Genomic DNA, 57,671 nt, shown 5'->3' on the forward strand with positions numbered 1-57,671 from the left:
GAAGCCTTGAGTTCTACCTGATCTTGATTTTTCTGGGCTTTGCCGTCACACCTCTGCACGGACTCCTGCTCGACATGGGCGTCATCATCTTTAAGAGTGCAGGCGCCTTTGTGCCGGGTCAACTCGGTGTGGAGGAGTTTGGCAACAAGATGATGCTGCAACTGATCGGCATCGCCGCGGGCAGTGTATGGATTTCCGCTTCTATACTCCGTCGGTCCAGGCAGTTGTCCTGGCTGATCATCGGGTTTATCCTTTATCTTTTTTTACGAAAAAACACACAGGCCAAATCGGCTTTTAGCAATGGAAATATTATTTGTTAGTCATAAATATCCACCTGCGACGGGCGGCATGGAAAAACAGAGCTTGGAACTTATTGATGGCGTTGCGAAGCACTGTAAGGTTCACCGCTTGGTGTACCGCAAGGGCGAGGACAACCTGTTGCTGTTCTTCCTGCAGCTTAACAGGAATATCTTGCACCTGCTGAAAGAAAATCCAGGCATCCAACTGATCCATTTCAATGATGGCCTCATCGCTGCGCTTGCCCTATTCCATAAGGGCTACGCCCATATCAAACGCGTCGTTACCCTACATGGACTGGATGTCGTTTTCCCGCTGCCCTATTTTCAGCAATACATTTTGCCGAAGTTCAATCGGTATGACCAGCTCATCACCGTCAGCAGGGCTACAGCGGAAGCGGCTATCCTCCGCGGTATTGCGCCGGAAAAGATAACCGTCGTTAAGAATGGAGTCGACCACGGCATGGCTACCCCCAGCCCGTCAACTCTCGCTGAACTTTCCCTATTATACCCTGTACTGCTCAAGCATAAATCGTACATGCTGACCTTGGGCAGACCCGTGAAGAGAAAGGGCTTCTCGTGGTTCCTACGGGAAGTCGTGCCCACGCTCCCACCCGATTTCCACCTCCTGATGGTCGGGCCTTTTGAGGCCAGGAAAAGCCTGACTGAAAGGCTATTGGGTCTTTTACCCCAAAAGCTCTACCATCTGCTGACCCTATTTCTGGGATACCCCTCGGATCAGGGAGAAATTCGGAAACTGCTAAAACAGGGGCACCTCCAGGATCGGGTGACCCATCTGGGGAAGGTCCCTTTTGCACACCTGCATACCTTATTGGCACATGCCTCCGCTTTCCTGATGCCCAACATCAAGGTTTCCGGTGATATGGAAGGCTTCGGATTGGTCTGTCTGGAAGCATCCCTTTCCGGCACGCTCGTCCTCGCAAGTGATTGCGAGGGTATTACCGATGCCATCCTGCCCTATAAGAACGGTCTATTGCTCCCTGCCGGCAATGCACGGGCCTGGAAGGAACAGATAGTTAAGGTCCTCGAAGATCCTGCTTTCTTTAAACAGCGGGCGCTGGAGTTCCGCGACTATAGCCGCCAACATTATGGATGGGAGAAAATGGCGCTGGATTACGTGCAGGTTTTTCAGGATATAGTACAAGAGGAAATCAATGTGCGGCAGGTCGGTTAATACCCTGCCGAAAGGCTTTAAAAATGGGGCGATGCGGCTTTGCCCTGCACCTTATTGACGGATATGGCCCGTTTTATAGCCTCATCCCCAAAGCGAGCCCGCATGGCATCCATCGCTTGGTAGAGCTTCACCGCTTCTTCAGTATCCTCGAACAGATTGATCTGCTGCGACCCCTGCACCAGGTGACTGAACCGCACCCCAATCAGGCGTACCAACATCCGTCGGTCATACAGTTTCATGAACAGCTCCTTCACCCGCTTCAACAGCACCGCATCCGACGCCGTATACGGGATTACCATTTGCTTACTTACCGTATCAAAGTTGGAGTACCGCAACTTCACGGTGACACAACCCGTCAGGCGCTCCTGTTTGCGCAACTGAAAGGTCAGCCGCTCGGTCATCCGTACCAGCTCACTGTGCAGGAACTGTACATCGATGGTGTCCTGCTGAAAGGTTTCCTCCGTTCCGATGCTCTTCTGCTCCGAATAGGGCACGATCGGCGAAGGATCAATGCCATTGGCCTTCCGCGACAGTTCGATGCCATTCTTGCCCAGCAGATTCTGCATCATCGGCACGGGGATCTCGCTTAAGATCTTGATCGTCCGCACCCCCATCTGCATCAACAGCATACTCGTCTTTTCCCCAATCCCCGGCATCCGTTGGATCTTCAGCGGCGCCAGGTACGAACGCTCCAGCCCATGCTCCACTTCCTTCCGTCCGTCCGGCTTGGCATCGTCCGTGGCCACCTTACTGATCAGCTTATTCGAGGCCAGCGCATAACTGATCGGCAGCCCGCTCTCCTTCCTGATCTTATCCTTCAGCTCCATCATAAACTGGCTGCAGCCAAAAAAACGATCCACACCCGTCAGGTCCACATAAAACTCATCAACACTGGCTTTCTCCATCACCGGAACCGTATCCCGAACCACATCCGTCACCACCCGCGAATAATAGCTGTAACTATCCATATCCCCCCGGACAACGATCGCATGTGGACACAGCCGCAACGCCAATTTCATCGGCATGGCGCTGTGAACCCCAAATTTCCGCGTCTCGTAACTGCAGGCAGAAACAACGGCGCGATCACTCATCCCCCCCACAATCAGGGGCTTCCCTATAAATTGGCTGTTCTTTAAACGCTCCACACTCACAAAAAATGTATCCAGGTCCAAATGAGCCACAAACCGCTTATTATCAAACAATTCCATAGCAATATGCATTTTCACTACATCAAAATTACTAAATATTTTAGTAATTTAAAGCTATTAAAACATCAAAAAAAGGAAATACGCTATTCCCCAGCGCTGGAGCTCGTTGGGTGTCGAGCAATGTTATAAATATAAATGACCATACTGCTGATCAGTATGGTCATTTTGTATCATGTAGCGAACTCGAATAATTGACTATCGAAGGTGTATAAATGCTAGGCAGATTACCTTTTAGGGTTGTAAATTTATTTTGTCTTTTCCAGGCGCGTAATTTCTTTCACCAACAGCGGAAGTGCGGGATAGACCATCCCATGGTCATAGCCATCCAATTCCAGCAGCTTGATCTGCGGGTGACCGACGATCTTGAGCATCCGCGCCAGATACGCATTCTCCTCATAACGGCCTACCATTTCCAACTCCCGATCGCCCGTAATGAGCAGAATCGGCACCGGACTTTTTCGTACCCAATACAGGGGGGCCAAGGCATCAACAATAGGCTGGTTGACGTCGATACCCTGTTCGGCACGAGCGGTAAAATGGGTAATGCACTGGGCACTGAAAGGTACAGCAGCCATCAGGTCATCCGCATCCAAGCCTACTTCGGACAGGTACCTTTTGTTCAGGGCGAGCATTAGGTTGAGGTATCCCCCTGCGGAATGCCCCGAAAGCACAATCTTCTTGGGATTGCCACCGTATTGCGCGATATGCTGGAAGGTCCATTTCACGGCCAACGCCGCATCTTGAATGATCTCTTCCACCTTGACATGAGGCGATAGCCGATAACCGACGCCGATCACGGCAATCCCCTGCTCCTTCAAGTAAGCAGGAATCTCTCGCTGACCACCCGTAAGCCCACCACCATGGAACCACAGTACGGTTACAAAATCGCGTTTGCCGTTCGGTACATAGATATCCAATTGGCAGCGTTCCTGCCGGTAGGCATCCGCACCAGCTGGCGCATAGGAAATATTTGCCTTCAGGGTATATCCTTTTTCCTGAGCGGAAGTAAGACCAACAACAAGGATAGCAAAAAACAAAAGCAGGTATCTTTTCATGATATGTGACGTGAATTCCTTAAAAATAAGCATTTCTGTGATTAATCGGAGGATGCTATCCATTTCACCTCCAATTCCGGGCCGGAGGTTGAAAAAAAGAGAAGCGAAAGCAAGCACGCAATGGGTCGGGTAAATAAAATGAATTTTGTATTTTTACGAGGTTTGCGGAAATCGAAGCCGCAGTGCCACCAAAATATTACGAAATTACATGAGCGACGAGATCAACTATACAGAAGAGAATAACGACTCGAACCCAAATCAAGACCAACAGAGCAATACCATCCCCCTATCGGGACTCTATGAAAACTGGTTTTTAGATTATGCTTCTTATGTGATATTGGACCGTGCGGTTCCACATATCAACGATGGCTTCAAGCCCGTTCAGCGCCGTATTCTCCACTCCTTGAAGGAGATGGACGATGGACGGTACAACAAGGCGGCGAATGTCATTGGGAACACGATGAAGTATCACCCCCATGGGGATGCTTCCATCGGGGATGCCATGGTACAGATTGGGCAGAAGGATTTATTGATCGACTGCCAGGGAAACTGGGGTGATCCCATCACGGGAGACTCCGCTGCGGCACCCCGTTATATCGAGGGGCGTCTCTCCAAGTTTGCCAATGAGGTGGTCTTCAATCCGGACACCACGGATTGGCAACTGAGCTACGACGGCAGGAACAAGGAACCTGTCACGCTTCCCGTCAAATTCCCCTTGCTATTGGCACAGGGCGCGGAGGGAATTGCGGTCGGATTGGCGACCAAGATTATGCCGCACAACTTCATTGAGCTCATCGACGGATCCATACAAGTCCTGAAAGGTGAAAGACCAGCCATTTACCCCGATTTCCCAACGGGTGGTATGGCCGATGTTTCGGCATACAATGAAGGGCAGCGCGGTGGAAAGATCCGCGTACGTGCGAAAATCGAAGAACGCGATAAGAAAACCCTCGCGATTACGGAAATCCCTTTCGGTACCACAACAGGTGGGCTGATTGACAGTATCGTATCGGCGAACGAAAAAGGAAAGATCAAGATCAAGAAAATAGAGGACAACACAGCCGCCAATGTGGAAATCATTGTGCACCTCGCACCTGGTATCTCTCCGGACGTCACCATCGATGCACTCTACGCATTCACGGGCTGTGAAACATCCATTTCTCCCAATACCTGCGTGATCAAGAACAATAAGCCTCATTTCATGAGCGTGAATGATATCTTGATCGAAAACACCAAGCAGACCAAGAGTCTCCTGAAACAGGAACTGGAGATCCGCTTGAATGAATTGCAGGAAAAGATATTCTTTAGCTCGCTCTTGAAGATCTTTATTCAAGAAGGGATGTACAAACATCCGGATTATGAAAATGCTGGCGATTTTGATACCGTTGTGGAGGTGCTGAACCGTTTGTTTGCGCCATTCTTCGACCAATTCTACCGCCCAATCCTTCCGGAGGATTACAAACGCCTGATCGACAAACCCATGAGCAGCATCACGCGCTTCGACGTGAAGAAAGCAGATGAGATGATGAAAGCCTTGGACGATGAGATCAAGGAGGTTCGCCGCAACTTGAGAAACCTGACGGAATACAGTATCAAATGGTTCGAGTATATCCGCAGCAAGTACAGTAAGGGCCGCGAGCGTAAAACGGAGCTCCGTGTGTTCGACCGGGTGGAAGCGACACAGGTCGCTTTGGCCAATGCCAAACTGTATGTCAACCGGGAGGAAGGTTTTATCGGTACCAACATGAAGAAGGACGAACTTGTGGGCGATTGTTCCGATATTGACGATATCATTGTATTCCGAGGTGACGGAAAATACTCCGTAGTGAAGGTTCAGGATAAGATTTTCGTCGGGAAGGACATCATCCACGTAGCCGTCTTCAAGAAAGGTGATGAACGCACCGTATACAATGCCATTTACAAAGATGGTGCAACCGGTACAAGCTATATCAAACGGTTCTCTGTTACTGCCGTTACCCGTGATAAAGATTACGATATCGGCAAGGGCAGCAAAGGAACCAAGATTCTATATTTCACTGCCAATCCGAACGGAGAGGCCGAAGTTGTGAACATCCAGCTTAAACCCCATTCAAAACTCCGCAAGCTTACATTTGACATGGATTTTGCGGAAATTGCCATCAAAGGGCGTGCCTCGCAAGGGAATATCGTCAGCAAATATCCGGTGAAGAAAGTAACCTTCAAAAGTGCAGGTGTCTCCACGCTGGCCGGACGCAAAATCTGGTATGACGACATCCTGAAACGCCTGAATGCGGATGACCGCGGTCGATTCCTGGGTGAATTCGATGGGGATGACAAAATATTAATGGTTCTGAACGACGGTTCCTATGAGCTGACCTCCTTCGACCTGAACAACCATTTTGATGAGCGCATGATCCGCTTGGAGAAATTCACGCCGGAACAGGTTTATACCGCGATTCATCAGGATGGAAAAACGGGCACCTATTACGTGAAGCGCTTTACCTTCGATGATATTCCAGTAGGCAAGCGAACACGTTTCCTTGGCGAGGAGAGCAAATTGATTATCTTGACCAACAACGATCAGCCAGTTGTTCACCTGGATATCCTGAAAGGGAAATCGCAGACCAAAGAACAACAGGAACAGGATCTGACGGAGATCGTGGATGTAAAGGGCATGAAAGCACAGGGCAATCGCCTGAGCTTCCACACGGTACAGAAAATCAAGTTGCTATCCGAAGAGAAAGATCTATCGGTAACACCGGAACCAACAGCAGGTCCGGAGAATCAGGCCAACGATACCCCTGAAGCGGCAACTGACGGACCGAAGAAAACAACAGATAAGGCGAGTGAGCCTGCTCCATCGGCCAGCGATATCTCCTTTGAGATCACAAACCCCGATGATGTGCAGATCGACGACAATGGACAGTTGGGCTTATTTGGCGGAAACGAAGAGGACGAAGAAGGTTAATAACTAACAACAGCTAAAAAAAATTTGCCCTCCGAATACTTCCGGAGGGCATTTCCACAATATACCAACGTTTACATAATATTTACTGCTATCCGCTTTCCAATTTCCGGAATCTCCTACCTAGCGGAATATTTTTCGGAAATCAAAAACCCGATATTTTCCCTTTTCTGAATATTCATTTTCATAGTTTTTGCTGTTTAGCGGCGATACCTTCCAATCTCCGTGTTCCACATCCCTCGCCCTGAACATAACAGGTTTTTGATCCTGAATTGTAATTAATAACGAATCAAAATGAGCCAAGGTACCCACATGCTCTTCCAAGAGTTCAGGAAGCACAAATTGATCTTGTTCAGGAACCATAAAATCGAAAACATGTTCATGCAGAAAAAACTTCATGTTTATGGGTGATGAAGTATTATTCACATACTTGTAATTGAATAGCATGAGTGAACCTTGGTGATGGTCACAAGAACTTACGCTATATGCAGTGACCAGACTGAAAATGGCAGCAAACTGACCTATTTTTCGAATAAAACTTTTATTATAAACTAAACAATTTAAAAATCTACGCATCTACTCCTTAATATTGCGTGTAAAATTAGTTTATTTTTTAGTTGAGAAATAATTTTGTTTAATTTTTAATGAAATATTAATATTCAGTTTTAATACTTAAAAAAAACTTCCGGCATGCCGGAAGTCTTGATTTAAAAAACTAGTAAATTATTATGAAAAAAGGATGGTCACCCGCTGGTTCAAAACAAGCGCCCGGCACCTGTAGCTTTCGCCCAGCCAAGCGTTTTGTAATATGAAGCATGTGGGTCATCATCCTTCGGAATATAACAGGACAAACCCGAATAGACACGTATAGGTTTCCCTAAGAAATGAGAGGTGTGGACTTTATACACGACGGATTTATTCAAGGCCATTTCGATCCGCTTGGCTTCGTCCGCAGTAAAATTACGATCAAAGAAATCCAACAGGTCATATGCCGGAACAGGCGACAGCGGATCCAAGCTCAGGGCTTGAACCTGCCGATCTTTGATCTTAATGGCTTGTTGGCGATCATAGACAGTTCGAACAGCCTGCGCCAGACCTTCCAATTTCTTCATATCCACTAAAGTATAGGTAGCGGACCGATAGGGCCCTTCCTTTTCATTATAAAATCCGTAATATTTTCTGGCGGTCTGTGCCAAGCCCCTACGTACATTTCGATCAAAGAGGTGTCGCATGATACGGTCATAGGGCAAGCCCACACTGATGACCTCCGTTGCAGAAGCTAAAACCAAAGGCGTTATATCGCGCAGTTCATACAAGACCTCCACCGAGGACATGGAACATGCATCGAAAATGATGTAATCCAAATTTCTGGGCAATGCTGCCTTCAAGTCCATAATATCCATGGTATCTCCGTTGTCATCGCCGAAAGATCTGGTCTTTGCCATTCTTTTCGTACGCTCACCCGGATACCAATTGGTCGCATGGGACCATAGAATAGCGCCATAAGAATTTGCCTTTCCAAGCTCCTGCATATCCTGAAAGACCATTGCCATCACCTTTGGATCGGATGAATTGTGTTCGGGATAGTCTTTTAGTACTTTACTCACTATTCTAGGACTGTTGTCATGAACAATTTCGTAGATCTTGGGAGATTGTCCGAAAAGGCGTGCATACACCAACAGTCTACCATTGATATCCTGATACCCTTGTTCCATCATATTGATGTTATCGACTGCTTCAGCCGCCAAGCTATTATTTGCCGCCATATAGACCAAAACTGTCTTCTCCACCTGCAAGGATTCCTCCTTTTTGCAGGCAGCAAACAGACCCAGCAACACCAACCCCGCAAGGCACCGAAAAAACACGGTCCCCCGGAATGTACTTTTGGTATCCATTGCCATCGCCCCCTTCATCCTGCTATTCCAATTCTTTCAATAAATAGATCAGTACCGGAAAATGATCCGAATAGCCATCTTGGAACAAGTTGCTCGAAAAGGTTCGGAATGGATAGCCTTTATACCGACCTTCCTTGGTGGTCAGGTAATCGGGGTTGTAAATCTCCGATTTCCAGAACTGTAATTTGCCCGAATTGTTGGATAACAAGGGTTTCGAGATGATGATCTGATCGAACAAGTTCCATTTCGCTAAATAACCCAATGAGCCTACTCCTCTTTTATAGTGTCTGTACATGGTGTTGTACAATCCTTGGTCAGCCACACGCTCGCGCTTTCCCTCAGCCTGCAACACCTCTTGTATACTTTTATCAACCGGGTCATCGTTAAAATCCCCCATAATAACAATCTTGGCTTCCGGTCTCGCCGAATAGATGGAATCTACGGCGTGGCGTAATACCGAAGCGGCATGTTCGCGCAGGATGGACGATTTTCCTCCAAACCGGGAAGGCCAATGGTTCACGAAGACATGCACCATCTCATTGGCAATAACCCCCTTCACCATAAGGATATCACGCGTCACGTAGTCAGGTCGCTCCGGTAAATGGTAGGGCAACACTTTCGCTTCCACAAAGCGGAACAAGTCCGGATTGTACAGAAGCGCGACATCGATTCCACGGCGATCCGGCGAGTCGTAATGGACAATTTGCAAATTCATTCCCTTGACGGCATCCTGACTGACCAAGTCTTCCAGCACCTTTCGGTTTTCGACCTCGCAGACCCCAATCAATGCAGGTCCTGCAGAGCCGTGCTGACGCCCAATTCTGGAGAGCACCGTCGATAGACGGGTTAGTTTCTTCCGGTATTTATCGGGAGTCCAGTTTAGTCCACCTTCCGGCGTAAATTCAAAATCCATCACGGTCGTATCCCGTTGGGTATCGAATAGGTTTTCGACATTATAGAAAGCCAAAGGATATACCGCATATTGTTTCTGCTGCCCCGTTGCCGAAAAGGCGTGCAGCAGCAGACCAACTGCTATACCTACGAAATATCTGAAATGCTTTAATCTCATAGCCTGCTGTGCTTATTTTTTTTCAACGATAATGGTTTCACCACCCTTACCCGCTGTTCCTTCCAGCTGGATATTATCCAATCGGAAACCGACCTGGTTTAAGGCAGCTGAAGAAACGAATTCTAGCACGACATTATCGCCCTGCGGAATACCAGGAATAGTGACTTTATAGAACTTACCATTATCTCCGGCTGCATTCGAGATTTCTTTGCTGTCTACGTTCATGAGCACGCCATTCACCTTCACCTGAATCTGGTTCAGGTTTGCCTTGGCGCCCGCATCATACAGATTAGCAGTCAATTCATAACTTAGCGTAACGGCACCCTTATCTTTGGTATTGATCCCTGAAATGCGCACCGTTGCATCGCGGTTAGCCGGCAGCCAAATATGGGCACCATATCCTCCCGAGATGCTTCGGATATCGGCTACCTGAGCATCTTCACGGTATTGCACAGGGGCTTTCATATCAAAATCCTTGAAATCATTGATCTTCGGTCTATTACCAGACGGATAGGTTCCATTTCCGAACGTCTCCTTAAAGAATGTACCAGCGGAAGGCTGCACAACTTCAGGGGCTTTACCATCAAACTCCAGGACATCACGTTTCGTACGGAGGATCAGCTGCCACGTACCGTTAAACCGACCTAAAATCCCGTATAAGCTTCCTTCACCTTGCGGTAAAATATCCTTGGCAAAGTCCGAAAAATTGCTTGAACGGACGATCAGGATTCTACCGTCCTTATTTTTAATTTCTTCATTGGTTGTGACGTCATTGGTCGTAAAGGCATTTTTACCGCCATTCACAAAGCGGACGCCTTTGATTTCCACAAGTCGGTGGACCATATCGTCCGTCAGTTTATCCAATGTGACAGGTAGCGGTTTCAGGTCCTGCGGTTTCGGCCAGGAATTCATCTGCGCCTTTTCCTTGAACACTTCCCAACTGATCCTGTTGGCCTGGCTCTTTGCCAAACCGATCTGCAACTCATCACCATATTTCAAGATGTACAGGTCTTTCAGGTTCACGAAAACTTCCTGTCCAACCTGATAGCTGCCATAAATGGCATTTTGATCCACACCAATATTAATGGCTCCAGTTTCATCCTGCAGATAAATCTGCTTATAGATATTTCCGGATTCATCATTCCCTGTCACTACCCCACGGATGATCACTTCATCGGCGATCAGTTCCGGATTTGTAATCTTTGCATAGCGCTCGCGCAATTGCTTGATCGTCGTATTGGCAAATTTACCCGTATAGGTAGGTTCCGTTAATGGAGGTGGTGTATATTCACGTTCGCAAGAAGCGAATAGTATGCTGAGTAGGCAAAAGAATAGTAGCCCTATTTGTTTCATTATATATCTTATTTAAAATCTGTAACTCGTATTGAAAAACATGTTTATGCCCTGCATATAGAAATAGCGTGAACCGAAACGCTCTGGAAAATTGAGATCAAGTCGTCCCTGTTCAAAACCTCCGGTGCGCAGGTCTCTATTGTTCAGGAGATTCATGACGGAAAGGTTGAAATTCAATGACCGTCGATCCTTCAGGTAAATCATCTTGCCTATGGAGGCATCTACGGTTACATTTGCATCCAAACGTTCCTGACGTGTCAACTGTTCGTAAGCGGTAATGCTCTCCGTATAAGGATTCACGGTGGAGTAAGCAGATGCTGTTCTGCGCAGTGGCGCAGCCGACATGTAGTTCCGTCCAACAAAATTCCCACTCAACTCCAGGAACCAATAGTTATGGAAATACCGTGCAGCGACGATCCCTGCAGCCTGTGGCGTTCCGGACACATACAGATTCCGCATGTAGACGCGTTCTTCCACATCGGCCAACATGCCATTTTCCGAATTCATGGTGCCCATAGGATTGTTGCTGTAATAGTACTCACCGAGACTTCCGATAAAATCGAAGTTCCAATTTTGGTTCAGGGAATAGGTCACTGCCGCTTCCAGGCCACGATGCACCTTATCCACACCACTCATGTTATGGAAAACAAAAGTTCTTTGGGAATCATGATAATAGGCCATCCGTTCCAACTGATCATAGAAGTTGGTCTGGAATAGACTGACACGTCCCGCCAATTTCGGCATGGAAAATACATAATTGACATCTGCATGGGCCATCTTACCACTCCCCAACCCTTTGACCACGCGGTCTGTCACCCTTGGCATAACATAGGCGCGGTCTGGAATTGGTGGCTCTGTGATGTAGGCTACATTAGACGAAATAAAATGCCTGCCATCCAGTTTATAGGTAAGTCCAGCCTTAGCCGTAAAATCTATAAAATCATGGTGCTTGCCGCGCCCATAGGAATTGTTTGGAAACCGTCCATTGCGCATATTCCCTTGGCGCGAGAAATCCGTATACCCGATCTTCATGCCGTAGTACACATCCAGGTGGCGAGCTTGAAAACTATTCGTCACCCAAGCATTCACCGTCTTGATATCCAGATCATAGTCATAACCAAAAATATCGTCCTTATACACTTTTCTGTCGGGATAGAGCAGGTCGTTCTGCTTGATTCGGTCATTCCCACGGTTTTCACGCTCGGCAAATTTATCCAGATCCACGACAAAGTCAGCGCCCAAGAGATCATCAACCGTCTTGTATTGGTAGGATCTGGTCATCCTTCCCTCGACACCCGCGGTCAATTGGAAATTATTGTCATATAACTTATTGAACGTAGAGCTGATGGTACTTTCCAACAGATCGGAATGGCGTCGTTCAACCATGTACAGGGCTTCGCCTTTGTACTTGGAGCGATGCTCCGGATTCATGTTCTGACGGTACAGCTCTTCCCAATTAATTTGAGTGACTCTCGGATCGCGATTCTTCCATAGAGACGTATATTCCGCTGCGGTCAATTCATTAATGGTTGTGGTATGTTTACCGAAATTCGATGGCAGGTATCTGTAGTAATCCGGTCTCGGATCCATGGCATTGTACCAATTGAGTGCCGAATTGCTCCATCTTCCATAATGGAGGATACCGCCCGAGGTCAGGTCAGTTTTCTCGTCGATCTTCCAGCGGTGTGAGATAACGGCCGTTGGGTCATATGCTTTGACAACCCTGGAATTACGGATCTTACCATCCTGGTATCCCCAATTCGGATTGTAAAGGTTATCCCCAACTAGGTCGTAAACTTCCTGAAAGGAAGAGCCCTGCTGCCCGCGGACAACCGGAGAACCGAAAGTTAGTAAGGATAACGAGTGTGCACCCTCATTCCATTGCTTTTCAGCGGAAAGGGCATAGGAAAGGTTGCGGTAGGACGTTCCTGGAATATATCCCTTATCGGAGAAGCGTCCACCCACTGCACCCGTGAAGGCCCATCCCTTTTCGTTGAGCCCAGTTGAATAACTGAACATCGTACGAGCATAATAATTCCTATTGGTATAGGACATGGTGACCTTGCCACCTTTAGCAAAGGTACTGGCGCGCATATTGATATTTTCGGAACCACCAATCGTTCCGAAAGTGTAAGATCCTCCTTGATTGTAGTTGACCACATCCCCATTTCGGGTCAGGTCATTGAGTGCTCCGATGGAAGCGTAATTGAATACACGGCGGAATTGGTCATTGGCCAAAACGCCATTGATATAGGTCTGTTCGTGGAATGGGTCATAGCCCCGAACCCGAAATCGGTATGGAAATAATTTGAACCCCACCTTGTTCAGGAAAAGGTCATTCGATAGGATGACGGAAGCTTGTATATCTTGCGAACCGACATCACCTTCGGTGGTGAGCACATCATCGTCGATGATCCCCAGGACGGTCTGTACATCCATCTGGTTTTCAGCCGTCAATTCGATGACGTCCAATGTTTGTGTTTGTTCCGCTTCCAATAGGACATCCAGTTCAAACACCCTAAACCCAGCAGCTTGAATTATCAACTTATCCTGTCCCGGTTTTAGATTCACGAACACAAACTCACCTTCTTCATTTGTGGTCGTACTGAGTTTATTTTGTTCCAATAAAAGCGAGATCCCTACCAAGGGAACCTTCGTCCTTTCATGGACGACCTTCCCCGTCAACTGTATCCCCCCTTGGGCAAATACAGTGCAGCAAAAGCCGGTTAATAGAATAAGTAGTGGTAAAATTTTGCGCATATTGCCTCTTGCCAGAAAATTAAAAGAATGAGGATCGAAAGATCCTCATTCCTGAATATTATACCTTATTTTGTACCTTCCAACTTGATGTTATCCAAACGATAACCTGCGGTATTTGCAGTCGCGTTGGATGAAACTTCTAGTACGATAGCATCAGCTTCGGCAATTCCAGTAATTGTTTGTGAACTGAATTCATTGGATGCTCCAGTTACACCTGATAGTGGATATGCTTTACCATTTACCTTAATCTCAATTGCAGTGATAGGTGCAGCTGGTGCATTTGCTGCCACATCAAAAGATAATTTCAGATCTTTAAAACCAGCAGCATTGATACCTTCCACTTTAAAACCTGTAGTACGGCCAGCTGGTAACCAAGCATGCGCTTCCATCTGAGTCGTTCTACGGATGTCCGCATACGATGTAGGATCTAAATCGGAATATGTCACACCCTTAGCACTAAAACCTTCGTAAGTACCAAATCTGTATTTTTTGCTTCTATCTTCTACAGGAATATCACCGAAAGTCTCTAAGTAAATAGTTTGCACTGTTCCTGTTCCAGGTTCTGGTTTAGGATCAGTTTTATCTTTGATCACATTGACAGAACCACCGGAAACAGCGATCCAATCGGTAATGGTAGCTTCACCAGTAACAATCACCTGAGGACCGGTAACCGTTTCACGAAGTGAAATGTTGTAGGCATATTTCTTACCGGATTCGTAAGTTGCTTCCGCTGGCAAAGTCCACGTGAAAGTACTTGCACCAACTGTGAATACAACCTCCTTGTTCGCGTAAGCACCTGGGATTAAAATAGCTTCCACAGTATGTGCATCCGTAGCAGCTGTAACTTTAGCCGATACATTTGCAGCCTTTGCACCTTCAGCAACTGTTCCTGTAGCCAAATCCAATGTCGAAGTCGTGTTTACCGCATTGAAGACCGTGGTCAACCCCGTTAAGGATGATACACCTGTTCCTGCAGTTACGTTCAAATCGATCTTTGCCAATTTGTGTGCAAACTCCAAATTAGCAACACCTGACTCTTGGGTCAAATTCTTCGCATTGTCGGAATACATCACATCGATCTTTGCTAAGTCTGCTTGATTGCTTACATCAATGGATAATGCATTGTCAGCAACTGCTGCTGCATACGGGTAGTACGCAATAAAGTCCACTGCGCCACTTTCCGGATAATTGATCACATCATCCCCTGTTGCCGCAAAATTACCGTTGCCTGAAGTAACGTATTTTTTGTTCGCAGAAAGCACTTTGGAAAGACCAGTCCCCTGCTTCATGAACACCCCGATTTCGTCGTTGGCATCCCATTGCGTACCAGACGCCTTTGTAGCAGGCTGACCAACGATTGATGATGAGAACTTCACTTCAGAACCATTCGATCCTGGTTGGTTCCTGTAATCATCTTTCTTACAAGATGATGCTAAAGCTACAGCGGCTAAAGCAACGCTTAATAATTGTTTTGTTTTCATTATTATTTAATTAATTGACTGATTTCATGTTAATTCCAGATGGCATTATTTATGGTTGACTTCTCTGCCGTGGAGAGCGCCGGAAAAAAGGTGTACCCGGTCAACTGCTCCAATTCGCGAACCGTCACGCGGTAGCTGTTCGGTTGAGCAGAACCACTTGTATTGACATTATCAAACTTAAACCCGATGGTATAGTAAGCCGTTCCGCGCTTGACAGCGAGCGCCTTGTAGTAATACTTTGGTTTGGCCACTTCCTGACCGGCATTATCGCGGACATAGGTGATTGGCTGGTCCTTAGTCACCTGCAGACCGGCTCCAGTAACCACGTACATGGTATCCACACCGGAACGTTGCATCCAGGTTCGGACTTGGTTTTCCAATTTTGCCCATACCCCTTGGTTTAAGGTGGCCTCCTGAGCCGTCATATTGGAATAATAGAAGGTGGTGGCATTTTCTGCGCGATTCTTTGTTCGATCGGCACTTGGCAACTGATGCCCACGATCAATGCCCCCAATGCCGAACCCCTTGGATAAAAGTGGTTGGAAATTCCGGTTGATATCTGGATCGTAGCCCCATGCGTTGGTTCTGGATTGACCACCCACATAGTCCCGGCTCAATGGATAAGCTACCCATAAGGCTAATTTATTTTTCTGGTCGTACAGCATGGCAAAATTCCGCTTGGATTGGTCGGGCGTCATTTTGAAACTATATTGCAGGTCCATGCTGTTGGAAATGATCGGTAACTCAAAGTAGGAGACATTTGGTTTGGGCGTAACACCACCATCTTTACCCAATTGCACTTCATATTGGTACATGTTCCCTGCGGCATATTCCGTAGTCAGTCCAGCGATATCCCAAGTAAAGGAATCACCTGCAACATTTCTAAAGATCATTTTTGTCATGGCATCCAACTTTCCTGGGTAGATCACCAATTCCAGGTACTTTTCAGCACCGACTTGGACCACTTTACCGGAAACAGATTTCTTCGTACTCTTTTTATTAAGTGTTGCCGTGGTTAGATCAAAATCTGCTTCCGTTTCCAGATTACTCAGCTGCGCGGTTAATCCTTCAAGGTTCTCGCCCTGCAACTTAACGCGGATTTTAGAAATAATACGTTCGAATAGTAAGTGAACAGGACCTTGAGTAGCTCCATTCGCAGCGGCACTCTTACCATAGAGGTAATCGATCTTGCTTTGCTCCTCCTGATTGGCAATATCCAGTTGACGGTTTAATTCACGTCCCGCTTGATAAGGGTAAAAGGATACGAATTGGACGGCTTTTCCTTCTGGAAAGCGGATTTCATCCGCAGTCGATTTCGGCCTGAAATTACCAGATCTAGATGTTATAAATTCTTTATTAAACCCCTCTTCCAAAATGGTAGAAGCGCTCAACCCGGACCCCGCGTACATGTAGATCGATATCGCATCGTTCTCATCCCACTGCGACCCTGAAACACGGGTTTGCACCTGTCCCGCAATCTTACTGCTGAATAGCACAGCTCTATCTTGCTTCACATCGATTATCGGGTTTTCCTTTCTACAGGATGTAAACAACATCACACTCAAGGTGACATATAAAGCAATTCGTTTAATCATTAATTTTATAATTCTTTTTAAATTAATTATTTATTCCTTAAAGACACATGTAGCGCAATAGAATAAAATAGGTCAGTTATGTTTTCTTTTTCTGAAACAAAACTAAACACAACATGATAACTATTAATTAATAAAATATTAAGAATATATTATGATAAGACAATTCATGAAACCTACAGTTAACATTAGATCAAAACTCCCTTAAAATCAAAAGAATACAAAACATATAATAGCCAATAAAGCCTGTTAAGTTTATAATTATGGCACAGAGAAATTAAAAAATAGTGGAAGCATTTAAGTAATTCTGCCCAGAATAGTTAATGCATCTCATTAATTGGACATAAAAAAAGCGACCCTAGGGTCGCTCATATCTATTAGAAATTGTTCCTATTTATAATGGAACTTTCCTTTTTCCAGGGTATCCTGTTTTTCAGCATCACAGATGGCAAATGTAAAACCATCCTGCAAAGCATAGGAACCATATTCTCCATTTTTGTTAAGGGCAAGGAAACCCACTTGTATTTCTTTTGCGATTTCCGGTTTTTTCTTGACGATGCGCATAACGGCTTCCTTGCAGGCCTCTTCTGGCGAATATCCTTGGCGCATCAATTCCACCACGAGGAAGCTACCTACGTTCCGAATCACTTCTTCCCCTACTCCCGTGGAAGTTGCTCCCCCCACTTCGTTATCAACATATAGGCCTGCCCCTATAATTGGACTGTCTCCCACTCGCCCATGCATCTTAAACGCCATGCCACTCGTGGTACAGGCGCCAGAAAGATTGCCGTCTGCATCAAGCGCCAGCATTCCGATCGTATCGTGGTTATATTTGTTGCCCGGCAATTTTTCCGTAGCGAATGATTTGTTCTCAATGTTCATGATGGGCTTGTAGTTTTTTTCCTTCAGCCACTCCTTCCACGCTTTTTCACCATCCTCGGTCAGCAGCTTCTCAGCCTTGAAACCATTTTCCAATGCGAATTGTCGTGCGCCATCTCCAACCAGCATGACGTGCGGTGTCTTTTCCATCACCAAGCGTGCCACTGCGATCGGGTGGGCGATGTCCTCCATCGCAGCGACTGCCCCACAGTTGCCCTTATCATCCATAATGCACGCATCCAATGTGACAAAACCATCCCTGTCCGGATAGCCACCCTTCCCTACAGTGGTATTTTTCAAATCCGCTTCAGCTACCTGTACACCCTGTTCCACGGCGTCCAATGCTCGACCATTCTTGGACAGGATTGCCCAGGCGGCCTGGTTGGCTGCAATGCCAAAATCCCAGGTTGAAATGACAATGGGTTTTCGTACTGCCTTTACCGATTTTTCCGTAGATTGGCTGGCAAGCGCTGAAGTAACCGTTCCGACACTGACCGCGCCAAGGATACCGTGTTTGATGAATTTTCTTCTTGAATGCATAGTAATACAATATTACTCATTGCTTTAATTTCCATCAAGCATTAAATCAGCTAAATTTCTGCGGAAGTTAGCTTGTGTTATTTGTAAAAAACGTAAAATAATGCTTGTTTATCCCCTAATTTTCGCATATTTATGCAGTTTTACCTATTTTGACAATTATTAAATACTAGGATGATGACACGGATTGCTGCTGTACTCTGCACATTTATCTGTTTGACCGGCGCGGCCAATGCGCAAACAGACTCAACAATTTTTAGGAAGATGGAAACGGTTGTCAGTTCGGCCAAGGACCAATTCGCGCCAGATAAGCGCACAAAGATCGTAGCCATTACCGCTGCCAACGCCATCAACAATACATATACCATCGAATCTTCTGTACCGGAAGCAACGGCGTACATCCGATCGCAGATCGCCAATATCCCGGCACACATCCAGATCAACACGTTGCCAGACTCAACCGTTGGCGACAGAACGCACGGTGTGGTTCACCTTTCGGTTGCCAATTTCCGGACAAAACCGGGTAATGCATCCGAAATGGCCACTCAAGCACTCCTCGGCACAGAAGTCGATCTGCTCCAAAAAGTAGATGGTGAATACCGAGCTAGGACTCCCGAAGGATATATATCCTATGTTCCTGCATCGGCGGTTTCAGCCAAGACCAAATCCGAACTTGAGGCTTGGCGTAAGCTACCAAAACTGATTTATACAACCGAATTTGGCAAGTCACTATCCAAACCCAATCCTGAAAGCATGCGTGTATCGGATTTGGTGTATGGGAATATCCTGGCCCTTGTGGGGGATGAAGGGAAATATTACAAGGTTTCCTATCCGGATAAACGAATCGCTTACATCCCAAAGGATGAAGCCCTGACATTCGATAAATGGCTGACGACAAGAAATCTAACAGCTGAAAATGTAATCGCCAGCGCCAAGACCATGATGGGACTACCCTACCTTTGGGGAGGAACTTCGGTAAAAGGGGTAGACTGCAGCGGATTTACAAAAACAGCCTATTACATGAACGGATATATCATTCCTCGCGATGCCTCCCAACAGGTATTGGCAGGCCAACCTGTAGATATCCTTGATAAGAACGGACATTTCGAACCGACCAAGGCGTTGAAAAACCTGAAGCCAGCTGATTTGCTGTTCTTTGCTTCAGGCAAGGCAAACAGTCCGAATGCCCGTGTCACGCATGTCGCACTGTACCTGGGCAATGGTGAGTTCATCCATTCCGCAGGAACCGTCCGCATCAACTCCATGCTGAAGGATGCCGCAAATTACGATGACTTCCAGACCCGGACAGTCGTTGCAGCGAAACGCTATATCGGCGTTCAGGACCAACAGCTACAGAAAATTCAAGAAAATCCTTATTACAAGCAGAAATAAGATGAACAGTAACGCATGGCAAACCCGGAAAATGGGAAAATTCACCCTACGCTTCCGTCCTTATACACTTGAGCTTCGGCATGTATTTACCGTAGCATCCTTCAGTCGCAGCACCACACCTGTTGTCTTGACCGAATTGGAATATGACGGTGTAATCGGCTATGGCGAAGCCAGTATGCCTCCCTATCTTGGTGAGTCACAGGAATCCGTAATCGCTTTCCTCCAGCAGGTGGACCTATCGGGATTCAACTCGCCGTTCGAGACTGCGGAAATCCTACATGCCGTGGATCAAACGGCCGGCAAGAATACCGCAGCAAAAGCATCGGTCGATATCGCATTGCATGACCTACTGGGTAAATTGATGGGGCAACCTTTCTACAAAATCTGGGGATTGAACCCAACGCTGATACCACCGACATCGTATACAATTGGTATTGATACCGAAGAGATGATCCGGAAAAAGGTTGCGGAAGCAGGACAATTCCAGATCCTAAAGGTAAAGTTGGGGCTCGACACGGATAAGATGATCATTGACACCATTCGATCGGTAACGGACGTGCCGCTATGCGCCGATGTAAACCAGGGATGGAAAACCAAGGAAGAAGCGCTTGAGATGGCGCATTGGCTGCAGGAACGCAATGTAGTGTTCCTGGAACAGCCCATGCCCAAGGAGATGATCGATGAGAATGCATGGTTGACAGAACGCTCCCCGATCCCGACAATTGCTGATGAAGGTTGTCAGCGCTTAGTCGATGTCCCAGCGCTGCAGGGGGTCTACACCGGCATCAACATTAAGCTGATGAAGTGCACGGGGATGCGTGAAGCTAAACAGATGGCCGAACTGGCACGCGCGCTGGATATGAAAGTTATGCTCGGCTGCATGACGGAGACGTCCTGCGCAATCACCGCAGCGGCACAATTGGCGCCGTTGGTGGATTGGGCCGATCTGGATGGCGCGTTACTCATCGGAAATGACATCTATGATGGTATGCAGGTCGTAAATGGCCAATGCATCCTACCTGACCGACCGGGGATCGGCATTATCAAGAAATAAAATTACAGATTACCTAATAGAAACATTTTAATAACCCAAATTATGAAACATCATCTACTCACCACGCTGTGCGTGATGGCCTGCACGTCCATGCAGGTGGTCAACGCGCAGCAGATTTCCGTAGCTGGTAAGGTCACTGACCAAAAGGGAAATCCCATCTCCGGGGTAACCATTACGGTAAAGGGCACCACGATTAGCACCAGTACAAATGAGAACGGTCTTTTCACCCTCAATGCGGACCACAACGCTACCCTTGTTGCTTCTTTTGTTGGCTTCGTGAAGAAAGAGGTTGCTTTGAATGGCAACAAAACTGTCAGTATGCAATTGGAGGAAGACAACCAAGCCATTGACGAAGTTATGGTCATTGCCTATGGTACCGTAAAGAAAAGCTCTTTCACGGGTTCCGCTTCCAACCTCAATTATGCTGAAAAAGAAAAGGATGTGCCTGTTGCCTCTTTTGAGCAGGCATTGAACGGTCGCTTGCCAGGGGTGCAAGTCAATACCACATCCGGACAGGCAGGTTCCACTTCTACCATCCGCGTTCGCGGAATCGGTTCCATGAATGCTTCCAATGAGCCACTCTATGTTGTGGATGGCGTGCCTGTAACCTCAGGAAACGTAGGATCCATGGAAGGCAAGCTGGCCGGAACTTCCAATAACATCATGTCTACCATTAGCCCAAGCGACATTGAGTCCATCACTGTTTTGAAGGATGCCGCAGCATCTTCACTCTACGGTTCCAGGGCCGCAAATGGTGTCGTGATGATCACCACCAAATCCGGAAAGTCAGGAAAAGCCAAAGTCAATTTCCGAACTTCCCTCGGTCTTACGCCAACTTGGGCAACGGAAAATTACAAACCCGCAGGTCCACAGGAACAGATTCAGTACATGTACGAAATCTTCCACGATTATAGAACATCCAATGGCTATACCGATGAACAAGCCAATACCTATGCCCTGAACAGCATCAACAACCGCTTCGGCAAACATGGCTATGAATTCAGCACCAACGGCTTCGGTTTGAACGACCAAGTCATCATCAAGGGCAGAACCGATGGTATCGAAAATAGAGATGGAAAATACTTCGACTGGGAAGACGCACTCTTCCGGACAGGACAATACCAGAACAATGATCTATCTGTAAGCGGCGCAACAGATAAGACACGCTATTTCTCTTCCCTATCCTATACCACCGATAAAGGAAGAGCCTATACGAACAATTACGAGCGTATCGGTGGGCGATTGAACCTGTCCCAAAAGCTAAGCGACAAGGTTGAATTCGCAACAAACTTCAACATCAGCCATAACGATAAAAAAGGATTCAACGACACCCGGAACGGTGGAACGAACTACCTGTACCTGGCAAACAACCTGCTTTTCCCGTTATACTGGCCTACCGATTACAAGACCGGTGAAGATTACACCTTACGTTACGGCTCATTGGGTTATAACCCGTTGTACTATGATACGCAATGGGACAACAGTTCCAAGACTTTGCGCATGACCGTTGCACCATCCCTAACGGTGAACATCTTACCAGGATTGGTGGGTAAGACCTTATTTTCCTATGACAACTCCGAAGTAAGGGATCACCTTTACTATAGCGGAAAACACTATAACCCAACCGACGGGATTACGGCCAATGGATCAGTGTTTGAATATGCAACAACCTACAGACGCTTGCTTTCATCATCGACCTTGAACTACAACCGTTCCTTTGACGATCACAACTTGGATCTATTGCTCGGTTTTGAAGCAGAGAAAAACCAAACGAACTATCAGTACGCCAGCGGATCCAACCTTCCGAACAGCTCCCTCCACACGGTAGCGACGGCAGGTATCAAGGATGCCAATGCATATGCTTGGGGAAATAATATGCTATCGGTGTTCTCCCGTGTGCAGTATAATTTCCAGGAGCGTTTCTTTGCAGCAGCTTCCTTCCGCCGTGATGGCGCCTCCCGCTTGAGCAATGAGGCCCGCTGGGGTAACTTCTGGTCCATCTCAGGAGCATGGGACCTGAAGAAAGAAGCTTTCCTATCGGATGTGGAGCAGATCAATCAGATCAAGCTGAAGGCCTCTTATGGAACGAACGGCACTTTGCCGACCGATAATTACGGTTTCATGAGCTTAGTTACCTTCGGTCAGAATTACAACGGTAAGCCAGGCGGTGCTATCTCCACCTTAGGCAACAACCTATTGGATTGGGAAGAAAGTTATTCCTTTAACGTGGGTACGGAGTTCTCTTTATTCAACAACAGACTCTACGGTTCCGTGGATTACTTCTCCCGCGATTCGAAAAACCTATTGCAGAATGTAAATATCTCTCAAGTTATCGGTATTTCTTCGGTATTGCGCAACGTAGGAGTTATAAACAACAAGGGCTTGGAAATTTCCCTTGGCGGTGATATCATCCGCAATGAAGATTTCCGCTGGTCGGCGAGTGTGAACACCTCCTTGACGAAGTCGAAGGTGGAGAAATTAGCCGACGGACAGGACATTATCTGGTCGGATCCTACAGGCGGCGATGCCCGTGTGGATTTCATCTATCAAGAAGGCGGCGATGTCTACACGTACTACATCAAGGAATGGGGCGGTGTTGACCCGAGCAACGGAAAACCGATCTGGTACACGAATGACGGCACAGATGGCGAGTTTTTGCACAACGGCCGTGGAGCCACAAACAGCGTTGCTGATGCATACCAAGTACCATTTGGCTCACCGATTCCGAAAGCATTCGGTGGTATCAATTCGGACCTGGAATATAAAGGCTTCGCCCTATCCCTCAACTTCAATTACAAAATCGGCGGTAAGATTTTCGATGCCGGATCGCGTGACGTAGCTGAGGATGGGTATTATTGGGAAAGGATCCGTTCGCAATATGCGATCGACAACGCTTGGACTCCCGAAAATCCCAATGCACTGTTCCCGAAAGTCAATGGAAATGACCCTGAGGACGGAATCACCAGATCATCTCGTCATTTGCATGATGCATCCTACATCCGTTTGAAAAACGTGAATCTTTCCTATAGGCTACCGGCGTCCGTAACGAACAAGATCGGATTGAGCAGCACTCGGATTTTCTTCAACGGTACGAACCTATTAACGGCCGCTAAATTCAAGTATGCTGATCCGGAAGTCAATCAATTCGGTACCCGCGGTTGGGAAATGCCATTCGGCAAAACCTATACCTTCGGTTTGGAAATCAGTCTATAACAAGCAATGCATATCCTCATGAAAAAGAATTCACTATATATCATCGCCCTTGCCAGTTTAACCATGTTTTCCTGCAAGGACTTCCTGGATGTAGCTCCAACGAACTCCATCGAGGCCAGCACTTCCATCCAAACAGTGGAAGATGCCCAGGTCATGATCAATGGCCTGAACCGTAAATTGACCGCAGCCACCCTGTACGGTCGTAATATGCTCCTCTATGCAGACGCAAAAGGGGGAGATCTGACCATTGTTTCCCAAGGTCGCGGTCTGGATGCACTCTACGTATTCAACCACACCCGGGACAACAACAGCTACGGCGATTTCTGGAAAAATGGCTATAACGCCATCCTACAGGCCAACAACATTATTACCAATATCGATAAGCTGAAGGCCGAAGGCAATAGCTCCAACTTCGATGTGCCCTACGGTCAGGCACTCACCCTGCGTGCCATGCTTTATTTCGACCTGTTGCGCCTATATGGAAAAACCTATACGCAGGATGCCAAATCCTTAGGTGTTCCGATTACGACAGAACCACTTCCGGATAATGCCCGTGTGCTGCGCAATACCGTTGAGGAAGGGTACAAACAGATCCTGACCGACCTGGAAGCCGCTGCTCCGCTTTTGCCAAAGGCACGCAACAATGGCTACATCAACTATTATGCGAATAAGGCTATCCTATCCCGAGTTTACCTGACGATGGGTAATTTCGATAAGGCCTACGAAACAGCTGAAGAGATCATCAACTCGAAAGTATATAGCTTGTACAGCAATGCCGACTGGGTTTCTTCCTGGAATAAGCAACACGGCAGCGAGTCGATCTTTGAACTGATCATGATGAAAGATCAAGGTGATTTGGGTTCAGGTTCATTGGGTTTCTACTACCTGCGCAGCAAGGACGCCAACGCATTGGGTAATTTCACGGCATCCGATTATTTCCTTACCCGCTTGGGTCAGGACGCCGAGGATGTTCGTTGGGGAATTTATACCACAGATGAGCTGGATCGGAAAGCAGCATCCTATAAATATGTAGGAACGATCGATCGCAAAGGAGATGGCAAGGAGCCTTACACAGCAGTGAACATCAAGTTGATCCGTCTTTCTGAGATTTACCTGACGGCTGCCGAAGCCGCACTGAAGAAAAGCGGAGCCAACCCAGCGAAAGCAGCGGAATACCTGAACTTAATCCGCCAACGTTCGCCAAATCTTGCAGAAGCAACTTCAGCAACCGTAACCGAGCAAATGATCTTGGATGAGAAAAGCAAGGAACTTTATGGCGAAGGTCATCGTTTCTGGGATATGATCCGTACGAACAAGACCATTACCTTCAACGATGAGCATGTCGGGGTGACGATGAACCACCGCGAAAAGACCATCAATAGAACGTTCAATAAGACCATCCTGCCTATTCCACAGGATGAAATCAATGCCAATCCTGGTCTTGCTGCACAGCAGAACCCGGGATATTAATAGCAAATAAAAGGTTAAAAAACGCCATCCGAAAAATCGGATGGCGTTTTTAGTTATCATGAAACGTTAAGCTAAAAAGAGTGAATCCTCCTAGGATTAACTCGCAAGGATTGCCTTATTAAAGCCTGTGGACCTAAAGCAGCTTATTCAAACACGCGTCTAAACGTGGTTTTACAATAAATTAATTACCACAGGAATGCTTTACCCTAACCGTTTGCTAAACGAACAAGGCACAACAAATCTTTTCTGCCAGTAAATCCAAGTCGACATTTCACTTAAAAAAAGTTTCAAAACATTACCCAAATGTTAAAAAATATATCAATAAAAACGGCTATTATATGTCAAAACATTATTTATCATTGCTATTTTTTAAAAATTAATAATTGTTATTCCACTTAATCCATTATATTTAGCTTATCTAATTAACCAATAAAGCTAAAGATGAATCTACCAACATGTTTAACCATCGCGTTGGCATCTCTCTGCTCTTTGCAGGTGCTCAACGCGCAACAAATCTCTGTAGCTGGAAAAATCACCAATGCCGATGGGGCACCGATTGTGGGTGCGTCCGTATTCATCAAGGGGACCCAACAGGGGACCTCTTCCAATGAACTTGGACTCTTTACCCTGAATGTACCAGCAAACAGCACCTTATTGATCCGCGCAGTTGGCTATGCCAACCAAGAGGTTGCCGTCAACAACCGCAACAACCTCAGCATTCAATTGCAGGAAGAAGACAGTAACATCGAAGAGGTTGTTGTCACGGCCCTAGGTATTCAGCGGAGTGAGAAATCCCTCGGGTATGGCGCCCAGAGTGTCAGCAGCGAAGCGCTGAATGCCAACAAGCAGCCAAATCTGGTAAATGCCCTTCAGGGCAAGGTTTCCGGCGTTACCATCAGTTCTACAGGTGGTGCTCCAGGGCAAGGCGCGAACATCCAGATCCGTGGAATCAACTCCATCGACCCTACCCGACCGGGGCAGCCATTGTTCGTCATTGACGGTATATTGATGGACAATAGCACGTCCACGCAAGGGGATGGCGCTGAATTACGCGGGATGAGTAACCGTGCCGTGGATATTAATCCTGACGACATCGAAACCATCAATATCCTTAAAGGTGGTGCAGCAACGGCCTTATATGGTCTTCGTGGTGCCAATGGCGTGGTCATGATCACGACAAAATCCGGAAAGGCCGGAACCTTAAAGATCGATTATCAGGGAACCTATGGCTTTGAAAATGTCAATAAATTCCCGAAAATGCAGGACACCTACTCGCAGGGCTGGGCTGGTGTGTACAATAAGGATGATTTCTGGCCAGCCTTTGGACCGACCGTGGAAGAAGCGATAAAACTCGACCCGACGCACCCAAGTGCGTTGTACAAATCCTTTGAAGATGCTTTCGAAACTGGAAATCAATCCCGCAATTCCCTGAGCTTCACGGGAGGGACCGAGAAATTCAACTTCCTATCCTCCCTATCCCAATTGAATCAGCAAGGTGTATTGCCATCGACGGATTTCAAGAATTACCAAGCGAGAATTAACACCAATTTTACGATTTCAGAAAAACTGAAAGGTGGCTCCTCCATTTCGGTGAACAATTCTGGCGGGTACCGTGGGAATGCCGGTCGCTATGCCGAGCAGCTGATCTATTGGTCCCCACGCCACGATATCCGTGATTATTTAGAAGAAAATGGCACGATGAAATCTTATGGCGACACCAATAATCCCATCTATGTGGCGGAATCCAACCGGTTTAAGGACGATGTGCTTCGCCTGATCGGCGGGGTCAACCTGACCTATTCGCCGACAAAATGGCTGGATTTCATGTACCGCCTTGGGGTGGATACCTACAGGGATAACCGAGAAGGCACGGCCTTGGGTTTCCAAGGATTGTCCGGTGAGCGCTTGATCAGCGAAAATGGGGTGCCGGGTGCCGAAGGACAAGGTTTCTACAACGTGTACAACCAGAACTTCCGCGGCATCAACAGCACGTTCATTGCGACGCTAAAACATGAATTCAATGAAGATTTCAAAGGATCGCTACGCTTAGGACAGGATGTTTACGACCAGGTCATCAAGCGAAGTTCTGCCGAAGGTGGAAAATTGACCGTCTACAATTGGTTTGATCTCTCCAACGCCAGCATTGTAAAAACGCGATCCTATCTTGAAAAATACCGCTTGATGGGCCTTTTTGGTGAATTGGCTCTATCCTATCGGGATTACCTCTTCCTGACCATCACTGGAAGAAATGACATCACCTCTACCCTAGAGAAAGGGAATAGGTCATTTTTTTACCCGTCAGCGACCCTCAGTTATGTTTTCTCCGACCACATGGAACTACCTGAATCCATTTCCTTCGGAAAGCTTCGCTTCTCCTATGCGCAGATCGGTAAGGATGCACTTCCCTATTCGACCAGTGGAGGGTTAGGTCCATATACCAATCTTCCAACAGGTTATATTGGTTTTACACGGCCTGAACTATTGGGTGATAAAGCGTTGAAACCGGAATTCACGGACACCTATGAGGCTGGTATAGAAATGAAGTTTCTGGATAGTCGTTTGGGGGTAGATCTGAATCTATACACTTCGACGTCCAAGGACCAGATCATTCGTGTACCTGTGACCTCTGCTACAGGATATGCCACAGCTGCTATCAATGCCGGCAGTATCCGGAACCGAGGCCTGGAAATCACCTTAAATACCGTTCCAATCCAGCGCGAGGGTTTCCGTTGGTCATCAGACTTGAACTTCTCCCTCAACCGCGGAAAGGTATTATCATTGCGTGAGGACCTGACCGAAATTACAGTAGCGTCCGAATATGGATACCTCAGCTCCAATGTGTACATGAAATTGATTCCAGGTGAGTCTTACGGCACGCTATATGGACGTACATTCAAACGCTATTACAGTGCCAGCGAGATTGAGCAAGGACTGGACAAAACTCCGGAATTGGACAAAGACCGTCCGCTACTGATCGGTGCCAATGGCTTTCCGGTGCTGGAATCTACCGCCCTACCTAAGAAATTGGGGAATGTGCAACCGGATTGGATCGCAGGGTGGAACAACACGTTCAACTACAAGGATTTTTCACTTAACTTCCTCGTGGATGCCCGTGTCGGTCAATCACGATACAACCAATTGGGCAATTTTATGTCTTCCTTCGGTCTTGCAGACTATACGGAAGATCGAAACGACCACAAGGTTTTTGCGGGCAAGACTGCCGATGGAAATGACAACACCAAGGAAGTTTGGCTAGGTCAAGGCGTAGATCCGAAGACGGGTACAGACTATGGCAATGGATTCTATCGGAACTATCACCGTGGAAATTCCGAGTTCTTTGTGGAGGATGCCTCCTTTGTTCGCTTGCGTTCCGTATCTGTGGGGTACAATATTCCTAACTCATTGCTTGCGGACAAGTTCATCAAGAATGCACGCATTTCCGTGATCGGGAATAACCTGGCCCTTTGGACAAAGTACTCCGGTTATGATCCAGAAAGTTCGACCACGGCAAGTGGATCCAATATCGAAGGATTCGCGGGGATGACCTATCCTGCTGTGCGCAGCTTCCTGTTCAGCTTAAATCTTGGATTCTAAACTCGAAACATCATGAAAAATCTAATCAATATAGGAAAAGTAGCCATCTTAGCTTTGGGACTGTTCTCCCTGCAGAGCTGCAAGGATTATTTCGACCTGACAGAAAACCCCAATCTGGTACAGGACCCACCGCTGAATTCACTATTGGCAACAGCCACGCACAAGGCGGCGTTCAACAATTACCGGGTGGCCTACTTCAACAATTATTATGCGCAATATTTTGCGAGCCCGACGGCAGGTTCGGATACGGACACCTACCAAACCACCAACAATACCTCTACGTGGGACAACCTTTATTATGCGCTTGCTGACCTAGCAGATTACGCGCAAATTGCGGAGGAATCGAAAGCGAACCATCATTTAGCCATTGCTCAGCTCCTAACAGCCTATCAGGTGGGGCTTGTGGCCGACACATGGGGAAGCGCACCGTACAGCAAGGCCTTCTACAAGGAACCACTTCTGAATGTACCCTACGACAGTGAGGAAGACCTATACAAGGTACAGTTGGATATGATTGAGGCGGCATTGGCCAATTTTGCCAAAGAAGTGGGTGAAGTGACGATTGATGCCAACCAAGACCTGCTGAATGGTGGGAAAATCGAGCTATGGGTTCGATTTGCAAACGGCCTGAAAGCACGCGCGCTGAATAAGGTAAGCAAAAAATCTACATACAATCCAGAAAACGTCTTATCGGCAGTCGCGAAATCACTAACTTCCAACGGGGATGATGTCGGCATGAATGTCTTTGACGGAGCCAACCCATGGAATGCCATCGCACGTGCCAACTTGAACCAAGATTTGGATGGCTGGTTGAACAGCAACTTTATCGACGCCCTCAATGGCACAACATATGGCCTAGTGGATCCTCGGGCTGGATACATTACCAATAAAACCGTAAATGGTGTATTCAAGGGCACCAGAAGTGGCCAGGGGAACGTGGGTGGACCCAATACGGTATACGATGAGTGTTACATCAGCATGAACTCCACAATCAGTGCCGACACTTCCGCACTGTCCATTATCACCTACTCGGAAGTGAAGTTCATCGAGGCAGAAGCTGCATTCCGCGCCAATAAAAAGGCACAGGCTTACACTGCTTTCCTGAAAGGTGTACAGGCCAACATGGATAAACTCAAAGTTCCTGCAGCAGATGCAGCCACTTATATCGCAGCCATTTCGAAAGGGGAAGCCGCATTGACGCTATCAGATATCTTCCGCGAGAAATATATCGTCACTTATCTCAATGCAGAAGCATGGAACGACGCCCGCCGTTGGGATTATCAATACAAGAACTTCCAATTACCAATGGGAGCTGTCCTGGGCAATGAATTCATTCGCCGCGTCGCCTATCCATTGAATGAAACAACAGAAAATGGATCGAATGTTCCTGAAGAAGTACCGTTGAGCACCAAATTATGGTGGGACAAACCATAACCTAGGGATCTTAACAGCTAATCCATAGCCAAGTATCGCTTGATACAATGGATAAAACAAAATAACCGATTTTCAATCTGTTCAGACAGAAGGGAAATCGGTTATTTTTATGCCCTATTTTTAGGTAGCAAACTATCCCCTTTATTTAAAGGGGATACTCCCTACCCTTTGCTCAACAGCCGTTTTCTTATCCGGCTTAAGCTTTGGTTCTTGATCCCCAAGTAGGAGGCAACATGGTAGGCCTGCACACGTTGGAGGATATTGGGATGGTCCTGCAAAAGATTTACATAGCGCTGTTCATGGCTCAGAAACAGTAAGTCCTCCGTGCGGACCTGAGATTGATTGAAAAAATGCTCCGCCAGGTTACGGCCAAATTTCTCCCACGCTTTCGAATTTTCATAGAGATATTGCAGGTTCTCGTAGCTGATAAATAGAATCTCAGCATCTTCCAATGCCTGGATATAATAGCGGCAGGGATGTTGAAACACGAAGCTGCGGAAGGAAACTACAAACTGCTCCTCCGAAAAGAAATAGATATTCTTCTCTTCTCCAGTAGATTCATCATAATAATAAATACGGAAAATGCCGCTCAGGACAATACCCAAATCTTTACAGACAATGTGCTGTTGATTGAAGAAATCGGCTTTATTATAGGATTTCCGATGCCAAAAGGGCAAACTTAAGGCAAGGTTCTCCGGTGAAAGATCGCCAATACCATTCAAGATCCTGGTTAGGAATTCTTCTTTTTCAAACATGAATAGTTAGTGTTAAGTGCACCTAAAGATAAAACCTTTTCAGCAGTGTAGAAAATTGTTACAACATCTTTCCACCTTCCGAATCCCATCAGAAACCAGAATCCTCCACAAACCCAAAAACCCGGAAGGATTCTCCTTCCGGGCCACACCTGTGAACAGGGTTATTTACTATAGTTAGTGGTCAAGGAAATATCCAATCCGCCAAGCGCTTTTGAAATGAGGCAATTTGCTTTTGCTCCCTTTGCGATTTCCACAAATTCCTTTTCGGAAAGTCCATTGATGGGCTCTGCGTGTAAGGCCAGTTCGATTGCTTCGATCAATCCTTTCCCCATATCGAAGAATACCGTTGCTGTTGTTTGGAGTGCCCCTGGTGTGAAGCCCAATTGCGTCAATGCCAAGGACATCGCCATGGTAAAACATCCAGCGTGTGCAGCGCCCAGAAGTTCCTCCGGGTTCGTGCCGATACCTTCCGCAAACCGTGTATTGAATGAATATTGAGTATTCTCCAAGACGCCACTCTGCGTACTGATCGCGCCTTTTCCGTTTTTGATGTCGCCGTTCCAAACGGCCTGTGCAGTTCTTTTCATGGTAATATTGTTTGTGTGATCCTGTAAATTTCCATGAAAACCAGTAAAGATTTTTTCACTTAAGTGCATATTTGGCGATTTCCCTTCCTGAAAAAGAATAAAACCACAAAAATACCGCATCCAATGTGGCCATCGAATACGTCATCAACACCCTTATAATAAAATTGCCCCGTTCATACCGACCGTCTACTGCAAAAGCAATAGCAATCGATATGAACGAGGCCAAAATTGGTAATCTCTTCAGTTGTTTAGAAAGAGGCTATGGACATATTTACTCTTCCTATCTCACATGTCATATCTAACATCTCACATCTCTCACATAAATAGCTTACTGCACCCTATTTTTCAATGCCGGAATTTCCGACAAGGGCTTATTCAGATCAATGAGGTAACCGTTCAAGACGGCATATTTCAGGGTTCCATTGCTGTCACCGATATAGAAATTGGTGGTACCACCGAGATCGATAAATGGTGTTGCGGCAAAATTAGGTGTTGCGAAAACGTGGATAGGCAGGCTATGCAACATATTGGCCTGTTCCGGCTTAAGCTGTGCAACCTGTACGCCGATGTACCCTTTCTTGAGCAGGTCAAATGCGATTTCCGGCGTGATGGATTCGAAATTCGGAAGCGGCTGTGGAGCGATCTTACCGATGATGAATTTCATACCGTCGGCTTGCACTTCGTCATATCCCATGGACTCCGGCAGATCCCCGATGTCTTCCACGCGCCCGCGTACAAAGTAGTCCCTACCAACGGTAGTTTCTCCGCGACGAATAGCAATATCACTTTTCAGGGAAATGGAATCCGAACCGAACTCCAATCCACGGATCAGGACATCGTGGAAATTTGAGGCATTGAACGGAATATCTTCATAGCCTTTGGCATCATAGCTGCCATAGCTTCCCTGCGCAATTTCCATCAGTGCGTTCAGGATGATCATAAAGTTCAGCTTCCGGATCTGTTGTTTCTCTGGATCTCCTTTCAATCCACCGGATTCAATGAGTACCGTACTGGCGCCCCAGGATTGGAAGTTATCCCCGAACCCGCGTGGGGTATAAGTATCGTCATATTTAGCCACCGCATCGGGGATATACTGTTGCAGCAGCTTATTCATGCCCACAATGATCTGCATGGCACCCTCACGGACCTCATTCACTTCCCTTTCCGGATTGTATGCCGGAGCCAAGAGGGAGATGGTCACCGGATTTTTGGTATCCGGCACATTATAATAGATATTCTGGTCGTGCAGATTAAAGCCATAGCGTGGCTTAATGGCGTCGGCGCGTGCTTTCAGCAATTTCCCCTCTACGGTCTGCCCTGCACGGGCATCCCTGTTCAGGTCGATGCTCTGTGCATTCCTGCGCAGGAACCGTTCGGCACCATCGGGATTCAACATCGGGATAAAATGGATATTGAGATTCTCCCGAAGCATGGTCCGCACCGTATCGAAGCCGTCCCCCTTCCCTTCCAGAAAATTGAATAGGTCGAAAAGCGCCATGGTTGCCGTCGGCTCATCGCCATGCATCTGCGACCACAACATCACTTTTTTATCACCTTCCCCGTATTCCAGTTCATAAATGGAACGACCTTCCACAGATTTCCCGATCTCGGTCACCCCAAAGATGTCGGACTTCCGGTGTACTTGTACCAAGGAGTCGATATCTGTGTGCTTAAAGCGACGGTGATACAGCGCGGGCTCCTTAAATGTTGCATGCAAACTGTTCAATTGGGCAGTATCCAGATGGTATCCGGAACCGACAGTCGAGGAGGAATTCCCTGTAAAGGGATTGCTGCAAGTTGTTGCTGCCAGCAAGCCCAAGGAAAGGATAAAAAACTTCATATTATACCAGTGCTTTCTCTAAAATTTCAATTGTTCCCTTGTTTGCATCGATACGCGCCTGAACGCCCACCGGCAAGAGGAACTGATCATCAATATGACCAATAACCGCACCAGAATAAGAAGGAATTTGTAATGGTTTTATGAAATCCCGAAGAATCTGATCGAGATTCAGGGAGCCGTAACCACCTGAAGGTGAACATCCCGTACATTTCCCGAAGACAAATCCTTTGATCTGCTTGAGGATGCCAGCGTTCATCAATTGACAGAACATACGGTCCACCTTTTCAGGCGACTCGTTTATCTCTTCGAGGAACAGAATGCTTCCGGTAAAATCCGGAAGGTATGGCGACCCACATAAGCCCGAGATCAAAGTCAGGTTTCCACCCAGCAATTTTCCTTCGGCGATTCCAGGATTGATGGTTGTTATACGATCTTTATATTGAACGATATTGTCTCCTTTTTTGGCCGGATTGGTATAGGTCAGCAATTGGTTATCCATCAGTTGCTCCTTGAAGGTCTTTGCAACCAAATTGCTCCAGGTACTTGTACCCACAGGGCCGTGGAAGGTCACTAAACCTGCCTTCGCTTGAAAGGCCATGATCAGCGCCGTAATATCGCTATAGCCAATCAGGGCTTTCGGATTTTTCTTGATCAGTTCGTAATCAATGCGTCCCAATAATCTGGAGGCGCCCGCACCACCGCGGATGCAGAGAATACCAGCTACGGATTTATCGGCAAACATGTCGTGTAGATCTTCCAAGCGTTGATCATCCGTTCCCGCAAGGTTTCCATACCGCTGACGGATATACTTTCCTTCCTTTACCTTGAATCCAAAATACGTCAAGACTTCCTTGGTCAATGTAATGGCATCCTCATCGCCCAAGGCACTTGCCGGGGTAATGATGCCGATGGTATCGCCAGCTTTCAGCACGTTGCCCTTCAGGAGTGGTGCCACTTGGCTTGCCAGATCCATGGCTTCCGATTTACCAAATAACGGGAGAGTCGCCAGACCGATCCCCAACGATTTTATAAACGAACGTTTATCCATGTTTTATTAACGGTTAAAAAGTAAACGATGTCCAGAACCTACCTCCTGTATCTTACCTGCTGTATACGCCAAAGCGCCGGACACCAAGGTATGTTCGATGGTAGCTGAAAAAGTATGGTTTTCAAATGGAGACCAGCCGCACTTGGATAAGATATTATCCTTAGTTACGGTGTATGGTTTATTCAGATCAACAAGTACCAAATCTGCCCAATACCCTTCGCGGATATATCCGCGTTGTTCAATCTGAAAGAGGGTTGCGGTATTGTGGGCCGTTTTTTGTACCAACTGCTCCAAGGTCAATTTTCCTTCCTTGACCATATCCAACAGCGCCTGTAGGGCGTGTTGCACCAATGGACCGCCGGAAGGTGCCTGTAGGTAAGGTTGTGATTTCTCTTCTATGGTATGCGGTGCATGGTCCGTTGCGATCACATCGATATGTCCGTCCAACACGGCCTTCAAAATACCGTCACGGTCATGGGCCGTTTTCACTGCCGGATTCCATTTGATGAAATTACCCTTAGTCTTGTAATCTGCATCCGAAAACCAAAGGTGATGGATACAGGCTTCCGCCGTAATGCGTTTCTGATCCAATGGGATGCTGTTGTCGAACAGCGCTGTTTCCTTAGCTGTGGATATATGCAGGATATGCAGGCGTGTATTGTTTTTCTTAGCTAGTGCTACAGCTTTGGAGGAGGACAGGTAACAAGCCTCTTCCGAACGAATAAGGGGATGCATATCGATGGTGATCTGCTCGCCATATTTCTCTTTGTAAAGGGCAAGGTTTGCTTGGATGGTTGCCTCGTCTTCACAATGCGTCGCAATCAAGGTCGGTGCTTGACTGAAGATGGCTTCCAATGCCTTTTCATTATCGACCAGCATATTCCCTGTAGAGGATCCCATGAACACTTTGATTCCGCAGACATCCCGAGGGTTTGTTTTCAAGACTTCATCCAGATTGTCATTGGCCGCCCCCATAAAGAAGGAATAATTCGCAAGGGATGAGTCCTGACCGATATCGTATTTATCCTGCAGGAGCTTTTGGGTCAATGTATTGGGCACCGTATTGGGCATTTCCATAAAAGAAGTTGTACCACCGGCAACGGCAGCTCGACTTTCGGTAAAAATGTCCGCTTTATGCGTCAATCCTGGTTCCCGAAAGTGTACTTGGTCATCGATCAAACCGGGCAGGAGATGCAAGCCTTCCGCATTGATTTCCCGATCCGCTTGGACATCAATCGTTCCAGCAATCTTCGCAATGCGTCCATCTTTAATAAAAATATCCAGCGCCTGGATGGAACCTTCGTTCACAACCTGCGCTTGCTTAATCAAAATTGTCGACATGTATGTGTTCTTTTGTGGTTATGCTAAACAAATATAGCAATTTAAGGGAGTTTGTATGCTTCCAAGCGCGACAGAAGGGAATTAAAATAAGAGTGTGCAGACCACAAATCGTCGGCTGTAAACAGTAACCTACGTACTATTAAGCCGGCTTATCAAATGTTCCGACCGGCACATAGAACTGCTCCAGTTCTTCCTTCCGATTGATTTTGCGGCATCCTCCATTTTCCAACAGCACAATCTGCGTACTGATATCCAGCACATTCATGTAATCGTGATCTGAAACGAGAAATCCCTTTTCATGGGATTTGGACCTGATGATCTGTTGAATTCGTTCTTTTAAGAGCGGTGATATGCCGGAGAAGGGCTCATCCAGCAGGATAAAGGTGGCAGGCTGTTCTACCAGCAGGAGAATTTCCAGATAGCGCAATTCTCCACCGGAGATATCGGCAATCTTGACATCCAGAATCGGATTTAGGATCTCGTCCCGCTCTAAGCGGTCCCAAGCCTCTTTGTTGGTGAGCATAAAACGAATCGCCTTCCGTACGCTGAAAGAAGTCGGCAGAAAACTATCCTGAGAAAGATAACAGACCTCCTTGCTGCGAAAGGCTTCGCGAACCTTTTTCCCATTGATTCGGATATAAGCATAATGAGCCGTTAATGCACCAAAGATAATCTGCATGAAGGTTGTTTTGCCGCATCCATTTCTCCCCAGTAGCCCAACGATATCCCCCACATTTAAGCACAGAAATCCGCCCGTCAACAACTGCCTGTCCGACTGGTAGCTGAACTGCACCGAATCAATATATAATTCCTTATCCTTTAAATTCATCGTATGCAAGGCTTAAAAGGTGGAACAATCCAAGTAGCAAGAGGGATATCAACAAATTTGCAATGAACGTATAAACGAGCAAATCCTTACGGCTTAACCCGAGGTTGTAGAACAGAAATTTTGTGTTGCGCTCAAAGAGACGGACCAAGCCTGCAGCGCAGAGGTAACCTGCCGTCATAAACACATAGGGATAATACGCCACATAGCCCATGCAAAACGCCATGGAAAGCACCAAGTTGATGAAAAGAATAGGCTTATAGAATTGCCAGAGGTGCTTTAGGGAAATAACCATAACTAAAGTTAACCAGAATGGTCAGCAAAACCAAATAAAAAGGATTACAAATCAAGGTTTTAGGGACAAATGAAAAGGGGCTACCATCACTGGCAGCCCCAAAACAAACATGTAAAACAATGTAATTTTTATGAGGATTATCTTAAGTCTATCTTAATTGGAAGGTCATTTCGACATTAGGCTTATCTACACCTATAATCTTGCCGTAAAGCGCTCCATTTTCACTATAATAATCTAATTTAATTTTACCCGATTTCAAGAAGGCATCCATTTGATCCAAAATTGCGGATGTATATCCACCAGAAGCCTTATCTCTTAGTGTAAATGTGTAAATTCCAGTTTCTGAATCTAGGGTATAATCATATACAATTGTCGTAATCCACCCGGAAGTACCGCCATTTTGACTAGAGAAACCTTTCAGATTCAATCGCTTGTTCCGAATATCAAAATCTAAATCAATATATCCATAATTGAAAATATATCCTGTCGCTCTATTTCCTAAGCCTTCATGATAACGTTTTAAGATAGCCAAACCATCTGCAGAGGTTCCAGGGAAAAATGTCATAAATGGACTTCTGAATCCTGTATATTTAGACCCTATCAATTTGTAAAGCGGAACCAAAGGTACTAAGGAGTTTTTAATCTCATACTTTTTACCCTTATCGTCAACCATATTCAATTTATTACCTTCCCAAACCATTTGGACGAAATTTATGCCTGCATAAGCGATTCCACCATCAATTACCTGAACGCCTGGTAAAGAAAAGGCAAACTTTCCGGCAGCCGCCCCTGTTGTCCCATCTTTCAATAAGGAAGACAATTCAATAATCTTGGTTGCTTCTGAAAGTGTAATGGCGGTTTGATAATTGAAGCCATCCATAGTAAACTCAACATAAGGATTCTCATTTTCTAGGAAAAACTTTTTAGTTTTTTCGATTCCTGCCGTATAAGCTTCTGATTTATAGGCTTGGCTCTCTTGGGGCGTAGCTTTTACTAAAACCAATTTATTGCTATACCGTTTACCAATAAAAACCATCGAGTCTGCTGTTGAATATCCGAAACGGTAATCTAAATCACTTCGTAATCCCTCGCGTATAGTTCCTCCGAACACACTCGGATTGGGGTCGTTCAGCATGGAGATATAGTTATACGTATCGAAAATTAACGTTGCCCCATTGTCCTGCTTAACCCGATAATTTGAAGAAGCAAGTTTAGTAGCTGATTCTAATGTCAGGTCGCCAACCATTTTCACCACCTGTTGATCATCAAATTCAAAATAGAAACCGTATCCACCTTTCAAACCAGTACCCACATAAGCTTTCCATCCATTAGGTGCTCCCTGTAAAGCTTTATTTATGGAATCAATTTTTTCGTTCATACGCACTTCAGGCGTTTCACCAAAAGCCAATTCAACTTCGTTCTTTTGGCAGGAGGCAAGTATCAACATTGATATTACCCCATATAGTAATGTTTTTAATCTTCTCATAATTATAATGTTTGGCTTAAAACACCATACCAAAAATTAGATGAATTATCTTTCTCGTAGAATCCACCAAGGTTATTGTAATCAACCGGATCAACATCTTTCCGCAACCAGTCGGCAACAAAAGTCTTATTATTAAAATAAGGCAACAAGGATGTATCAAAGGTGCTCTTTACCCATGCAATACTTGCATTTGCGTAATTTGTTCCAGCGTCTTTTTCATCTACAGTCGGTTGATCAATTTTTTTAATTTCGATTTCACCAGTGGTGGTTGAAAGGGTATAAGAGAATAGGTAATCGGCATAATATGTTGTACCGTCGTTTCCTACAAATGGAAATCTAACCACCAATTGATTGTCAGAAATAAAGCGCACATCAACACTAGGAATGTTATACCCATTTGCTTTCATGTTTGCCACCAATTTATCAAAAGCAGTTTTAAAAGGTGTTGAAAGACCATATTTGGTCATTGTTGGCGAACTAGGATTGATACTTACTTTCTTAAAAAGCCTATACACATACTGTGGAAATCTCAGGTCACTAGGATTAGCTTTAGTTTTTAAATAATTTTGTATTTCCTTCTGCAATGCTCTAAAATCAACCTTTAGGTTCGAGGTATAATAATTGGCAACATTTGCTTCTTTAGCTTTTAATGCTGCTTTTCCTTTCGCACTTGATGTATTGGCATAACGATCATACCATGCCTGTCCCTTAACCAATAAATGCGCGGCAGTTTCTGCGTAATCCTCCGTATAGCTTCCCGAAGCGTAAGAAGTTACGAAACCGTACTTACGTGCTGTATCGGCAGGTGTGCTGCTCCATGTGGCTTTATAATCTGCTTTCGAAATGGATTCAAAATCGGTAGGAATATTAACCAATTGATTTAAGATATGGACAAACTCGTGATGTATCACCAATTGTGCTCCGTATTCATTAAAAGAATTAACGCCATATAGGTTAATGCGGCGACCAGCTGACGCCGTGCCTGCATAGGTGGTTCCATCAGAAGCATAGGAATAGGAACCGAATAGGATCCATTCTTTAGGTGCCATTTTCTTAATAAAATCTTCGCCACCTACTTTTCTATACGGCAATAAATAGCCGTTTAGAACAGATTCCATTACTGGGCGTACAGCTTCCAATTTCGGAGGGGTAACATTTCTTTCCAAATCATGATAGAAACGGTTGTAGCGATATACTACATCAATATTGTACTCATCTAAAAATGTAGTTTGCAACCATTTATCCAATTCCGTATTGGTTTGCGGATTATCATCATTGTATTTTGAGAAATCCACATTCTTGATCTCTTCTTTTGCACATGAGCCTAAAAATGCAAGTGCAGAAAGACCTATAAATAATTTCGGTAATAATTTCATTTTCTTAATCTCTAGGGTTTAACTCTAATCCAGCAATTGCAACTTCAGGAGGTAATTGGAATAATCTTCTTGGATCTCCAGGTTGTAAGAACACATCTGTTTCAATTCCTTCAGCACTTATAATATTATGCTTAACAGGAAGGTCACGACGCATTAAATCCAACCAGCGCAAGCCCTCTTGAAGAAATTCTGCCTTTTTGGCTTCAAGAGCTGCTTTTACTAGACCTTTTTTCGGATCTGACTCCGAGAAATACGCCATGATTTTTGGCATGGTAACAACATGTGTTGCAGCCGTGTAATTCCGGATCTTTGTACTGTAAAAGGTATTCAGATCTGCCAAGGCTAATTCATATTTCCCCAATTCCGCATAGGCTTCTACTCTGTTCAATAGGACTTCATCCAAAGTAAAAAGTGGTTGCATAATATACGGATAACCAATACCCGGCCCGGTGTAAAAGAAGTAGTATAACCACTTATACGTGGTATAGTTTGGCGCGCCATAATTAAGCACTTTATTATCCAAGATCCCACCAGTAACGTTGTTTTCAGTAAACATCAGGGAAGTACGGGCACCATAGCCATAACGTGGAGTTTCATTATAGGTCCATGTGGAATAGCAGTTTGCTAACAACAAGGTCGATTTGACATCGGATCTAGTGAATGCGTTTCTAAATTCACTAGATGTCATATTCTTAAAAGTTGTATTAATCGGCCTTAAGTTATTTACGAAATTACCATTCGGCGCAGCAAGAGTGGCATGATCCACAACTTTTTGCCATTCGCCCAAATACATATACAACCGAGCAGCAAACGCATGGGAAGCACTTTTTGTAAAATGATATTTCGGCACTTGGTGATTTTGGTCGGAGACATACTTTAAACCCTCTTCTAAATCAGCCACAATGTTTTCATAGGTTGATTTAACTGTTCCACGATCGTATTCACCAAACACAGTTTTACCTGCTTTTGTCACATAGGGCACACCCGGAGAATCGTTGGTCCCACCAATTTGGTAATTTTTAGCGAAGAAAATCATCAACATATGGTGAGCATATGCTCGAGCAACTAAGGCTTCACCTTTATACTGTAGCACTTCATCACCATAATTACCTTCTTCTATAGCTTCTAAGGCATGGTTAGCTGCGGCTATGGCCTCATAGCAACCGTTCCAGTAGTTACCTGGTGTGTTTGTTTCAGAACCTGCTTGGTCTTCCCATGCATAGGGTCTATCACGGGTATCAACTGAATTTCCTACCCCTGGGCCTTTATCTTCAGCGTTATCTGATGCACTCTCAGCAAAAGAAAGATAATCGGCGGATGGGTATGCCGTTCCAACTAATTGTGCAATTTTATCAAGTGAATTGATTTCCGTCCTGTTGTCAGGGTCTTTGTCTAAGTATTTATTACATGAACTCATCATGTAAGAAGCACCAACAAGTAGAACGGCCGTGTATATATTAAATTTTTTCATGATTTTTCCCAGTATTATAATCCAACTTTTAATGAAAAGGTTATTTGTCTTGCTACAGGCAAAGCCACACCACCATTCGCGAAGAATTCTGGATCTTGACCATTTAGGCGCTTATCAGCAAAAATTGTCCATACATTGTTAGCAGCCAAATTGAAGCTCACATTGTTCAAACGAAGCGAATTCGAAATGTTTTTAGGCAATGAATAACCCAAGATAATTTGCTTTAATTTTAAGTAGTGACCATTTACCACACGTTCAGTACTGTAATTGTAAGCGTTATATGGATAGCTGACGTTTACCTGACCTCCCGTATCATTGATGATCTGCAATTGCGTTAATGGATCTAATAATGCAGGAATATTAGTTGTTTTTTCATCACCCGGCATAATCCATCTATTCAACATATCCTTAGTCATGACACTCATATCATCATAGCTCGCTCTGATCGTTGGTTTAAGGCGTAATTTATTACCAGTAGAGAATGTCAATAATCCACTTAATGAAAATCCTTTGTAGGTAAATGCATTATAGAATCCACTACTAAATGTTGGATCGGTTGGACCTTCATATTTTAGGTTTTCAAGAATATCGGATTGCAAATTGATATATTCCCCCTCTTCACCTGCTGTATTGATAAAACTTGGGTATCCATAATTTGGATCCAAACCTGTAAATTGAATGGAGAAAAGACCTCGTTGCGCATAATTGTAAACCGCTCCACCCGTATTGGAAACCGATCTCCAAATATTCGGATTGATATCCAACTTCGTAATCTTATTCACGTTGTAGCCAAAGTTGAAATTCGTTCTCCAAGTAAATTCATCATTGCGTATAGGATAGCCACCGATATAACCCTCGATCCCCTTTGCTTCCATATCCGCATAATTCGCAAATTTGGTAAACTGACCATCAATACCTGATGTTTGAATATTCCCCAACAGGTCATAGCTATTACGCTTATACAGGTCAATCGTCATGTCAATTTTGTTGTTTGCAAGTTTCATGTCGAAACCCAAGTTAAACTCGTTTAACTTTTCCCAAGTTAATTCAGAGTTTTCCAAACTTGAAATGTAGGTCAACGTCTCTTGATCCACGATTTCACGACGACGTGCAATCTGATTATAGAATAATGCTGCAGAATTTGCGCCACCATTCATTGATGCGACTAAACCGTAAGTTGCACGAACGGTCAATGCATTCACATAATTATTTTCTGGCCAGAAAGATTCCTCATTCACTAACCATGCTCCAGATACGTTCCAAGTTGGTAACCAACGAGCTGTTCTTGACCGTCCCATTTTATTGGATCCATCATAACGACCTGTCGCATTGATTCTGTATCTATCTTTATAGGCATATGCGGCCCGCATACTATAACCAACCCATCTATCGTAACCATTCTGCATGCCGAAATACGATTTACCCTCTTCACGTGCCTTTTTGAAATATTTATAATAAGGAGCAACTAGACCTCCATTTTCATATTGATAGCCAACACCATCAAAGAATTTGTTCTGCCTATCCGTAGTTTTCACCTCCATATTGGCAAATATGTTCAAACTATGGTCGTTGTTAAATTCCTTATTGTACTCTAAATCATGACGGAAATAAAAGAACTTCATGTTATCACCGTTGATATTGTAGAATCCGCCATCAGGTAAAACGCTTACTGGCATTTCATTTGGTAGATCTGGATCTTTATATAATCTGCCATTTGAACCAACGATTGTAGCATCATCCAAAGCTCTGAATGATTGCACATAATTCGATCCTTCCTTAAGATACAACTCGCTTTCACTACGCGTATAACGGAATGCACCATTTGCGGAATAAGCCAATCCTTTTATGAATTCGTACTTTAATCCCCCTTGAATTTTAAAATCAATCTGGCCTAATGTTGCGTAATTGTTTTCAACTTCGTTAAGGATGTTGAAAGGCGCATAATCGCGAACAAAATATTCCAAATTACCATTTTCATCATAAGGTGTAATTAATCTACTTGTACTTAAAGCATAATTATATGGGTTGATATCATATCCCCTATAGTAATTACCATATACTGGGTCAGATTGCAGATTTTGTGTACCAGGAGCTTTTTGGTCACGAATACTACCAGTACCAATAATCTCACCGCTTAATTTCTCACTGATTTTAAAGTTCGTCCTGAAATTTCCAGTGAACCTTTTCACATCATTCCCAACTGTCATTCCCGGATCATTCAAGAAGGAAACAGAGCTATAGTTCTGTACATTCTGCGTACCGGACGAAATACTGATGGAATGGTCTTGAACTAAGGAATTTTTAAATAATAAATCGAACCAATCGGTATTTGCATTGGCATACCGGCTTAAGAAATCAACTTGACTTTCCGTTGTATTCTTCAGGCCAAAAGTTTTGGTATTTGGATCGTACTCATAAAATTTATTGTACATTTTATAGAAAACACCGCCATTTGCCCCTCGCGATGCACTAGGAATTTGATAGAATCCTTTGTTACGCAATTCTATCATTACGGCCATTTGGTCATAGGATGACATCACATCAAATTGAGAATAATCCGGCTTAATGTATGTCGTTAAATTTCCAGTGTAGTTAATCATTGGTTTACCGTCGGAGTTTCTACCTTTTTTGGTATTCACGACAATTACCCCATTCATGGCACGTGCTCCGTACATTGCCGTTGCAGCAGCATCCTTCAACACGTTGAAGCTTTCAATGTCACTTGGATTCAGACCCGCCACGGATGAACCTAACAGGGTATTCATATCTCCTGTAGCAAGAGCTTCATTGGAGATGTTCACAACATCTTCTAAGATGATACCGTCGATTACCCAAAGTGGTTTGTTATCTCCGGATAGTGAAGTAGCTCCACGTACACGGATTTTCGGTGCGGCACCAAATGTACCCGAAACGTTCTGCATAGAAACACCGGCAACTTGACCTTCCAACATACGGGAAACATCAGGTACACCAGCTCGTTCAGCATCTTTTGCACTAACGGCTGTTGCTGATCCTGTAAAGAATTTTCTGTTTAGGTTTTGATAACCCGTAGCGACAACTTCAACTTCCTCCAATTTATTGTCAATCGCAGTTAGTGTAAAATTGATTGCCGTTCTATTGTTAACCTGAACTTCAACTGAATTATGGCCAACATAACGTACTACTAGGGTAGCATTTCCTGCAGCGGCAATAGTATATTGACCATTTGCGTCTGTTGTTGTACCTACAGCAGTACCTTTCACCAAAACGGATGCGTTAGCCAAAGGATTCATATCGCTATCGCGAACAACTCCACGTACTGTATTCTGAACTGCAGCTACAGCTACTCCAGCACCTGTACTTGAGCTGATGGTAATGGTTTCATTGATGATCTTATACTCCAATTTGTTATTGGATAACAGCTCGGCAACAGCATCTTTCAACGGTGCATTGGTAAGCGTTACGTTAACACGTGTAGCTTTATTGATAATTGCATCGTTATACAGAAACTTAAAGTTGGTCTGTTTAGAGATTTCCTTGAAGGCATCCTCTAATTTTGCATTGCGCAAATTGAGCGTAACTTTCTGTGCTTTTCCAGTACCATAGGCAAAGGAAAAACAAACAAGTAATAACGCCGTCGTAATTTTCATAATCCGGAAAATTATTGGAAAAGGCGAATAGTTTTGGCCACGGCGCCCTTTGCCAAATGTTAAGTTATTCATACATTTGATTAGTTGAGTTAATGTAAATGGTTATTTTTCTCGTTAGCTTAATTCATAAAACAGGGGTGCTGCAACACCTCTGTTTACTTTTTAATTTCATTGGTTCTTAGTAATCATCTATTCATATTATTTCTTATTTAGGATCAGTAATTTATTTTGGTTAATTCTAAAGTCCAGGTTACTGACATATTCCAACATCTTCAACACTTCGGAAAGCTTGGCATCGCGCTTGATTTCCCCAGTATAGGTCTGCGTAAGGGATACATCATTGGCGAATGAGATTTCCAGATCGTACCAGTTCTTCAATTGCTGTGCGATTTGGACGATATTGTCGGCTTTGAATAGAAAGACATTGTTCTTCCAAGCCACATCTTTGGTTAAATTCGCTGGGGAGACCATCATCTTCGTTTCCAGCACACGTGCTTGCTGACCCGGGAAAATTATTTTTTCTTCGAGGCCATTGGAAACGGCTATTCTACCTTCCAATAAGGTTGCGCGAAGCTGCTGGTTATAGGAATTCACGTTAAAATGGGTGCCCAATACTTTGATCTTGGCACCATTGCTCTCCACGATAAATGGTTTTTTTGCATCCTTGGCGACCTCAAAATAGGCTTCACCCTTCAATTTTACGACACGTTCGGCACCGGCAAATTGCGATGGAAATTGCAGTTCACTATTGGCATTGACCCATACTTTGGTGCCATCATTCAAGGATAGGGCAAAGAAATGGGCAGCAGGGACAACCAAAGTATTCTGTACGGAAGCCGTCGCTTCGTCCAGAACCACCTCGCCGTTCTTGTTGGAAATCTTACCATCGTTCAAGAGAACAATGTCCTGATCGATCTCTACCTTCTCTCCATCACCGCGGACGATATAAGCACCCACTTCCGCAGGCATTACGTCATTTGCATGGCGGTTATCGGACACTGCTACAAAGCGGTCGTTCTTAACCTCGGGCTGTTGATTCTTGAAATACAGTAGGGAAAATGTCGCCAATGCGACCAGGGCAGCAGCTGCGTATCCTAAAAAGGCAAATGATTTTTTTCTCGCAGGAGCCGTCAATCTTTGAAATGCCGCTTCCTCATCAAAGGCATCGAACACATCCAGATCGGAAGCACTGTTCGCCTTTTCCAAAAGGCTATCCATAAGCTCCTGATTTTTCGAATCGGCTTCCGCCCATGCTTTAAGCACGAGCGCTTCCTGCTCCGACAGGTCATGACGCAGCTTTTTGATTAATAATTCAGCGATTAAGAAAGATTGGTTATTCATAATTTAAGAGTAAGAAACCTAAACCATGAAAAGGGGTGACAAGAAATTTAATATTTTTTTAACAGAAATATAAAGTTAGAAACAGGACCATGAATTCAGGGTTCAAATTCTGGCGGATAACCTTCAATGCCCGCTGTTTTTGGGTCTTTACGGTATTGATGGAAATGTGCAATTCATCAGCTACCTGTTGGTTGGAAAGTTCCTCCATGTAACTGAGGTGGAAGACTTGCCGGCAGCCGGTAGGAAGGGTCGACAAAATCCTGTTCAATTCCGCATAGAATTCTGCAGTGATGATCTTCCGGTCATAATCTGCTTCTTCCAATTCGGTCAATCCCAAACGACTGAAATATTTATCGACAACTTTCTGATGGCGGCTTCTATTGAAAACGGCATTCCGGATACTGGAATAGAGAAAAGCTTTAATTGATTGTTCTTCATTCGCCACCTCATCCCTATGGTTCCAATATGCCGTAAAGGCATCTTGAACAAGATCCTCCGCAACATCAGTGTCCTTTACCATATCCCACGCGTAATAGCACAGGGCTTTATAGTATTTGCCGAACAACTCTCTATCGATATTGATATTACTCATCTTTAGGTAACTAGCGCGATTAAATAAAACGAATTGGTTTTTGTGGATAATCCGCCAACAATATCTCAAAAAGAATTTTAAAATAAAAATAATTTTAACTTGATATTCTTAAAATTAGCCCGATTTTACGGAAACTTTAAACCATTTTGGATAGTTAATGTTTAGCATCGGTAAAATATAATTTTCAAAAGAACAGATTTACCAAAATTTACTAGAATAAAAAACTCGATTCTTAAAATGTAATGTTATAGCGGAACATGAACAGCTTAAACTTATCCCTAAAAATTATTTTCAAATAAGTAGCTTAACTTTTACTTGGCAAATAAAACTAATAACACAAACTTGAGGAAATTTAAGGGATCGGTTAGTCCAGAGGGATCCCTTCTATCCTTTTTTAGCGATTTCCCTTCTGATCCTACTCAGCGATTGCGGTGTAATTTTCAAGTAGGAAGCTATAAAATGTTGCGGAATATGCAGAGCGAGATCGGGATAGCGACTTAAAAATTCCCGGTACTTGGTTTTTGCATCGCCAAAGTTCAAGAAATCATTATCCTTGATCTTATTCAATAAGGTTGCTTCTGTAATGGTCTTTAGGAAAATAAAGAAATTGGGAATTTCTTCCGTCAGTTTATTGATGACAGTTTTTCGTATCGCATAGATTTCCGAATCGACGACGGCCTGCAGTGCCTCGGAAGATGGAATTCCGGAATAATAACTCTCCAGATCCGTGAAAAATTGGTTTTCCCTGAAAAAGTACTTCGTGACCTCATTTCCATCCCGGTCCGGTTTATAGATCCGCACGATGCCCTTTTCGACAAATCCAATTTCCTGCGCAACCTCACCATATTCCAAGAAATAATCCTCCGACCTATATACCCGCACCTGGAAATGTTCAAGGATAATGGCGATATCTCTTTCCGATAAAATGGCTCCAAAGCCTAACATTGCTTTTAATCTGTCCATGATCATTGTACGATTTTCAAATCCAGGACGCTTTTTGCACAGGAAATTATGGCATCCGATGGCGATCCTGGATTCCACCCAAGTTCCTTAACTGCCCGATCACCCCTAACCTTTCTCGTTTTGCCCAAATCCAGGAGCACCGGTTTTAGGGACGGTTCAAAAACAGCCAATAGTTTCGCCAAAAAATTCGGCATCTCCCTAGTGCTGATCTTTCTGTTCGGGTAATGGTGCTTAAGCGTAGCTGCGATTTCCTTCATGGTCATGGGGCCCGCGGTTGCCATAAAACGCTGGCCATCGGCATGAGGAGCTTCCATACTGAGCACCAACAATTTCGCTACCGCTCGAACATCCACAATTTCGAAGCCAATATGGGGCATGGCTGGCATTTTTCCTGCCAATATTTTGACAACGATATTGGCAGAAGTACCATAATCATTCTCCAGAACCGGACCCAACATCGCGCCAGGCAGAACACTCACCAGCTCCATGCCTCTGCCAGTACGCTCCACAAAATCCCAAGCTGCTTTTTCCGCTAATGTTTTACTCCGGAAATAAGGTTCGGTATCCTGAAGGTTGGTGACATCCGTCCAATCCTTTTCGGTGAACACCTTTGCGAGTTCTGCTTCCTTTTTCCCATAAACTACCGCTGCGATCGATGAGACCAGGACGACCCTTTTCACACCATTGGCTGCCGCAGCTTCCAGCACATGCAGTGTCCCTTGCTTCGCGGGAACGATCAGTTCGTTCTCATCCTTGGGCAGTTCCCGAGGAAACGGCGAGGCTACATGAACTACATAATCCATTCCTTTGGTCAGTGACTTCCATACCTCCGCATCCAAGAGCTCCGCTTCCGCAAATTGCAACCGATCAGCATGTGGCGTATGCTGGGCAATAACCTCACGTATACTTTCTGCACGATTCATATCGCGCAGCGTACCGATAACCCTATAGCCTTTATTCAACAGGGCGATCGCTGTATGCGAGCCCAAAAATCCACTAATCCCAGTCAGCAGTACATTCTTATTGATGAAATTTTCCATGTCCTTATGTCTTGTTTACACAAAGAACAGGAATGGCCATTGGACGGCAATTACCATTTGGTAAAAAAACAAACTACTGTGCTTCGCCGAAAGTGATGAGATTGCTGTCGGGATCAAGAATGGAGAATTCTTTCTGTCCCCTATTTGTTTAGAACAAATTGACCTTCATAACTCATAACCCACACTAAAATTATTCGAGCTTACAATTTATACGTGAGATTGAGAAAAACCTAAAAGTTAGGCTAATAAATTCCTCAAGTAAACCAATTAGAGGTTAACAGAAATTTCAACAGCTTATTTATAAATAAAATTTTTAGGATGATTAAAAACAAAAAGTATATATTTATATCATTAACCATTAATAAAGTCACACCACCAATTATTGAAAAATTAAGTTGAATTTTTTGATTATAAAGGATAAACTATGAATAGACTTTTTCCTAAATTATTTGTATTTAGAATCCAAATTATTGTCTTTTTATTCATCAGTATTAAACAAAATACATGCTTAGCTCAAAATGTCATTTCAAAAGTTTACTATGAATTTGAGCATGTTGATGATAGAAACCAACCTGAAAATCCGCATAGAGAAGATCTTGTAGTTTACCTAACTCAAGAAGCCACAATTCAAAAAAATGTGACGACATTAGCTATACGGGAAGCCGTTAATGATTTTATATTTAATCCTAATAGACAAGTTAATTCAAATGGTGCTGCAGTATTAAATCTTCCAACCATACAAAAAAATATTTCAAAGTATGAGTATTATCATAACTTTAAAAACCGTCAAAGCTTTCTATTTAGTCATTTATTTGATACTTATTATGTCATTGAAGATGCATTCCCGGATTTAGCATGGGAACTTCTCGATGGCACAAAAAAAATAGGTGGATTCGATTGTCAATTAGCAAAATCAAATTTTGGAGGACGACTCTATTACGCATGGTTCACCACAGAAATACCCTACCCCTATGGTCCATGGAAACTACTTGGCTTGCCTGGATTAATCCTCGAAGCTTATGACGATAATAATGAGGTTTCCTGGAAATTCAACAAATTTGAATTAGTAGATAGTCAAAATGAGGAGCAGATTATATCTCCAAAAGACGGGATTATCACAACCAAAGAAAAATTCGAAAAAACTTTTAATTCGGTTAAAAAAAATCCTATTGCCGCCAGGAAAGCTGCCGTATCTTCCGCTAAAGCTTCAGGGGCATTTGGTTTAAAATTAGACAATTCAATCATTACAGAATATTCGGTTGGACACCAAAAAAGAGAGGGATTTAAAGAGAAAGTATTAAATAATCCGATTGAAATTGGTAAATAATTGATTTGATGATTTACTTGTTTCGGATTATTACAATTATATATCTTGTTTTCTGGAGCTTATCAATATTTCCTCAAGAAAAACATGCTATTTCAGGAACAGTTAAAACAAATGAGAATGAACCCATATCATTTGCTACAATATCGATCAAGCCTATTGAAACTAATAAAATTATTAGTTTCACAACTTCCGATAGTCAGGGAAAATTCAAACTAGTATTAGCACAAAACATCTCCTTAAATAAGTTAGAGCTCCTGATATCCCATATAAATTATGGAAAGAAGCTTATTGCTTTTGATCCCGAACTATTTGAATACGAAATCATTTTAGAAAAAGAAGCTAATCTGATAGATAGTGTCCATATTAAAAGATTTGCGAAAATAAACCAAAAAGGAGATACACTTCATTATAACGTTGAAGGTTTTTCAAAAATTGAAGATCGAAATATTGGCGATGTGTTAAAACGTATGCCTGGTTTTGAGGTAGCTGATAATGGAGAAATAAGGTTTAACAATAGGCCCATCTCAAATTTTTATATTGACGGAGATGACCTGTTGGGTGGAAAGTATGCCATAGGAAGTAAAACTATACCACATGATATTGTAAAAAACATTAATGTTTACACCAATCATGAGCATATAAAGGTGAATAAAGACAAATATAATTCAAATGAAGTAGCAATAAATTTAGAAATAAAAGAAGATGCCAAAACTAAATTAAATGGAATGACTAAAGTTGGTATTGGTACACCGGTAAAGTATGACATTGAAATCAATACACTTCTGCTTAACAAGAAGATAAAAATGTTAAACTCGCTAAAAGGAAATAATGTTGGTGATGATTTGACTTTAGCATTAACGGACTTATTAAGTGGCCCATCTGTACCAAGTAAGTTGGTTAGTTCTTCAACCGTTTCCTATCCTCCTATCCAGAGAAAACGCCATTTCATGAACAATTCAGGTATGTTTACGGCCAATAATTCACATCGCTTCAAAAACGATTTATTCGTAAGAAGTAATATAAATACGCACATTCAAAACAGGAGAACTGAATTTGAAGGAATTAATAATTTTTTCATAGTCAATGACACTGTAACGCTTAGAGAAAGTCAATTTGGAAATAACCTCGCTAAAGGATTGGGGGTGGATATTTATGCAGAAATGAATAAATTAAATTTTTACCTGAAAAATGACTTCAAATTTAGCACAGAAGTCGAAAATGATTTATCTGACATAAACAATTCAGTCACGACATTTAATCAAACACTGAGGAGTAATTCGCATTTAATTTCCAATAATTTGCACTACATTCCTAAGTTGAAAAATCAAAATATTCTTAGCGTTAATTGGCAGCTTACTAAAAAAAGAATGCCACAAGAAATATTATTTGACCCAAATATTTTTGAACCCATATTTTTTAATGAAATCTTATCGAATTCCCTAAATCAAAAATCAGGAAGGGATCTATTCTCTAATTCAGTAAATGCGGTTTATACTTTAAGAAATAAGAAAATACAACAGAATTATGGGGTAGAATTGGGTCATACCAGTCAACGCTTGTACTCAAAACTAAATAGCATTGATAGTTTAGGTATAGAAGCAAATTATCACGATGGGTTAGAAAATAATAATCTGAAATTAGGTGAATCAAATTTAAGCATCTATTCACGGTTTCGATACAAACACAAGAATTCGCAAGTAACGTTAAATATCCCTATTCGATATGCCTTTGTTAGGTATAAAGAAGAAAATCAACATAAAGAGGGAAACAAATCATTTTTGCTCATAGAGCCATATTTCGCCCTTGAACACCAAATTAATATTCAGGATAAAATAAATTTAAGCTATAATATAAAGCAGTCAATAAACGATATCAGGACTTTGTATCAGGGGCCTTTGATTCTTAATCATCGAACAATTCAACAAAATAGTGGATTTAAGATTTGGAGTCGTAAGACGCATAGCTTCTTGCTTGATTATTCGATAAAGCGGCCTCTAAAAATGGTATTTGCCAATATTGCGGGTAATTATTCTATTGCAAGCAGTGACATATTGAATACAGTTGTGTTTGAAAACAATGTTCAAAAGCATTTGCAAATTGATTACGCAAACCAAGTGAAATCTGCATCTGTGTATGCGAACATAAGTAAATACCTTTTTTCCTTGGCTTCAACAATATCCCTTAAGACCGGATGGAATGGTATAAAAATGGAAAATTTTTACAATAATGAATTATATCATTTTAGTAATGATAATTATACCTTGTCAACGTCTCTGGATTTTCAACTGTTTAAAGTTTTAGATGTGGCTCAAAAATTTGATTTAAATTATTTCAAAACAGAATCTCGTCCTCATTCAGCAAAAGATAAGATCACCAAATTTAATGCGAATCAAATCAAAAGTTCGACTAGTTTAACATTTTCAACCTCAAAAATATTTTATTTGAAAGCGTTAATTGAATCCATATACTTAAACCAAAAATCATCTGATGCCTTTAATTATTATTTCGTAGACTTTTCTGCCAACTGGAAATTCCCTAAATTAAGTTCAGAATTAGAATTAATTGTTAACAACATCTTTAATAAAAAAAATTATAATACTTTTTCCATTCATAATAACGGCTATATTCAGAATTCTTACCTAATTAACCCTAGAATTAGCATGATAAAATATGTATTCAATTTCTGATTGAACCAAGAATGTAGCCTTGTCTTGTTTACACAAAGAACAGGAATGGCCATTGGACGGCAATTACCATTTGGTAAAAAAACAAACTACTGCGCTTCGCCGAAAGTGATAAGATTGCTGTCGGGATCAAGAATGGAGAATTCTTTCTGTCCCCACGGTTTGACAGCGAGATTACCATTGGGATGGATCTTCACATCGCGGGTCAGAAAATCTTGATAGAGCTCATCGATCCGATCGGTGCGGATATACACCTGGCCATAGTTTTCCAACGGATCCAGCTCCTGAAACGAAAAGAAATGCAATTCCACATGGTCTTTCTTCAGGATAAGGTAACTTTCGAAATCTTCGCGTCCGGCCTCCGAAAAACCCAATTCGATGATGTAAAATGATTTTGTCGCCAGCTTATCCCGCATGGGTAGCTTTGGGCAAATTGATGTCAGCATAGTCTAAATCTTTACCAATAAAACGGGAAAATATAGAGAATGTTTTGCAACAGCTATCCCAAGACAAATAAATTGGAAACTGTCTCTTGTCTACCCAAAAGCTGATTAAGCATTTAAGATAAAAAAAATAGGATTTACCAGTAAATTTTCTATTAAATTAACGATAAACAAACCGTAAGTTAAAAAATCGCGTTATGAAATCAAGTATCAACGGAGAAATGCTGCACCTCCTTTTATTTTTAGCGCTGTGTGCTCCCCATTCACTATTTGCTCAATTCCGCCCAGCTATCGATATTCAAATAACACCCGGCGTGAGCGATGTCAGAAATTTTGGCTATGCCATGGATATTGATATTCATAATTTCGGAATGAGGACGTACGATGTTTCTTATGTGAATCATAATCAATCCTCATACATGATCAGTGCTGGTTTCGCCCTATCAGATCAGCTTTCGCGGCATAGCCACTTAGGGTGGCGGGCCGGATTGCACATTCGCAATGGAGGCTTTAATGTTTCCTCGGAACTTTTAAATTTAACAGGAGATTACAGACCCGATGACCTATTGACCCTACCGCCCTTCAATACCAGCAAACGCATCGATTATTGGTCCCTGCATGCACCCATTTCATTCACCTACCAACCTTTCGATAGACTTGGATTTTCATTAGGGCCCGATTTCTACTATCAATTGTCCGAAAACCCATCCTCTCCACGAACCTACGAAAACAGCAGGAATGGGTTATTGGGAAAGCACTTGGGAACATCATGGAACTACTACCCACAATACACCTATCCCTTTCAGGTTGGGGCACACATTGGCGCATTTATGCCGATCGGCAACAAGTTTATGGTCGAAGTGCAGGCGTTTACTGATATAACTCCACGCTTGACCATCCATAAGCTGAACGGCATCAGTTATCGTTTCAGGGAAATGGGAGCCCATATTACAGTTTCCTATCGACTAAATCCCAAACATTGATTGACGCAAAAAATCGTTCTCCCGACCCCTGCTCATCTACCTGTGTTAAAATTGATTCTCGAACATACTATGGTCCAAGAAATTGGCCGCACCAAAAGAAATAGGCACCCCATAATCTTTCAGGTCGAATTTCTTGCCCACGAATTGCAGGGCATCCAGCAACGGATTTACTGTGTTCTGCGTTGCCCCTTCATTGTTTCCGATCTTGATGACACGAAAGGTGCAATTCGCCAGGATACGCTGTTCCTTTTCGCTCAGTGGCTTCTGTGCTACCGCCTGATTAAATGCCGGACGAACCACCTCTGGAGCCAGTGCTGACTCAATGATGACGATCGCTTTCCTGCCATAGTTCAGGGAATTAATGTAGACCAGATCTTTCGCAGCTTCCTTATCCAATAAAGCCTGATTGACCTTAAATTGGCCAGTGGGTGGCAGGTCCATATCCACTGTGAAGGCTATCCGCTCCAGTTGGAGAACAAAGGCGGATTTTTGTTTACGTCTCTTTTCAGAGAGAGCAAACCAATTGGCCACATTGATCTGTTGCCCAAAATATATCGGTAGCTGATTGTAATCCTGCAGTTCCGTAATGCCAGCACTGAAGGATACTTCCTGTGTCCCTACGCCTCCATTTTTCTGCACGGCGGCTTGAATCGCTTGGTTCATGGACTCCGAGTTTGACCGAACCCCCATACTGCGCACACCGGGAATGCTGAAGCTGACCTGCAGCTCATCCTGGATGATATCCAGCCTGCGGTAGGTATCGGTATTGATCGACTGCTTATCCAAGACCGCACCCAGATACAACTGTTCTGGGGCCTTAGCCGTTATCACTGTTGCTTTTCCTTGGCTGAAGGCTTCCAAGCAGACCATCAGTACAACAGTTAAAACAAAAATTTTCTTCTTCATTCTGCCCATAACTATCCGTTTACTTATACAACAAACCATATGTTAACCAATACACTTCCATGGACGCGCTGGTCCTTAAGCTTTTATAACTCTCCAGATTGTAAACATGCCCCTTCGCGATATTGGTCATCGAAGGCTGTTCATTCCTTACGATGTAAAAGCTCAGGCTGGTCTTAAATTCGGTGTCCTTTCCGCGTTCGCCAAGTAATTCCCACTGATCATCGGCGGCCATCGAAATGTATAGCTTTCCTCCTTCCCATTTCGATTTGTAGGCCTCCGTAATCCCGCCGTGCTTCACCAAGAAAGCGGAATCTTTGGTCGCCTTGATCTCTAGGGGAAGTGCATACGCCTTATCTTTTCCGAAGTATTTCTCCACCTCCGTTTCCTTCAATTGGGAAACCTGCCCAGTAGGAGAAATATGCTGGAAATGATCGAACTTTAGTTGGTCGAGTTTTACAGCAAGTTCATATCGCGATTTCTCCGGATCAGGCGGACCTTCAGGGTCGATAATTTCATTCCCTGTTCCACAACGCCAGAAAATCAGCAAAAAACAACTTAGGACAGCAATACAGTTAAACTTCCTCATGGATAAAAATTATTCGTGAACTAGGTATTTCCGATTGGTTAGCGATAAAAAATACTGTTGATTCAACACAACGGAAATTTTTCTCTAAATGTAAACGATTATCTGTTAAAATACAACCAGAAAATATTGATTAAACATATTATTAACAAACAATTAACACATAACCAAACATATATCCATCCAACAAGGAAATATATTGGTGCAATTTAGCATAAACATACACACACGTACCATTTTAAGGCAAATACAACTTTCAAATTAGAATTACAATTATTTAAAGCAACATTGTTGCAATATAAATATATAATAATTAATTTTGTCCAAAATAACAATAATTACACATGAGATTATATATTAAGCCCCTTTCTCCGCTTTTCTGCGCAACTTTAATCCTTTATTTATTTTTATCATCCTGCAAGAAAACAGAACATGTACCACAGGTGGATCTGGTTATACCTACGGATCTATCCATACCCTACGGAAATGATACGACCATCCATATCTCCTCCCCCACTGGCAATTCGGATAAGATCACGTATTCCCTAGCCTTTGATGAAGCGACCAAGAACATTAAACTTCACAATGGGAACCTGCTGCAAACGTTGGAAAAGGCCGTGACCCTACATCAGGAAAAGGGCGACCTAAAGATCCAGACCGGCCTGCTCTTTCCAAATGGGGCTACATCCGTTAGTTCCGACGTCATTATTCCGGAGATTTATAGGGTGAAGGTGATTGCAAAAAGCAATACCGGAAATATCCTCAAGGAGGAGGACCTTTCATTCAAGATCCTGCCCGGAAAGATTACCTTCCAGGATGTGGATCAGACCTCAGCGAATGCCTTTACCTACCGGCTGTTCAGCAATAAGGAAACCTTTATTGCTTTGGATTCAACTGTCAAAATACCTGAAGGCAGCCAGCTGCAACTTCCGAAATCCGCCGCAAGTACAGGTATCAAAATCTCGGACAACCAACTCGTATTTCCGAGCAGCACGGGCAACTTGAGCAACTTGGAAGAAAAGAGTTACACGGTGGAACCTGCCTTGATCAAGGATGGATTCCCCGTTGCGAGCCGCAAATTAAAGGTGACCTTCATTCCACAGATCAAATTCTTCTATGGCTCCTATTACCCGGAATACGACATCACCGTGAAGACACCCCTATTGAATATTTCCCTATACGGAGGATTCCAGAGCCAGAAACCCGTGTTTTATCCGGAGAAATACCGTTCATCGTTCTCCATTGTTAAGATCGAAAAGGATGGCGAGCCATTCGAGGATACGGACAAGCTATTCGCCATAAAGGCCGACCTTGGCATTATTACCGTCAAAACCAACAAAACACTGCAAGCTGGTCAATATAAGATCTACACGAAGGCCGTGTTAACAACAGGCATGGTGCTTTTCACGGACCTGACCTTAGCGATGAAAGAAGGCGATTAAAATAAACGGCCACTACTAACGAATCGTTCTTTAAAATCCCATTGATCATGCAGAAACTGAAATGCATCCTGTTGCTTACAGGATGCTTTGCTCTCCCCCTACTTTCCCGATCCCAGGAACGCAGCGCCAAGGACAGTCTGGCGAACCTTAAAATTGAAGGCATCGACATCCTGGGCCATCGGCTTTTACGAAGCAACCTGGTAAAAATCGACCACAGGACCCTCCAGGATATCCAAGCCCACACACTGGGCGAAACTGTCAGCCATATTTCCGGCGTGCAGAACAGTTATTT

General features: G+C 44.1%; 42 protein-coding genes (2 of these 42 running past the window's edge). 14 read left to right on the top strand and 28 right to left on the bottom strand.

The genetic code is table 11. The features are described 5' to 3' along the window. A protein-coding gene (locus tag G6N79_RS17070; protein ID WP_103905815.1) for a lysylphosphatidylglycerol synthase transmembrane domain-containing protein crosses the window boundary here: on the top strand, nucleotides 1–320 show its 3' end. 694 nt of this gene lie to the left of the window's left edge; 320 of the gene's 1,014 nt are visible here — the last part of the coding sequence; its start codon lies beyond the left edge, outside the window; it ends in the stop codon at nucleotides 318–320. Next, on the top strand, nucleotides 301–1,491 hold the full coding sequence (locus tag G6N79_RS17075) for a glycosyltransferase family 4 protein (protein ID WP_103905816.1): 1,191 nt from the start codon (nucleotides 301–303) through the stop codon (nucleotides 1,489–1,491). Before G6N79_RS17070 ends, G6N79_RS17075 begins: the two co-directional genes overlap by 20 nt. 17 nt (nucleotides 1,492–1,508) lie before the next feature. Here the strand turns inward: G6N79_RS17075 and dinB are convergent, their stop codons facing one another. Both dinB and G6N79_RS17085 read right to left on the bottom strand, forming a co-directional pair. Further along, nucleotides 1,509–2,699 carry a DNA polymerase IV gene (gene dinB / locus G6N79_RS17080; RefSeq protein ID WP_103905924.1) on the bottom strand — a complete coding sequence of 397 codons (1,191 nt, stop codon included), beginning with the start codon at nucleotides 2,697–2,699 and terminating at the stop codon, nucleotides 1,509–1,511. 245 nt (nucleotides 2,700–2,944) lie between these two features. After that, nucleotides 2,945–3,754, bottom strand: coding sequence for an alpha/beta hydrolase (locus G6N79_RS17085; RefSeq protein WP_103905925.1), 810 nt, complete (start codon nucleotides 3,752–3,754; stop codon nucleotides 2,945–2,947). A gap of 208 nt (nucleotides 3,755–3,962) precedes the next feature. On the opposite strand from G6N79_RS17085, the gene G6N79_RS17090 reads away from it, so the two are divergent. Beyond that, complete coding sequence (locus G6N79_RS17090) at nucleotides 3,963–6,701, top strand: DNA gyrase/topoisomerase IV subunit A (protein WP_103905817.1); 2,739 nt, start codon at nucleotides 3,963–3,965, stop codon at nucleotides 6,699–6,701. A 120-nt stretch (nucleotides 6,702–6,821) separates the two neighbouring features. On the opposite strand, the gene G6N79_RS17095 is transcribed toward G6N79_RS17090, so the two are convergent. From G6N79_RS17095 to G6N79_RS17130, 8 genes are all read right to left on the bottom strand, one after another. Then, nucleotides 6,822–7,097, bottom strand: coding sequence for a hypothetical protein (locus G6N79_RS17095; RefSeq protein ID WP_103905818.1), 276 nt, complete (start codon nucleotides 7,095–7,097; stop codon nucleotides 6,822–6,824). Between the two features lie 356 nt (nucleotides 7,098–7,453). Then, on the bottom strand, nucleotides 7,454–8,488 hold the full coding sequence (locus tag G6N79_RS17100; protein ID WP_234993175.1) for a clostripain-related cysteine peptidase: 1,035 nt from the start codon (nucleotides 8,486–8,488) through the stop codon (nucleotides 7,454–7,456). Nucleotides 8,489–8,615: 127 nt separating this feature from the next. Continuing rightward, a complete protein-coding gene (locus G6N79_RS17105; protein ID WP_200818767.1) occupies nucleotides 8,616–9,662 on the bottom strand; it encodes an endonuclease/exonuclease/phosphatase family protein in 1,047 nt (348 codons plus the stop codon). Nucleotides 9,663–9,674: 12 nt separating this feature from the next. Continuing rightward, complete coding sequence (locus G6N79_RS17110; RefSeq protein WP_103905819.1) at nucleotides 9,675–11,015, bottom strand: DUF5689 domain-containing protein; 1,341 nt, start codon at nucleotides 11,013–11,015, stop codon at nucleotides 9,675–9,677. A gap of 12 nt (nucleotides 11,016–11,027) precedes the next feature. Beyond that, the gene (locus G6N79_RS17115; RefSeq protein ID WP_103905820.1) at nucleotides 11,028–13,775 is read right to left on the bottom strand and encodes a carboxypeptidase-like regulatory domain-containing protein; all 2,748 of its coding nucleotides are present in this window, start codon (nucleotides 13,773–13,775) and stop codon (nucleotides 11,028–11,030) included. A 65-nt stretch (nucleotides 13,776–13,840) separates the two neighbouring features. Further along, complete coding sequence (locus G6N79_RS17120) at nucleotides 13,841–15,256, bottom strand: fimbrillin family protein (protein WP_103905821.1); 1,416 nt, start codon at nucleotides 15,254–15,256, stop codon at nucleotides 13,841–13,843. Between the two features lie 29 nt (nucleotides 15,257–15,285). Continuing rightward, nucleotides 15,286–16,851 (bottom strand): DNA/RNA non-specific endonuclease, encoded by a 1,566-nt coding sequence (locus G6N79_RS17125; RefSeq protein ID WP_103905822.1) that lies wholly within the window; start codon nucleotides 16,849–16,851, stop codon nucleotides 15,286–15,288. A 387-nt stretch (nucleotides 16,852–17,238) separates the two neighbouring features. Further along, on the bottom strand, nucleotides 17,239–18,267 hold the full coding sequence (locus G6N79_RS17130; RefSeq protein WP_103905823.1) for a glycosylasparaginase: 1,029 nt from the start codon (nucleotides 18,265–18,267) through the stop codon (nucleotides 17,239–17,241). Nucleotides 18,268–18,438: 171 nt separating this feature from the next. On the opposite strand from G6N79_RS17130, the gene G6N79_RS17135 reads away from it, so the two are divergent. The 6 genes from G6N79_RS17135 (at nucleotide 18,439) to G6N79_RS17160 (ending at nucleotide 30,421) form a co-directional block, all read left to right on the top strand. Further along, on the top strand, nucleotides 18,439–19,656 hold the full coding sequence (locus tag G6N79_RS17135; RefSeq protein ID WP_103905824.1) for a C40 family peptidase: 1,218 nt from the start codon (nucleotides 18,439–18,441) through the stop codon (nucleotides 19,654–19,656). 1 nt (nucleotide 19,657) lies between these two features. Next, on the top strand, nucleotides 19,658–20,710 hold the full coding sequence (locus tag G6N79_RS17140) for a dipeptide epimerase (protein ID WP_103905825.1): 1,053 nt from the start codon (nucleotides 19,658–19,660) through the stop codon (nucleotides 20,708–20,710). 42 nt (nucleotides 20,711–20,752) lie between these two features. Continuing rightward, the gene (locus G6N79_RS17145) at nucleotides 20,753–23,923 is read left to right on the top strand and encodes a SusC/RagA family TonB-linked outer membrane protein (protein WP_103905826.1); all 3,171 of its coding nucleotides are present in this window, start codon (nucleotides 20,753–20,755) and stop codon (nucleotides 23,921–23,923) included. A gap of 18 nt (nucleotides 23,924–23,941) precedes the next feature. After that, nucleotides 23,942–25,393 (top strand): RagB/SusD family nutrient uptake outer membrane protein, encoded by a 1,452-nt coding sequence (locus G6N79_RS17150; protein ID WP_103905928.1) that lies wholly within the window; start codon nucleotides 23,942–23,944, stop codon nucleotides 25,391–25,393. Nucleotides 25,394–25,834: 441 nt separating this feature from the next. Then, nucleotides 25,835–28,987 (top strand): SusC/RagA family TonB-linked outer membrane protein, encoded by a 3,153-nt coding sequence (locus G6N79_RS17155; RefSeq protein WP_103905827.1) that lies wholly within the window; start codon nucleotides 25,835–25,837, stop codon nucleotides 28,985–28,987. A 12-nt stretch (nucleotides 28,988–28,999) separates the two neighbouring features. Beyond that, complete coding sequence (locus G6N79_RS17160; protein ID WP_103905828.1) at nucleotides 29,000–30,421, top strand: SusD/RagB family nutrient-binding outer membrane lipoprotein; 1,422 nt, start codon at nucleotides 29,000–29,002, stop codon at nucleotides 30,419–30,421. A 161-nt stretch (nucleotides 30,422–30,582) separates the two neighbouring features. Here the strand turns inward: G6N79_RS17160 and G6N79_RS17165 are convergent, their stop codons facing one another. The 15 genes from G6N79_RS17165 to G6N79_RS17235 form a co-directional block, all read right to left on the bottom strand. Beyond that, on the bottom strand, nucleotides 30,583–31,176 hold the full coding sequence (locus G6N79_RS17165) for a Crp/Fnr family transcriptional regulator (RefSeq protein ID WP_103905829.1): 594 nt from the start codon (nucleotides 31,174–31,176) through the stop codon (nucleotides 30,583–30,585). Nucleotides 31,177–31,337: 161 nt separating this feature from the next. Then, the gene (locus G6N79_RS17170) at nucleotides 31,338–31,763 is read right to left on the bottom strand and encodes an OsmC family protein (RefSeq protein ID WP_103905929.1); all 426 of its coding nucleotides are present in this window, start codon (nucleotides 31,761–31,763) and stop codon (nucleotides 31,338–31,340) included. A gap of 328 nt (nucleotides 31,764–32,091) precedes the next feature. Beyond that, nucleotides 32,092–33,603, bottom strand: a complete 1,512-nt coding sequence (locus G6N79_RS17175) for a M14 family zinc carboxypeptidase (protein WP_103905830.1) — start codon at nucleotides 33,601–33,603, stop codon at nucleotides 32,092–32,094. A gap of 1 nt (nucleotide 33,604) precedes the next feature. Continuing rightward, on the bottom strand, nucleotides 33,605–34,651 hold the full coding sequence (locus tag G6N79_RS17180) for a S66 peptidase family protein (RefSeq protein ID WP_103905831.1): 1,047 nt from the start codon (nucleotides 34,649–34,651) through the stop codon (nucleotides 33,605–33,607). 6 nt (nucleotides 34,652–34,657) lie between these two features. After that, nucleotides 34,658–35,992, bottom strand: a complete 1,335-nt coding sequence (locus tag G6N79_RS17185) for a dihydroorotase (protein WP_103905832.1) — start codon at nucleotides 35,990–35,992, stop codon at nucleotides 34,658–34,660. Between the two features lie 139 nt (nucleotides 35,993–36,131). Continuing rightward, on the bottom strand, nucleotides 36,132–36,821 hold the full coding sequence (locus G6N79_RS17190) for an ATP-binding cassette domain-containing protein (RefSeq protein ID WP_103905833.1): 690 nt from the start codon (nucleotides 36,819–36,821) through the stop codon (nucleotides 36,132–36,134). Continuing rightward, entirely contained in the window at nucleotides 36,805–37,113 is a 309-nt protein-coding gene (locus G6N79_RS17195; protein ID WP_103905834.1) for a hypothetical protein, read from the bottom strand. The genes G6N79_RS17190 and G6N79_RS17195 overlap by 17 nt, the downstream gene beginning before the upstream one ends. Nucleotides 37,114–37,261: 148 nt before the next feature. Next, nucleotides 37,262–38,599 carry a DUF4302 domain-containing protein gene (locus G6N79_RS17200; protein WP_103905835.1) on the bottom strand — a complete coding sequence of 446 codons (1,338 nt, stop codon included), beginning with the start codon at nucleotides 38,597–38,599 and terminating at the stop codon, nucleotides 37,262–37,264. Nucleotides 38,600–38,601: 2 nt separating this feature from the next. Beyond that, complete coding sequence (locus tag G6N79_RS17205; protein ID WP_103905836.1) at nucleotides 38,602–39,975, bottom strand: substrate import-associated zinc metallohydrolase lipoprotein; 1,374 nt, start codon at nucleotides 39,973–39,975, stop codon at nucleotides 38,602–38,604. A gap of 4 nt (nucleotides 39,976–39,979) precedes the next feature. Then, nucleotides 39,980–41,446, bottom strand: coding sequence for a RagB/SusD family nutrient uptake outer membrane protein (locus G6N79_RS17210; protein WP_103905837.1), 1,467 nt, complete (start codon nucleotides 41,444–41,446; stop codon nucleotides 39,980–39,982). Between the two features lie 14 nt (nucleotides 41,447–41,460). Continuing rightward, nucleotides 41,461–45,075 carry a SusC/RagA family TonB-linked outer membrane protein gene (locus tag G6N79_RS17215; RefSeq protein ID WP_160003681.1) on the bottom strand — a complete coding sequence of 1,205 codons (3,615 nt, stop codon included), beginning with the start codon at nucleotides 45,073–45,075 and terminating at the stop codon, nucleotides 41,461–41,463. Between the two features lie 198 nt (nucleotides 45,076–45,273). Further along, on the bottom strand, nucleotides 45,274–46,416 hold the full coding sequence (locus tag G6N79_RS17220; protein WP_103905839.1) for a FecR family protein: 1,143 nt from the start codon (nucleotides 46,414–46,416) through the stop codon (nucleotides 45,274–45,276). Between the two features lie 58 nt (nucleotides 46,417–46,474). Further along, the gene (locus G6N79_RS17225) at nucleotides 46,475–47,008 is read right to left on the bottom strand and encodes an RNA polymerase sigma-70 factor (protein ID WP_103905840.1); all 534 of its coding nucleotides are present in this window, start codon (nucleotides 47,006–47,008) and stop codon (nucleotides 46,475–46,477) included. A 384-nt stretch (nucleotides 47,009–47,392) separates the two neighbouring features. Beyond that, nucleotides 47,393–47,971 carry a Crp/Fnr family transcriptional regulator gene (locus G6N79_RS17230; RefSeq protein ID WP_160003683.1) on the bottom strand — a complete coding sequence of 193 codons (579 nt, stop codon included), beginning with the start codon at nucleotides 47,969–47,971 and terminating at the stop codon, nucleotides 47,393–47,395. 2 nt (nucleotides 47,972–47,973) lie between these two features. After that, nucleotides 47,974–49,011, bottom strand: coding sequence for an SDR family oxidoreductase (locus G6N79_RS17235; protein WP_103905842.1), 1,038 nt, complete (start codon nucleotides 49,009–49,011; stop codon nucleotides 47,974–47,976). A 424-nt stretch (nucleotides 49,012–49,435) separates the two neighbouring features. Between G6N79_RS17235 and G6N79_RS17240 the strand changes: the two genes are divergently transcribed. Both G6N79_RS17240 and G6N79_RS17245 read left to right on the top strand, forming a co-directional pair. Next, on the top strand, nucleotides 49,436–50,338 hold the full coding sequence (locus tag G6N79_RS17240; protein ID WP_103905843.1) for a GLPGLI family protein: 903 nt from the start codon (nucleotides 49,436–49,438) through the stop codon (nucleotides 50,336–50,338). Between the two features lie 8 nt (nucleotides 50,339–50,346). After that, nucleotides 50,347–53,025 (top strand): peptidase associated/transthyretin-like domain-containing protein, encoded by a 2,679-nt coding sequence (locus tag G6N79_RS17245; RefSeq protein WP_103905844.1) that lies wholly within the window; start codon nucleotides 50,347–50,349, stop codon nucleotides 53,023–53,025. Between the two features lie 86 nt (nucleotides 53,026–53,111). Here the strand turns inward: G6N79_RS17245 and G6N79_RS17250 are convergent, their stop codons facing one another. Next, on the bottom strand, nucleotides 53,112–53,468 hold the full coding sequence (locus G6N79_RS17250; RefSeq protein ID WP_103905845.1) for a bleomycin resistance protein: 357 nt from the start codon (nucleotides 53,466–53,468) through the stop codon (nucleotides 53,112–53,114). 194 nt (nucleotides 53,469–53,662) lie between these two features. Here G6N79_RS17250 and G6N79_RS17255 point away from each other — a divergent pair, with 194 nt between their 5' ends. Next, entirely contained in the window at nucleotides 53,663–54,448 is a 786-nt protein-coding gene (locus G6N79_RS17255; protein ID WP_146060597.1) for an outer membrane beta-barrel protein, read from the top strand. 45 nt (nucleotides 54,449–54,493) lie between these two features. Here the strand turns inward: G6N79_RS17255 and G6N79_RS17260 are convergent, their stop codons facing one another. Together G6N79_RS17260 and G6N79_RS17265 are read right to left on the bottom strand one after the other, a co-directional pair. After that, on the bottom strand, nucleotides 54,494–55,354 hold the full coding sequence (locus G6N79_RS17260) for a thiol-activated cytolysin family protein (RefSeq protein ID WP_103905847.1): 861 nt from the start codon (nucleotides 55,352–55,354) through the stop codon (nucleotides 54,494–54,496). 19 nt (nucleotides 55,355–55,373) lie between these two features. After that, nucleotides 55,374–55,940: a hypothetical protein gene (locus G6N79_RS17265; RefSeq protein WP_103905848.1), complete on the bottom strand. Its 567-nt coding sequence runs from the start codon at nucleotides 55,938–55,940 to the stop codon at nucleotides 55,374–55,376. 341 nt (nucleotides 55,941–56,281) lie between these two features. Here G6N79_RS17265 and G6N79_RS17270 point away from each other — a divergent pair, with 341 nt between their 5' ends. After that, the gene (locus tag G6N79_RS17270) at nucleotides 56,282–57,379 is read left to right on the top strand and encodes a hypothetical protein (protein WP_103905849.1); all 1,098 of its coding nucleotides are present in this window, start codon (nucleotides 56,282–56,284) and stop codon (nucleotides 57,377–57,379) included. Nucleotides 57,380–57,426: 47 nt separating this feature from the next. Further along, nucleotides 57,427–57,671 carry the beginning of a TonB-dependent receptor gene (locus tag G6N79_RS17275; protein WP_103905850.1) on the top strand. The gene runs 2,161 nt beyond the window's last position, so 245 of the gene's 2,406 nt are visible here — the first part of the coding sequence; the start codon lies at nucleotides 57,427–57,429; its stop codon lies beyond the right edge, outside the window.

The organism is Sphingobacterium lactis (assembly GCF_011046555.1).
Lineage (GTDB): Bacteria > Bacteroidota > Bacteroidia > Sphingobacteriales > Sphingobacteriaceae > Sphingobacterium > Sphingobacterium lactis.

Coding starts and splice junctions, on each gene's coding strand:
- G6N79_RS17240 (WP_103905843.1), top strand. CDS start 49,436: ATGAATAGACTTTTTCCTAAATTATTTGTATTTAGAATCCAAATTATT.
- G6N79_RS17230 (WP_160003683.1), bottom strand. CDS start 47,971: ATGGACAGATTAAAAGCAATGTTAGGCTTTGGAGCCATTTTATCGGAA.
- G6N79_RS17120 (WP_103905821.1), bottom strand. CDS start 15,256: ATGAAAACAAAACAATTATTAAGCGTTGCTTTAGCCGCTGTAGCTTTA.
- G6N79_RS17195 (WP_103905834.1), bottom strand. CDS start 37,113: ATGGTTATTTCCCTAAAGCACCTCTGGCAATTCTATAAGCCTATTCTT.
- G6N79_RS17210 (WP_103905837.1), bottom strand. CDS start 41,446: ATGAAAAAATTTAATATATACACGGCCGTTCTACTTGTTGGTGCTTCT.
- G6N79_RS17150 (WP_103905928.1), top strand. CDS start 23,942: ATGAAAAAGAATTCACTATATATCATCGCCCTTGCCAGTTTAACCATG.
- G6N79_RS17255 (WP_146060597.1), top strand. CDS start 53,663: ATGAAATCAAGTATCAACGGAGAAATGCTGCACCTCCTTTTATTTTTA.
- G6N79_RS17115 (WP_103905820.1), bottom strand. CDS start 13,775: ATGCGCAAAATTTTACCACTACTTATTCTATTAACCGGCTTTTGCTGC.
- G6N79_RS17075 (WP_103905816.1), top strand. CDS start 301: ATGGAAATATTATTTGTTAGTCATAAATATCCACCTGCGACGGGCGGC.
- G6N79_RS17235 (WP_103905842.1), bottom strand. CDS start 49,011: ATGGAAAATTTCATCAATAAGAATGTACTGCTGACTGGGATTAGTGGA.
- G6N79_RS17140 (WP_103905825.1), top strand. CDS start 19,658: ATGAACAGTAACGCATGGCAAACCCGGAAAATGGGAAAATTCACCCTA.
- G6N79_RS17215 (WP_160003681.1), bottom strand. CDS start 45,075: ATGAAAATTACGACGGCGTTATTACTTGTTTGTTTTTCCTTTGCCTAT.
- G6N79_RS17270 (WP_103905849.1), top strand. CDS start 56,282: ATGAGATTATATATTAAGCCCCTTTCTCCGCTTTTCTGCGCAACTTTA.
- G6N79_RS17265 (WP_103905848.1), bottom strand. CDS start 55,940: ATGAGGAAGTTTAACTGTATTGCTGTCCTAAGTTGTTTTTTGCTGATT.
- G6N79_RS17160 (WP_103905828.1), top strand. CDS start 29,000: ATGAAAAATCTAATCAATATAGGAAAAGTAGCCATCTTAGCTTTGGGA.
- G6N79_RS17105 (WP_200818767.1), bottom strand. CDS start 9,662: ATGAGATTAAAGCATTTCAGATATTTCGTAGGTATAGCAGTTGGTCTG.
- G6N79_RS17125 (WP_103905822.1), bottom strand. CDS start 16,851: ATGATTAAACGAATTGCTTTATATGTCACCTTGAGTGTGATGTTGTTT.
- G6N79_RS17110 (WP_103905819.1), bottom strand. CDS start 11,015: ATGAAACAAATAGGGCTACTATTCTTTTGCCTACTCAGCATACTATTC.
- G6N79_RS17220 (WP_103905839.1), bottom strand. CDS start 46,416: ATGAATAACCAATCTTTCTTAATCGCTGAATTATTAATCAAAAAGCTG.
- G6N79_RS17095 (WP_103905818.1), bottom strand. CDS start 7,097: ATGAAGTTTTTTCTGCATGAACATGTTTTCGATTTTATGGTTCCTGAA.
- G6N79_RS17245 (WP_103905844.1), top strand. CDS start 50,347: ATGATTTACTTGTTTCGGATTATTACAATTATATATCTTGTTTTCTGG.
- G6N79_RS17175 (WP_103905830.1), bottom strand. CDS start 33,603: ATGAAGTTTTTTATCCTTTCCTTGGGCTTGCTGGCAGCAACAACTTGC.
- G6N79_RS17135 (WP_103905824.1), top strand. CDS start 18,439: ATGATGACACGGATTGCTGCTGTACTCTGCACATTTATCTGTTTGACC.
- G6N79_RS17260 (WP_103905847.1), bottom strand. CDS start 55,354: ATGAAGAAGAAAATTTTTGTTTTAACTGTTGTACTGATGGTCTGCTTG.
- G6N79_RS17090 (WP_103905817.1), top strand. CDS start 3,963: ATGAGCGACGAGATCAACTATACAGAAGAGAATAACGACTCGAACCCA.
- G6N79_RS17225 (WP_103905840.1), bottom strand. CDS start 47,008: ATGAGTAATATCAATATCGATAGAGAGTTGTTCGGCAAATACTATAAA.
- G6N79_RS17145 (WP_103905826.1), top strand. CDS start 20,753: ATGAAACATCATCTACTCACCACGCTGTGCGTGATGGCCTGCACGTCC.
- G6N79_RS17185 (WP_103905832.1), bottom strand. CDS start 35,992: ATGTCGACAATTTTGATTAAGCAAGCGCAGGTTGTGAACGAAGGTTCC.
- G6N79_RS17165 (WP_103905829.1), bottom strand. CDS start 31,176: ATGTTTGAAAAAGAAGAATTCCTAACCAGGATCTTGAATGGTATTGGC.
- G6N79_RS17155 (WP_103905827.1), top strand. CDS start 25,835: ATGAATCTACCAACATGTTTAACCATCGCGTTGGCATCTCTCTGCTCT.
- G6N79_RS17200 (WP_103905835.1), bottom strand. CDS start 38,599: ATGAGAAGATTAAAAACATTACTATATGGGGTAATATCAATGTTGATA.
- G6N79_RS17085 (WP_103905925.1), bottom strand. CDS start 3,754: ATGAAAAGATACCTGCTTTTGTTTTTTGCTATCCTTGTTGTTGGTCTT.
- G6N79_RS17170 (WP_103905929.1), bottom strand. CDS start 31,763: ATGAAAAGAACTGCACAGGCCGTTTGGAACGGCGACATCAAAAACGGA.
- G6N79_RS17180 (WP_103905831.1), bottom strand. CDS start 34,651: ATGGATAAACGTTCGTTTATAAAATCGTTGGGGATCGGTCTGGCGACT.
- G6N79_RS17250 (WP_103905845.1), bottom strand. CDS start 53,468: ATGCTGACATCAATTTGCCCAAAGCTACCCATGCGGGATAAGCTGGCG.
- G6N79_RS17205 (WP_103905836.1), bottom strand. CDS start 39,975: ATGAAATTATTACCGAAATTATTTATAGGTCTTTCTGCACTTGCATTT.
- dinB (WP_103905924.1), bottom strand. CDS start 2,699: ATGGAATTGTTTGATAATAAGCGGTTTGTGGCTCATTTGGACCTGGAT.
- G6N79_RS17190 (WP_103905833.1), bottom strand. CDS start 36,821: ATGAATTTAAAGGATAAGGAATTATATATTGATTCGGTGCAGTTCAGC.
- G6N79_RS17130 (WP_103905823.1), bottom strand. CDS start 18,267: ATGCATTCAAGAAGAAAATTCATCAAACACGGTATCCTTGGCGCGGTC.